54 protein-coding genes and 1 riboswitch (2 of these 55 cut by a window edge) are annotated in these 57,671 nt (G+C 29.0%); of the genes, 43 read left to right on the plus strand and 11 right to left on the minus strand.

Features of this window, described 5'->3' with window-relative positions:
- The 9 genes from BUB34_RS02280 to BUB34_RS02320 form a co-directional block, all read left to right on the plus strand.
- Window positions 1-914 carry the 3' portion of a metallophosphoesterase gene (locus BUB34_RS02280; RefSeq protein ID WP_073123844.1) on the plus strand. 505 nt of this gene lie to the left of the window's left edge, so only the last 914 of its 1,419 coding nucleotides appear in the window; the start codon falls outside the window, past its left edge; it ends in the stop codon at window positions 912-914.
- 248 nt (window positions 915-1,162) lie between these two features.
- Window positions 1,163-2,794 (plus strand): ABC-F family ATP-binding cassette domain-containing protein, encoded by a 1,632-nt coding sequence (locus BUB34_RS02285; protein ID WP_073123846.1) that lies wholly within the window; start codon window positions 1,163-1,165, stop codon window positions 2,792-2,794.
- 169 nt (window positions 2,795-2,963) lie between these two features.
- Entirely contained in the window at window positions 2,964-3,638 is a 675-nt protein-coding gene (locus BUB34_RS02290) for a hypothetical protein (protein ID WP_073123848.1), read from the plus strand.
- 177 nt (window positions 3,639-3,815) lie between these two features.
- A complete protein-coding gene (locus BUB34_RS02295) occupies window positions 3,816-4,127 on the plus strand; it encodes a DUF2700 domain-containing protein (RefSeq protein WP_200787832.1) in 312 nt (103 codons plus the stop codon).
- A gap of 346 nt (window positions 4,128-4,473) precedes the next feature.
- Complete coding sequence (locus BUB34_RS02300) at window positions 4,474-5,031, plus strand: hypothetical protein (RefSeq protein ID WP_073123850.1); 558 nt, start codon at window positions 4,474-4,476, stop codon at window positions 5,029-5,031.
- 165 nt (window positions 5,032-5,196) lie between these two features.
- Window positions 5,197-6,090 (plus strand): hypothetical protein, encoded by an 894-nt coding sequence (locus BUB34_RS02305; RefSeq protein WP_073123852.1) that lies wholly within the window; start codon window positions 5,197-5,199, stop codon window positions 6,088-6,090.
- 55 nt (window positions 6,091-6,145) lie between these two features.
- A complete protein-coding gene (locus BUB34_RS02310) occupies window positions 6,146-6,508 on the plus strand; it encodes a GIY-YIG nuclease family protein (protein ID WP_073123854.1) in 363 nt (120 codons plus the stop codon).
- Between the two features lie 331 nt (window positions 6,509-6,839).
- Entirely contained in the window at window positions 6,840-7,481 is a 642-nt protein-coding gene (locus BUB34_RS02315) for a lactate utilization protein (RefSeq protein WP_073123856.1), read from the plus strand.
- 81 nt (window positions 7,482-7,562) lie between these two features.
- Window positions 7,563-8,450 (plus strand): YegS/Rv2252/BmrU family lipid kinase, encoded by an 888-nt coding sequence (locus BUB34_RS02320; protein ID WP_073123859.1) that lies wholly within the window; start codon window positions 7,563-7,565, stop codon window positions 8,448-8,450.
- 96 nt (window positions 8,451-8,546) lie between these two features.
- Here the strand turns inward: BUB34_RS02320 and BUB34_RS02325 are convergent, their stop codons facing one another.
- Window positions 8,547-10,211 carry a glutamine--tRNA ligase/YqeY domain fusion protein gene (locus BUB34_RS02325; protein WP_073123861.1) on the minus strand — a complete coding sequence of 555 codons (1,665 nt, stop codon included), beginning with the start codon at window positions 10,209-10,211 and terminating at the stop codon, window positions 8,547-8,549.
- A 266-nt stretch (window positions 10,212-10,477) separates the two neighbouring features.
- On the opposite strand from BUB34_RS02325, the gene BUB34_RS02330 reads away from it, so the two are divergent.
- From BUB34_RS02330 to BUB34_RS02345, 4 genes are all read left to right on the plus strand, one after another.
- Window positions 10,478-11,140 carry a hypothetical protein gene (locus BUB34_RS02330; protein WP_073123863.1) on the plus strand — a complete coding sequence of 221 codons (663 nt, stop codon included), beginning with the start codon at window positions 10,478-10,480 and terminating at the stop codon, window positions 11,138-11,140.
- 82 nt (window positions 11,141-11,222) lie between these two features.
- Complete coding sequence (locus BUB34_RS02335) at window positions 11,223-11,786, plus strand: hypothetical protein (protein WP_073123864.1); 564 nt, start codon at window positions 11,223-11,225, stop codon at window positions 11,784-11,786.
- 152 nt (window positions 11,787-11,938) lie between these two features.
- Window positions 11,939-13,594: a hypothetical protein gene (locus tag BUB34_RS02340; protein ID WP_073123865.1), complete on the plus strand. Its 1,656-nt coding sequence runs from the start codon at window positions 11,939-11,941 to the stop codon at window positions 13,592-13,594.
- A gap of 172 nt (window positions 13,595-13,766) precedes the next feature.
- Window positions 13,767-14,375, plus strand: coding sequence for a hypothetical protein (locus tag BUB34_RS02345; RefSeq protein ID WP_073123867.1), 609 nt, complete (start codon window positions 13,767-13,769; stop codon window positions 14,373-14,375).
- A gap of 105 nt (window positions 14,376-14,480) precedes the next feature.
- Here the strand turns inward: BUB34_RS02345 and BUB34_RS02350 are convergent, their stop codons facing one another.
- A complete protein-coding gene (locus BUB34_RS02350) occupies window positions 14,481-17,513 on the minus strand; it encodes an efflux RND transporter permease subunit (protein WP_073123868.1) in 3,033 nt (1,010 codons plus the stop codon).
- Complete coding sequence (locus tag BUB34_RS02355) at window positions 17,513-18,889, minus strand: efflux RND transporter periplasmic adaptor subunit (protein WP_073123869.1); 1,377 nt, start codon at window positions 18,887-18,889, stop codon at window positions 17,513-17,515. Before BUB34_RS02355 ends, BUB34_RS02350 begins: the two co-directional genes overlap by 1 nt.
- A 186-nt stretch (window positions 18,890-19,075) precedes the next feature.
- Window positions 19,076-19,251, plus strand: a riboswitch (Lysine riboswitch).
- An 85-nt stretch (window positions 19,252-19,336) separates the two neighbouring features.
- On the opposite strand from BUB34_RS02355, the gene BUB34_RS02360 reads away from it, so the two are divergent.
- The 3 genes from BUB34_RS02360 to BUB34_RS02370 all read left to right on the plus strand — a co-directional run bounded on the left by BUB34_RS02360 (window position 19,337) and on the right by BUB34_RS02370 (window position 22,575).
- Window positions 19,337-20,530, plus strand: coding sequence for an aspartate kinase (locus BUB34_RS02360; protein WP_073123871.1), 1,194 nt, complete (start codon window positions 19,337-19,339; stop codon window positions 20,528-20,530).
- 16 nt (window positions 20,531-20,546) lie between these two features.
- Complete coding sequence (gene lysA, locus BUB34_RS02365; RefSeq protein WP_073123872.1) at window positions 20,547-21,842, plus strand: diaminopimelate decarboxylase; 1,296 nt, start codon at window positions 20,547-20,549, stop codon at window positions 21,840-21,842.
- 112 nt (window positions 21,843-21,954) lie between these two features.
- On the plus strand, window positions 21,955-22,575 hold the full coding sequence (locus tag BUB34_RS02370) for an outer membrane protein assembly factor BamD (RefSeq protein WP_073123874.1): 621 nt from the start codon (window positions 21,955-21,957) through the stop codon (window positions 22,573-22,575).
- Between the two features lie 57 nt (window positions 22,576-22,632).
- Here BUB34_RS02370 and BUB34_RS02375 read toward each other — a convergent pair whose 3' ends face one another.
- Complete coding sequence (locus BUB34_RS02375) at window positions 22,633-23,727, minus strand: AI-2E family transporter (protein WP_073123875.1); 1,095 nt, start codon at window positions 23,725-23,727, stop codon at window positions 22,633-22,635.
- Between the two features lie 319 nt (window positions 23,728-24,046).
- Between BUB34_RS02375 and BUB34_RS02380 the strand changes: the two genes are divergently transcribed.
- The 10 genes from BUB34_RS02380 (at window position 24,047) to clpB (ending at window position 35,440) form a co-directional block, all read left to right on the plus strand.
- Window positions 24,047-24,760 (plus strand): pseudouridine synthase, encoded by a 714-nt coding sequence (locus BUB34_RS02380; protein WP_073123877.1) that lies wholly within the window; start codon window positions 24,047-24,049, stop codon window positions 24,758-24,760.
- 9 nt (window positions 24,761-24,769) lie between these two features.
- Entirely contained in the window at window positions 24,770-25,351 is a 582-nt protein-coding gene (locus BUB34_RS02385; protein ID WP_073123878.1) for a class I SAM-dependent methyltransferase, read from the plus strand.
- A gap of 381 nt (window positions 25,352-25,732) precedes the next feature.
- Complete coding sequence (locus BUB34_RS02390; RefSeq protein ID WP_073123880.1) at window positions 25,733-26,605, plus strand: MurR/RpiR family transcriptional regulator; 873 nt, start codon at window positions 25,733-25,735, stop codon at window positions 26,603-26,605.
- A 139-nt stretch (window positions 26,606-26,744) separates the two neighbouring features.
- Entirely contained in the window at window positions 26,745-27,155 is a 411-nt protein-coding gene (locus tag BUB34_RS02395; protein ID WP_073123881.1) for a hypothetical protein, read from the plus strand.
- Window positions 27,156-27,321: 166 nt separating this feature from the next.
- A complete protein-coding gene (locus BUB34_RS02400) occupies window positions 27,322-28,896 on the plus strand; it encodes an ABC transporter substrate-binding protein (protein WP_073123883.1) in 1,575 nt (524 codons plus the stop codon).
- A gap of 90 nt (window positions 28,897-28,986) precedes the next feature.
- Entirely contained in the window at window positions 28,987-29,931 is a 945-nt protein-coding gene (locus BUB34_RS02405; RefSeq protein ID WP_073123884.1) for an ABC transporter permease, read from the plus strand.
- 11 nt (window positions 29,932-29,942) lie between these two features.
- Window positions 29,943-30,776, plus strand: a complete 834-nt coding sequence (locus tag BUB34_RS02410; protein ID WP_073123886.1) for an ABC transporter permease — start codon at window positions 29,943-29,945, stop codon at window positions 30,774-30,776.
- An 8-nt stretch (window positions 30,777-30,784) separates the two neighbouring features.
- Entirely contained in the window at window positions 30,785-31,777 is a 993-nt protein-coding gene (locus tag BUB34_RS02415) for an ABC transporter ATP-binding protein (protein WP_073123887.1), read from the plus strand.
- Window positions 31,758-32,711 (plus strand): ABC transporter ATP-binding protein, encoded by a 954-nt coding sequence (locus tag BUB34_RS02420; RefSeq protein WP_073123889.1) that lies wholly within the window; start codon window positions 31,758-31,760, stop codon window positions 32,709-32,711. The genes BUB34_RS02415 and BUB34_RS02420 overlap by 20 nt, the downstream gene beginning before the upstream one ends.
- Window positions 32,712-32,845: 134 nt before the next feature.
- Window positions 32,846-35,440 carry an ATP-dependent chaperone ClpB gene (gene clpB, locus BUB34_RS02425; protein WP_073123890.1) on the plus strand — a complete coding sequence of 865 codons (2,595 nt, stop codon included), beginning with the start codon at window positions 32,846-32,848 and terminating at the stop codon, window positions 35,438-35,440.
- Between the two features lie 48 nt (window positions 35,441-35,488).
- Here clpB and BUB34_RS02430 read toward each other — a convergent pair whose 3' ends face one another.
- Complete coding sequence (locus tag BUB34_RS02430; protein WP_330392730.1) at window positions 35,489-36,346, minus strand: YitT family protein; 858 nt, start codon at window positions 36,344-36,346, stop codon at window positions 35,489-35,491.
- Between the two features lie 81 nt (window positions 36,347-36,427).
- Window positions 36,428-37,252: a carbon-nitrogen hydrolase family protein gene (locus BUB34_RS02435; protein ID WP_073123891.1), complete on the minus strand. Its 825-nt coding sequence runs from the start codon at window positions 37,250-37,252 to the stop codon at window positions 36,428-36,430.
- A gap of 146 nt (window positions 37,253-37,398) precedes the next feature.
- Between BUB34_RS02435 and BUB34_RS02440 the strand changes: the two genes are divergently transcribed.
- The 7 genes from BUB34_RS02440 (at window position 37,399) to BUB34_RS02470 (ending at window position 44,249) form a co-directional block, all read left to right on the plus strand.
- Entirely contained in the window at window positions 37,399-38,040 is a 642-nt protein-coding gene (locus tag BUB34_RS02440; RefSeq protein ID WP_073123893.1) for a histidine phosphatase family protein, read from the plus strand.
- An 11-nt stretch (window positions 38,041-38,051) separates the two neighbouring features.
- Entirely contained in the window at window positions 38,052-39,284 is a 1,233-nt protein-coding gene (locus BUB34_RS02445) for a BaiN/RdsA family NAD(P)/FAD-dependent oxidoreductase (protein ID WP_073123895.1), read from the plus strand.
- A 34-nt stretch (window positions 39,285-39,318) separates the two neighbouring features.
- On the plus strand, window positions 39,319-39,969 hold the full coding sequence (gene cmk / locus BUB34_RS02450) for a (d)CMP kinase (RefSeq protein WP_073123896.1): 651 nt from the start codon (window positions 39,319-39,321) through the stop codon (window positions 39,967-39,969).
- 16 nt (window positions 39,970-39,985) lie between these two features.
- Entirely contained in the window at window positions 39,986-40,582 is a 597-nt protein-coding gene (locus BUB34_RS02455; RefSeq protein ID WP_073123898.1) for a lysophospholipid acyltransferase family protein, read from the plus strand.
- A gap of 11 nt (window positions 40,583-40,593) precedes the next feature.
- On the plus strand, window positions 40,594-41,433 hold the full coding sequence (locus BUB34_RS02460) for a 4-hydroxy-3-methylbut-2-enyl diphosphate reductase (RefSeq protein ID WP_073123899.1): 840 nt from the start codon (window positions 40,594-40,596) through the stop codon (window positions 41,431-41,433).
- Between the two features lie 109 nt (window positions 41,434-41,542).
- The gene (locus BUB34_RS02465) at window positions 41,543-42,685 is read left to right on the plus strand and encodes a putative manganese transporter (RefSeq protein WP_242948810.1); all 1,143 of its coding nucleotides are present in this window, start codon (window positions 41,543-41,545) and stop codon (window positions 42,683-42,685) included.
- Window positions 42,686-42,884: 199 nt separating this feature from the next.
- Complete coding sequence (locus BUB34_RS02470; RefSeq protein WP_073123901.1) at window positions 42,885-44,249, plus strand: MATE family efflux transporter; 1,365 nt, start codon at window positions 42,885-42,887, stop codon at window positions 44,247-44,249.
- Window positions 44,250-44,305: 56 nt separating this feature from the next.
- Here BUB34_RS02470 and BUB34_RS02475 read toward each other — a convergent pair whose 3' ends face one another.
- Window positions 44,306-45,325: a YeiH family protein gene (locus tag BUB34_RS02475; RefSeq protein ID WP_073123902.1), complete on the minus strand. Its 1,020-nt coding sequence runs from the start codon at window positions 45,323-45,325 to the stop codon at window positions 44,306-44,308.
- A gap of 128 nt (window positions 45,326-45,453) precedes the next feature.
- On the opposite strand from BUB34_RS02475, the gene BUB34_RS02480 reads away from it, so the two are divergent.
- Window positions 45,454-46,347, plus strand: coding sequence for a LysR family transcriptional regulator (locus BUB34_RS02480; protein WP_073123905.1), 894 nt, complete (start codon window positions 45,454-45,456; stop codon window positions 46,345-46,347).
- A 24-nt stretch (window positions 46,348-46,371) separates the two neighbouring features.
- Here BUB34_RS02480 and BUB34_RS02485 read toward each other — a convergent pair whose 3' ends face one another.
- On the minus strand, window positions 46,372-47,826 hold the full coding sequence (locus BUB34_RS02485; RefSeq protein ID WP_073123907.1) for an APC family permease: 1,455 nt from the start codon (window positions 47,824-47,826) through the stop codon (window positions 46,372-46,374).
- A 498-nt stretch (window positions 47,827-48,324) separates the two neighbouring features.
- Here BUB34_RS02485 and BUB34_RS02490 point away from each other — a divergent pair, with 498 nt between their 5' ends.
- Window positions 48,325-49,572, plus strand: coding sequence for an MFS transporter (locus BUB34_RS02490; protein ID WP_073123909.1), 1,248 nt, complete (start codon window positions 48,325-48,327; stop codon window positions 49,570-49,572).
- 330 nt (window positions 49,573-49,902) lie between these two features.
- On the opposite strand, the gene BUB34_RS02495 is transcribed toward BUB34_RS02490, so the two are convergent.
- Window positions 49,903-51,018 carry a site-specific integrase gene (locus BUB34_RS02495; RefSeq protein ID WP_073123911.1) on the minus strand — a complete coding sequence of 372 codons (1,116 nt, stop codon included), beginning with the start codon at window positions 51,016-51,018 and terminating at the stop codon, window positions 49,903-49,905.
- A gap of 262 nt (window positions 51,019-51,280) precedes the next feature.
- Between BUB34_RS02495 and BUB34_RS02500 the strand changes: the two genes are divergently transcribed.
- Entirely contained in the window at window positions 51,281-51,832 is a 552-nt protein-coding gene (locus tag BUB34_RS02500; protein WP_073123913.1) for a GNAT family N-acetyltransferase, read from the plus strand.
- Between the two features lie 91 nt (window positions 51,833-51,923).
- Here BUB34_RS02500 and BUB34_RS02505 read toward each other — a convergent pair whose 3' ends face one another.
- Window positions 51,924-52,784, minus strand: coding sequence for a YitT family protein (locus BUB34_RS02505; RefSeq protein WP_073123915.1), 861 nt, complete (start codon window positions 52,782-52,784; stop codon window positions 51,924-51,926).
- Between the two features lie 254 nt (window positions 52,785-53,038).
- Here BUB34_RS02505 and BUB34_RS02510 point away from each other — a divergent pair, with 254 nt between their 5' ends.
- The 3 genes from BUB34_RS02510 to BUB34_RS02520 all read left to right on the plus strand — a co-directional run bounded on the left by BUB34_RS02510 (window position 53,039) and on the right by BUB34_RS02520 (window position 54,989).
- A complete protein-coding gene (locus tag BUB34_RS02510; RefSeq protein ID WP_073123917.1) occupies window positions 53,039-53,362 on the plus strand; it encodes a Fe-S cluster assembly protein HesB in 324 nt (107 codons plus the stop codon).
- Window positions 53,363-53,464: 102 nt separating this feature from the next.
- Window positions 53,465-54,109 (plus strand): tRNA (guanosine(46)-N7)-methyltransferase TrmB, encoded by a 645-nt coding sequence (gene trmB / locus BUB34_RS02515; RefSeq protein WP_073123919.1) that lies wholly within the window; start codon window positions 53,465-53,467, stop codon window positions 54,107-54,109.
- 133 nt (window positions 54,110-54,242) lie between these two features.
- Window positions 54,243-54,989, plus strand: coding sequence for a hypothetical protein (locus tag BUB34_RS02520; protein ID WP_073124060.1), 747 nt, complete (start codon window positions 54,243-54,245; stop codon window positions 54,987-54,989).
- A gap of 75 nt (window positions 54,990-55,064) precedes the next feature.
- Here BUB34_RS02520 and BUB34_RS02525 read toward each other — a convergent pair whose 3' ends face one another.
- The gene (locus BUB34_RS02525; protein WP_073123921.1) at window positions 55,065-55,340 is read right to left on the minus strand and encodes a hypothetical protein; all 276 of its coding nucleotides are present in this window, start codon (window positions 55,338-55,340) and stop codon (window positions 55,065-55,067) included.
- A 259-nt stretch (window positions 55,341-55,599) separates the two neighbouring features.
- Here BUB34_RS02525 and BUB34_RS02530 point away from each other — a divergent pair, with 259 nt between their 5' ends.
- The 4 genes from BUB34_RS02530 to accC all read left to right on the plus strand — a co-directional run.
- Window positions 55,600-55,803: a hypothetical protein gene (locus BUB34_RS02530; RefSeq protein ID WP_073123923.1), complete on the plus strand. Its 204-nt coding sequence runs from the start codon at window positions 55,600-55,602 to the stop codon at window positions 55,801-55,803.
- Between the two features lie 92 nt (window positions 55,804-55,895).
- Entirely contained in the window at window positions 55,896-56,546 is a 651-nt protein-coding gene (locus tag BUB34_RS13040) for a hypothetical protein (protein WP_073123925.1), read from the plus strand.
- Window positions 56,547-56,703: 157 nt separating this feature from the next.
- On the plus strand, window positions 56,704-57,171 hold the full coding sequence (gene accB, locus BUB34_RS02540; protein ID WP_073123927.1) for an acetyl-CoA carboxylase biotin carboxyl carrier protein: 468 nt from the start codon (window positions 56,704-56,706) through the stop codon (window positions 57,169-57,171).
- Window positions 57,172-57,182: 11 nt separating this feature from the next.
- On the plus strand, window positions 57,183-57,671 hold the 5' end (the start) of the coding sequence (gene accC / locus BUB34_RS02545) for an acetyl-CoA carboxylase biotin carboxylase subunit (RefSeq protein ID WP_073123929.1). Its footprint extends 870 nt past the window's final position; only the first 489 of its 1,359 coding nucleotides appear in the window; it begins with the start codon at window positions 57,183-57,185; its stop codon lies beyond the right edge, outside the window.

Below are 57,671 nucleotides of genomic sequence, written 5' to 3' on the forward strand. Positions count from 1 at the left end.
TTGAAACAGAAAATGGCAAGGTTAAATTAGGGATATTAGGACTTACAATAAAAGAGGTGGCTGAGGCTAAGGATATTGATGAAAATGGAAATTTAGTAAAAGCTAAATCAAGAGAGTTAAAAGATATGCCAGGTTATGAAGGAAAGCTGTACATAAATGATTTGGTAGACGAAGCCAATAAATGGACTAAAATAATGAAGGAAAAAGAAAAAACAGATTTAATAGTAGCGGTAGTACATAGTGGAGAAAGACCTAAGAAACCTAGAAATCCAGGAAACAGGATCCAGGAGATTGCAAAAGAGGTCGATGGTATAGATGCAATAGTTGCTGGTCATACTCATAAAACTTTTAAACAGCATGATTATAAAAATAAAAATGGAGATAATGTAATAGTTACGCAGCCTGGAAAACATGGTGAATGTATTTCAAAAATAACCTTTAAGTTAAAAAAGGATAATGATAAGTGGAACGTTGAAGAGAAGTATGCTGAATTAACTGAATTTGAAAAGGATAAATCCGATGATTACGCAGGGGAGTTGTACCGAGAAATAGCATCCATAAAGTCGGGTGTAGATCAAATAAAAATGACAGATATCACAACATTTAAATGGGATAAGGCGTATGTGTTTAACTCTAATATGACAAAGGAAAAAATATATGAAAAAGTCGGCTATGAGTGGAGGGATATTGCCAAGGCTGATAAAGACGATGCACTCCAAGTAGTATTTATGGATGGTAAAAAAGTAGCATGTTATTTTTATTGTGATCCAGAGCTAATGGAAATATCAATGCATTTTGATAAATCAGATTTCAAGGATAATACTGTAGAGATTTATAAAAATAAAAACGATAAATTTAAGGTTAAAAAGGGAAAGGAAGATTTCCAAACAGATCTTACATATATATCAAAATAGTAACTTTAAAACATAAAATTGTATTGTATGTAAATTCTAAGATAGTATAACTGATGATATATAGAAAAAATAATATAAGTGAACATTAGATTAGTTGACTAAAGTTAATATATGTTATATTATTAGAATGTTATGATAAAAAAAGTCTACCTTTGAAATATTTGGAGGTTGGCTTTTTTAAAATATGCGTACGGAAATATAATTTCCTATATATCATAAAAGTAAATAAGAGAAAGGAAAATGCATGAATGTTACAAGTTACTAATGTTGGGCTTAGATTTGGTGATAAAGAATTATTTAAAGATGTAAATTTAAAATTCACTAAAGGTAATTGCTACGGAATAATAGGGGCTAATGGTGCTGGAAAATCTACTTTTCTAAAAATATTAGCTGGTGATATAGAACCAAACACAGGAAATGTTTCTATAACTGATAAAGAGAGAATGTCAGTTTTAAAACAGGACCACTTTAAATATGAAGAAGAAACAGTTTTAAATGTAGTTATAATGGGGCATGAAAGACTTTACTCAATAATGCATGAAAAAGATGCATTATATATGAAGGAAGATTTTTCTGAAGAAGATGGTATAAAAGCTGCTGAACTTGAGGGTGAGTTTGCTGAACTTGATGGATGGGATGCAGAAACTAATGCCGAAAAAATACTAATGGGTCTTGGTATAACTAAGGACTTACACTACAAACAAATGAAGGAATTAACTGGTGGGGAAAAGGTTAAAGTATTGCTTGCACAAGCATTATTTGGTAAACCTGAGATACTAGTAATGGACGAGCCTACAAACCACTTAGACTTCCAATCAATAAATTGGTTAAACAACTTTATAATGGATTTAGAAGACTCTATAGTTATAGTTGTATCACATGATAGACACTTCTTAAATCAAATATGTACAAATATAGTTGATGTTGACTTTGGAAAAATACAAATGTATGTTGGAAACTATGATTTCTGGTATGAATCTAGCCAACTAGCATTACAATTATCTAAAGATCAAAATAAAAAAGCTGAAGAAAAAATAGCTCAATTAAAAGACTTCATAGCAAGATTTAGTTCAAATGCTTCTAAAGCAAAACAGGCTACATCAAGAAAGAAACAATTAGATAAGATACAAATAGAAGAAATACAACCATCAAGAAGAAGATATCCATATGTTGGATTTACTCCTGAAAGAGAAATAGGAAACGAAGTTCTAGAAGTTGAAGGACTAACTAAAACAATAGACGGTGTGACAGTTCTTGATAATGTATCTTTTAGATTAGATAGAGACGATAAAGTAGCATTTATGGGAGATGAAATAGCTATAACTACTTTATTTAATATAATAATGGGAGAAGATACTGCTGATAGTGGAACATTTAAATGGGGAGTAACTACTTCTCAATCATATCTTCCAAAAAATCATAACCAATACTTCGATGGGGTAGATTACTCTTTAGTTGACTGGTTAAGACAATTCTCAGAAGAAAAGAGTGAAAGTTTTATAAGAGGATTCCTTGGTAGAATGCTATTCTCTGGAGAGGAAGCTCTTAAACAAGCTCAAGTTTTATCTGGAGGAGAAAAGGTTAGATGTATGTTATCTAAGTTAATGCTAAGTAATGCTAACGTATTAGTACTTGATGACCCTACTAACCACTTAGATTTAGAGAGTATTACTTCTGTAAATAAAGGTTTAGAGAAGTTCTCAGGAGTGTTAATATTTAACTCTCATGACCACGAGATGATACAAACTCTTGCTAATAGAATAATAGAGATAACTCCTGGTGGAATAATGGATAGAAAAACTACTCTTGATGAGTACTTAGATAATAAGGATATACAAGCTCAATTAAAAGAGATGTATGGTGATTCTAAGAAGAAATAATTAGATGATTTTATAAATAGATACCTTTTGCATATGATAATATGAAAAAATGTGTGTAAACATTTTTGATATTTTAATTTGTATGTAGGAGGTATTTTTTTATGAAATTAATAACTTTTTTATTATAAAATTATATAATACTGAATAGTAATAACAGAGGTGATTTACTATGGGGAATAATAAAGATAATAAATCAAATGAAGAACTTATAAATATACTTGAGAAATCTATTGAATCATTAGAAAACATAAACGAGGTAATTAAAAATCAAGATAGGTTAGAGAAAAAGTTAACTGAACTGAAAGGTACTGTTAAAGATATAGAAAAACTTATGAAGGATACACGAGTTAAAGTTATTAAAGAAGAAGGGAATATTAAAAGATATATAGAAGAAGTAGAAAACATACATAGTATTTTTATGGATAATAGAGTGAAGAAAATTAAAGAGATGATAATTTATAATATATCAGATACTATAAAAACTAATAGAGATATTGATTATAGTGGAATGATAGATGGCAAATTAATAGAAGAAAATAATATATATTCAGTAGAAGAAATTAGTGAAAATGAAATATACCTTTTTAAATGTAAAGTAATACCTAAAAAAGTAAATAAAGCTAGTCATGAGATATATAAGTGTATAGGTGTTATATTAATAGAAGAAGATAGAGTAAGTGAAGATAGTAAATTTAATAATGTAAAAGTTATTATAAAGGATAAAGATATTAATGATGAGGATGTATATTTTAACGTTAATATATATAATGAAAGTAGAATATATCCATTAATCCATGAGTTAAATAATACTTTACTGTATAAAAAACTTCATATTAGGAATTGAAAGTAGGTTAATAGCCTACTTTTTTTGCTAGTTGTATAATTAAGTTATTACACAAAAATAAACAAAAAGAATTAACATGTGTTAATATAATACTATATGAAATATTTTAAATTAAGAATATCACAGCTTGTATAAAGGGGTTATAAACAAATCGGAAAAATTGGAGGATATAGAAAAATGATTGGTATTATTTTGATTATTTTACCATTGATAGCTGTTTCTATTGCAGTAGTCTTATTAGTAAATAATACTAAGAAGAAAAGTGAAAAAAAGGAAACTTTTAAAAATGAAACATTTAGTGAAAATGAGGAGGATACAGAAGAAAATTATATGTCTATAGGAATGTCCTTAGGAATGTGTTTTGGAGCAGGTATAGGTTCCATATTTACAAATAAATTTGGACTATTCAGTATTTCTTATGGTACATGTTTTGGAATGATAGGTGGAATGATTATAGGAATGGCAATAAAAAAAAGTGATTCTATTTAAAACATTCCTAGAAATAAAATGGCTAATATTTAAAAATCATCTAGTTTATAGAATGCTCCCTTTACAGTATAAACAGTTAAAAATATAAAAACTGTAATTACAAAGAGGAGTATTTTTTATGTTAAAATATATACAGTAGTGTTAGTTATAAAAAAAAGGGTATATTAATAAAATAAACAAAGAAAAGACCGGATAACTTATTAGGTGATCGGGTTGAATATTTTGTGTATTTATAGTATCATATTTTTTAAAATTAAAAACTATTTTTGAGGTTTTTAAATATAAACTTTGAATTTTATATATGTAAAATATAAATAGTTTGTATAAGTTAAAGGAGATTATTAGCATGAAAAAAATAAATGAAATAAACAAAACCATGAATCTTCTAATTACTGTTAGTTTAATATATGCAGTTATTGAAATGAGATTGGAGTTTTTAGCTCCAATAGCCACTATAATAATTCCGTATAAGTTTATGAAATATAAAGATAATGAAAGTATAAGAAATGATAAATTAATAAATAATTTGTTTATATTCAATTTAATAGTATTTTTATCTGTTATATTTATTACAAAAAATGTAAATCATTTAGTTATTAGCATCATAGCTAATATATCTATAGCATTTATATATTATAAGATTTCATACTTTGTTGGAGTAAACAAGAAGGTTATGTACGAAGATCCTAAATTATTATATAATGAGCTTATGAAAAGGGTTATTATATTAGAAAAAGTATATTTGAATACGGAAGAAGAAATTAGAAATGCTAAAACAGAAAAGGCAAAAGAAGATTTAATGGTTAGACTGAATTTAATAGGAGCTAAAATAGAAGAAATTAGGCTTCATATAAAAATCTTAGACAAACAGATAAAAGAGGATAACCTAGATAACAATAAGTAAAATTAGTTCAAAAAACCAATAGATAATCTATTGGTTTTTTTGCGTTAATAAAATGAATATAATAGATTTGATAATAAAAATATGATATCTATTGACATAGAAGAAAAGAAAGTATAATATTGTAATATGATTTAAAATAAAAGTATTACAAAAATAGGAGAGAAGATGGATAAGAATATAACTTTAACTGGAAACTTGAGAACTGAATGGATTAAATATGAAGAATATGAAATAAAACTAACTAAGGAGAATGAGCATTATATATGCCCTAAGGAAGGGTCTAAGTTTACTATTTATGATCCGTTTGAAAAATCTAATGAACTACTTCTTGATGTAATAGATTTAGGGGATAAGGCTATATCAGGAGAAATAGGGGAGGAAGATATAAATAATCTTGTAATAGAGTTTGCGAAAAAATACGGTTTACTAGGAGTAATAACTTCTAGTGTATATAATAGGGACATAATAGGAGAGTCAAAAGTCTTACTTACATCGACTAATATTTTGAAATCAAAGGATAAAATAATGGATGAAGATGATTATATAAGTATGTTTATACCTTTTGCCAAACAAGAAGAGGTTTATTTGAGAAAATTAGGTAAGCACATGACATTATTTAAGGCAGAAGATTCGCCTAAGTTTTATGGAAAAAGGCCTTTGATTTTGGATCTTGTATTTTCAAAATATTATTGTGAGAGAGTAGATTGGATAGTGGAATTTGCAAAGAACATATCTACCCACATAAACCAAACCTTAGTTTATAAAAATATTAAACTTACAGAAAGTGTCACTATAATGGCTGGGAAGTTTAAGGCTGAGAATATAGGTCTTAGTGTAGCAGTCCTAGATAGTCCGTATATAGAATGGGATTTTGATTCTCTTAAGGTGGCTATAGAAGTTATTTATTCTTTTACGGTAGCAGATAGCAAAAATACATTAAAAAGATGTGAAAACTGTAAGAAAGTATTTATAGCAAAAAATGATAATGAAAAATATTGCAGCAAGGTATGTAGGAATCGCTACAATGTAAATAAAAGCAGAAACAAAGCGAAAAGTTAAAAATAAAAAGTTAAAAACAAAAAATAAATTTAATTTCTGGAGGATAAATATTAAGATGAATAATGAAAAAAATCATAGAAAAGAAGTGGCTATGGAGTATAAGGAGAGAAAAGTTTCCGGGGGAGTTTTTAAAATAACTAATAAAATCAATGAAAAATACTTAATATTAAGTGATATTGACTTAAAAAGTTATCACAATAGGTTTAATTTTTCAGTTAAAACAGGTTCTGCAGTTCATCCTAGGTTGATAGATGATTGGAAAAAGTTCAAAGGAGAAAACTTTCAATTTGAAATACTTGAGGAAATAGATTTAAAAGAAGATCAAAGTATTAGTTTATTTAAAGAATCATTAAAGAAATTAGAAGAAAAATGGATTGAGAGATTCGACAAAGAAAAATCATACTTAAATAAGAGATAGAATAATTTAAATTTAACATTTAATACTCATAATGTTTAAAGTGAATTTCCAGAAATTGAAATTTATATTAAAAAACTCTTGACTCATACACGCATATTGTATACAATATACTCAAGAAGAATGATTAGAAATATATTAATAAAAAACTCCTAAAATAGATGTAATAAACTTTAAAAAAGTGTGCTGTAAATTTAGCAGCACACTTTTTTAATATAAATAAGTTAAATTACAGTATTCAATAGAAATTATTTAAAAATATGATAATATATATTTAAAGCATATGTTTATTCATAGTTTAATGAATAGAAAATATTTAGGGAGGAGATATTAAATGGATAAAAACTTAAAGTATATAAATGAAAAAAGGGTAGAGAGAACAATAAAAGCTTTAGAAAGTAATAATATGAGTGGATATTTTGTTAAAAATGAAGAAGAACTTTTAGCTAAGATAGACGAGTTGATAGAAGAAGGAAGTTTAGTAGGTTGTGGAGGTTCAATGACTTTATTTGAAACAGGTATTATAGATTTTATAAGAAATGGGAAATATAATTTTTTAGATAGATATGAAGAAGGAATTACTCCAGATGAAATGAAAGCGTTATTTAGAAAATCACTGTGTTCAGATGTTTATCTGACTAGTACCAATGCAATAACAGAAAGTGGTGAGCTTTATAATGTAGATGGAAATGGTAATAGAGTTGCTGCTATGCTTTATGGACCTGATAAAGTTGTAGTGGTTGTGGGTATAAACAAAATAGTAAGTGATGTAGATGAAGCTATAAATAGAACTAAAGTAATTTCTGGACCAACAAATGCTAAAAGATTAAATGTAAATACACCTTGTAAAACTACAGGCGTTTGCATGGACTGTTCAAGTCCAGACAGAATATGTTGTGAGTATACACTGATAAAAAGACAAAGGGCTAAGGGTAGGATACATGTAATATTCATAGATGGAAACTACGGATACTAGTAGATATTCCAATTATTATTGCCTATAGAACATGAGCTATATGTCTAGAGGTTTGTTCTTGGAAGGAGGACGCTGGGAATAATGAAAAAGGTAAAATTTGTATATAATCCAAACTCAGGCGAAAAGAAAATAATAGGCCAACTTGATAATATAATAAAAATTTATCAAGAAAATAATTACACGCTAATACCATATAGATTAAATATAGAGGAAAGCGTAAGTAAATCGCTAGAAGACATAGATGATACATATGACCATTTAATAGTGGCAGGAGGAGATGGTACTGCCGATATGGTACTAAATGCAATGAAGTCACTCGATATAAATATTCCTATTGGTATATTACCAACAGGTACTGCAAATGACTTTGCAAGAGCTCTTCAGATACCATTTGATTTAGAAGAGGCAACAAAAAATATAATAAATTCAAGGCCAAAGAAAATAGATATTGGCAAAATAAATCACAAGTATTTTATAAATGTCGCAAGTGCAGGTATGTTTACAGATGTATCTCAGCGTATAAATAAGGATTTTAAAAATTCTATTGGAAAGGTTTCATACTACATAAAAGGCATAGAAGAGGCATTATATATGAGGAAATTTGCTATAAATGTAACCTCAGATGAAATAAATTACAGTGGAGATATGTACCTTATGCTAATTTTCAATGGTAAAACTGCTGGAAACATAAACTTAGCCTATAAAGCTGAAGTAGATGATGGATATTTAGATGTTATTATTTTTAAAGCGATGCCAATCCCAAAATCAATACCAGTACTTATAAGTGTTCTAAGGGGAGAGCATCTAGATCATTATAATGAGAATGAGCTATTATATTTTAAAACTAAAAGATTAGAGATACAATGTGAAGATGATCTAATAACTGATATAGACGGTGAAAAGGGGCCTGATTTTCCTTTGACAGTGGAATGTATAAAGGATGGAATAGAAATACTAGGTATTATATAAAAATAGAGTTGATTGAATGGTATTTTCCATACAATCAACTCTATTTTATTTAAATTAGAGAATTTAGATTTAATCTAAATAAAAAAACTCTGAAATTTATTTTTGTGGTTTAAAAGAACTCTTTAGCGGAACAACTCTGTTAAATACTAACTTATCCTTAGTTGAGTATTTGCTGTCTACACTGAAGAATCCATTTCTTACAAATTGGAATTTATCTAAAACCTTAGCATCTTTTATTTGAGTAGGTTCTGAAAAACCTTGTAATACTTCTATTGATTTAGGATTTATTTGTTCTAAGAAATGTTTGCCTTCATTTTCAGGATCATCATCAAGTATTAATGGTTCAAACAGTCTAAATTCACAAGCAACAGCATTTTTAGCGTCAACCCAGTGTATAGTGGATTTTACTTTACGTCCTGTAAAACCTGAACCACTTTTAGTTTCTGGATCATAAGTACAATGTATTTCAACTACATTTCCGTTTTCATCTTTAATGACATCATTACATTTTACAAAATAAGCACCTTTTAAACGAACTTCATTTCCAGGGAATAGTCTAAAATATTTTTTAACTGGTTCTTCCATAAAGTCATCTTGTTCTATATACAATTCTCTTGAGAAAGGAACAAGTCTAGTACCCTTAGATTCGTCTTTAGCGTTATTTTCTATTTCAAGCATCTCAACTTTATCTTCTGGGTAATTAGTTATAACTAATTTTAAAGGTCTTAAAACACCCATTGCAAGTGGAGCTTTAGGCTGTAAATCTTCTCTTAGGAAGTAGTCTAATAATTGACTGTCAACTGTAGAATCAGCCTTGGATACACCGATTTCTCTACAGAAGTTACGTATAGATTCAGAAGTGTACCCTCTACGTCTAACACCTGATATAGTTGGCATACGTGGGTCATCCCATCCATCTACTACACCTTCGTCAACCAATTGTTTTAGTTTTCTTTTGCTCATTACTGTATTTGTAAGGTTAAGTCTAGCAAATTCTATTTGTCTTGGAACATTTTCCATTTCACACTCTCTTACAAACCAATCGTATAGAGATCTTTGGTCTTCAAATTCAAGTGTACATATAGAATGAGTTATTCCCTCTATAGCGTCCTCTATAGGATGAGCAAATGCATACATTGGATATATGCACCACTTATCTCCAGTGTTGTGGTGAGTGGAATGAGAAATTCTATATATTATAGGATCTCTAAAATTTATGTTAGGAGATGACATATCTATTTTCGCTCTTAAGACTTTTTCTCCATCCTCAAATTCTCCATTTTTCATTTTTTCAAATAGCTCTAAGTTTTCCTCTATAGATCTGTTTCTATAAGGGCTTTCCACTCCGGGCTCAGTTAAAGTTCCTCTGTATTCTCTTATTTGATCTTGATTTAAATCACAAACGTAAGCCTTTCCTTTTTTTATTAAAAGTATAGCTCTGTTATACATCTCATCAAAGTAATCCGATGCAAAGTATAGATTGTTCCAGTTAAATCCTAACCATTTGACATCTTCTTTTATAGAGTTTACATACTCTACATCTTCTTTTAATGGGTTAGTATCATCAAATCTTAAATTAACTCTGCCATTAAAATCTTCGGCAAGTCCAAAGTTAAGACATATACTTTTAGCGTGTCCAATATGTAGGTAACCATTTGGTTCTGGTGGAAAACGTGTTATGATGCTGTCATGTTTTCCGGTTTCTAAGTCATTTATAATAATATTTCTTATAAAGTTAGATGAATTCATTTCATTTGACATATCTTATACCTCTCACTTAATTTATTTTGTGTATAGTAAAAATATACTATAATCCATACTATTAATTTTAATCTAATATTAGTAAAAAATCAAAGATAAATTAGGTAAATTAAATACAACTGTTAATTACAGTATTATCCAAAAGATAAAATTTTATGTAAGTATGATAATTTTTTTGAAAATTGAGCAATAATATATAGAGAGTTAACAAAAAATATGTATAATATTAGATGGCGTATAATAATAAGAAAGTGGAAGGGATAAAAATGAAAAATATAACAAAAATTTTAGCAATAATAGCAATTATAATACTTATACTTGTAGGTGCTATTTACTACTTCTTAACTCCGAGTGAAAAATTGGATTTAAGTAGTACAAATAAAGAGAATAGAGTAGTAACTACAGAGGATTTATTAAAGGGAGCATCTATAGATACATTCAAAGTTCTTAATAATCCCCTTAGATTAGAAGGAAAAATAAATGTATCAGATGAAACTGTTCAAAATTTAGTCTATACAATTATGAAAAAATCTGATATGGAGAATGTAGAATACTCAGACATCCAAGTAGTAAAGAACAGAATAAAAATAGTTTCTCCATACAAGGTATTGGGATTTATAGATAGTCAATACGAATTGTATTTAGATTTGGGTGTAGAAAAGGATAACTTAGTTGCAACTTTAAATGATTTTAAAATAGGTAAAATAAAGGTTAGCAACACTATAATAAAAAATGTTCTTAAAAAGTATAAATCTACATCAGGATTAAAAGTAGAAGGCAATAAATTTATAGTTGATAAAAGCAATATTTACCCAATGTTAGTTAAAAAGGTTGATGTAAAGGATAATATTGTAATCTTAAATGTAGAGGTAGAAGCAGAAAATGTTATGGAATTTTTAAAAAATAGTAAAATAGGGGTTATAGGTTAGAAAGTGATTGAAATTGAGTTGTATTTATGATAAACTGATAAAGTTAATTATAAATTTATGATGCTTTTTAAGAGGGGGAAAAATGAAGAAGATATATATAATAACTACTTATACAGGTACAGTCCTATCTTATCTAATAAGAAATATAAGTAAAACCCCGTATGCACATGTTTCTATAGCTTTAAATGAAGATTTAAAGCCAATGTATTCTTTTGGGAGATTGAATCCTAAGACGCCGCTATTTGCTGGATTTGTTGAGGAAAATATAAATCAGGGATTATATGCAATTAGAAAAAATACTATGTGTAGGGTTTACTCGCTGGACATAACGGATTTGCAGTACGAAAACTTATATGAAAATATAATGAAAGTAAGTAATAATAGAGAAAAATATGACTATGATGTAAAAGCACTTGTATATTTATGCGTAAATAGACCTAGATGTGCTGAATATAAATATGTATGTTCTCATTTTGTTGCAGATATGCTTCAAAAGAGTGATATTAAAATATTAGATAAACAATCTTATCAAGTAAGACCAAATGATTTTTATGATTTAAAAGCATTGACTTTAGAATATGAGGGATTATTATCCCACTATTACATGGAAAGACATTCCTTTGTATCTGAGGTTTCAAACGCATAATACAGTATTTAGTAAGGCACAAAGTTGAATTTTATTTTAAATATAAAGCCAAGTTTAAAATAAATACCTCTTATCATAGAAGGGTATTTATTTTTTTTTAATAAATATATATAATGGTAATAATAACTATTTATTATCGAAAGGGGTACTAAATGAAAAGATATGTAAAAACATACTTTATATCATTTCTAGTAGTTGCTGTTTATGCATTTATAAAGTTACCTGTATTGAGATTAGATTTCGTATCTTTATTCTTTACTTTAGCCATATTCTTTGTGGTGGCAGGTTTACTAGATATGATGTTTGATAGGGCTGAAAAGACATCCAAAATTGCTAAGTATAATTTTTCAATAGCAATAGCTTTAATTATTTATATTGTTGCTGTTCCTTTCATAACTTCAACACCTATACTTCATGCTAAAGCATATAGAAATTTAATTGGTGATGTTAAAGAAAGTGAATTTACAGAAGATGTAAGTCCAGTCAGTGTAAAAGATATACGTCTTGTAGACGAGGACATGGCTATGAAGTTAGGAGATAAAAAACTAGGTGAAAGCCCAGCATTAGGAAGTGTTTCAAAGCTAGGTAAATTTCATATTCAAAGTGTAAAAGGAGAACTATACTGGGTTGCACCATTAGTTCATAGAGATATAGTTAAGTGGATAACATCACTAGAGGGTAGTAATGGATATGTAATGGTATCTGCAAGCAATCCTCAAGATGTCAGATTAGTACAATCAATAGACAATAAACCTGTAAAAATTGTATACCAACCAGATGCATACCTTCATCAGGATTTACAAAGACATATGTATATAAATGGCATATTAAATGTAGGTATTACAGACTTGACTTTAGAGATAAATGATGAGGGAAGACCTTATTGGGTAGCTAGTTTATATGAGCATAAAGTAGGATATAGTGGAGCTAATTGCACAGGGATTGCTATAGTAGATGCAGAAACAGGAAGCGTAAAAAGATATTCTATAAAAGATACTCCAAAATGGGTTGATAGAATACAACCACAAGATGTAGTTGCAAACCAAATAGATAACTGGGGAAGATATATTAGAGGATTTTTAAACTCTGCTATTTCAGAAGAAGGAGTATTAATTCCTACTGAGGGAACATCTTTAGTCTATGGAAACGACAATAAGTCATATTGGTACACAGGAATAACATCTTCAGGAGGAGATGAGTCTACTATAGGTTTTATGTTAGTAGATTCGCGTACTAAAGAGGCAAAATTATATAAACAGCCTGGTGCAACTGAATCAGCTGCCATGAAGTCAGCAGAAGGTAAAGTACAACAAATGAATTATGAAGCTACATTCCCTGTAATGTATAATATATTAGGCAAACCTACCTATGTATCATCATTAAAGGACAAAGCTGGGCTTGTAAAAATGGTTGCATTTATATCTGTTGAGGATTTTAGTGTATTAGGACTTGGAGAAACTAAAGAAGAGGCACTTAGAAACTATAGAGATTCACTAGAGTCTCAGGGAAATAATGTGAATTTAGAAAATGATACAACAAGAGAAGAAGTAGAAGGAACTATAACCAGAATTAATTCAGATGTTAAAAATGGGAATACTTCATATTATTTAACTATTGATTCTAAAAATGATGTCATTTTTAAGGGGGGTTCAAAGGTATCTAATGAACTTACACTATCTCAAATAGGAGATAAAGTAAAAATAGCCTTCCAAAAGGGAGAGCAAAATTTAGTTGATATTATAGAGTTTAACAACTTAAATATTGGAGAGACTGGTACTGTTTCAGACAAAGCAACTCTAGAACAATAAAGTCGATAATTTTTATATAAAAAAGCATTTGTAGATTGATTTATAATCTTTTTACAGATGCTTTTTTTAAAATTTTAATAATTATATCTATAATTTGTAAAGTTTCTATTCCTAAATTAATATAATGATAGTACAACTTGGTAATTAAATAACTTCAAGGAGATTAGACATAATGATAGGAATAGAAAAAGATATACTACTTTTAATTAGCAGAGTAAGATGTATAACAGAGACTCAGGTTGGAAAAGTTTTTGGAACAAGGAGAAGATATACTGTAAAACCATTTAAAAAAACTTTAAGAAAAATGTGTAATGACTACACATTAAAAAAATATCCATGCAATATAAATTATTGCGGGTATAGGGATAATTCATATGTTTATTATCTAAACGGAGGAAAAACCTACAAGGGGAAAGATCTTGAAAAAGTAATAATAGGGTCTGAATTAGTCATCAAAATTAACCTTGCAGGAGGGCAAGTAAAGAGATTTTATAGGAATGTTAAGGTCGATAAAACAAATTATGATATATTTATAGAATATATAGATCCTTGTAATGTGATAAAACAAGTTTTGGTAGATATAGATTTGGACAATAGTTTTGATATTTCCAAGTATAGAGACTTAGATATAAAAATTAAAAATTCTACAATTCCTTTTGTAAAGGTTCCTAAAGTTTTGATAATAACATCATCATGTATAAAACAAGATAGAATTTCAAATATAGATTGTGATCTAAGCTTTATAGATACAAGCTTGGATAAACTATTTAAAAATATATAAGAGATGTCCCGCTAACAAGGGATATCTCTTATATATTTTACTAAATTATATTGTAAAACTCAGAACAAAAAATCGCTTTTAAACTACGTGTTTTAGAATAAAAATTTAATTTTTTCCAAATCTACTATATAATTTATTTTTCGTATCATCCAAGAAACTATAAACAACAGGAATTACTACTAAAGTAAGTATTGTTGAAAATATTAGGCCACCTGATACAGTTATAGCTAGAGGTAATTGTATTTCAGCGCCCTCTCCTATGCCTAAAGTCATTGGAAGGAGTCCTAAAATAGTTGTAAGACTCGTCATAAGTATAGGTTGAAGTCTTGTAGGCCCGGCTATTAGTATAGCTGCATTTGTAGGTTTTCCTTCTAATCTTAGCCTATTTATTAAATCTACTAGCACAATACCGTTATTTACTATTATACCTGTTAGGATTACAAATCCAATCATGGCAGGCATACTTATTGGTATGTTGAGTATAAATAACGAAAGCACAGCACCTACAAATGCCAGTGGAACTGTAAACATTATTATAAATGGATTAAGTAGTGATTCAAACTGAGCCGCCATTACCATATAAACTAAAGCCACAGCTAATACTAATGCAAGTAGTAAATTTGAAAAAGATTCGTTCATCTGTTTTACTTCGCCACCAAAAGAGATTGAATATCCGTTTGGTAGTTTATAATCCTTTATTGATTTTTCAATATCGCTTACAACTTTTCCAAGAGATTTATCCTTTACATTTGCATTAATTGTCATAGTTCTAACTTGGTTTGTTCTATTTATGCTATGATATCCTTCGTTTCTTTCAAGTGTAGCTATTTTTTTCAGCTCTATCTTTTCGTTTGTTTGTGTAAATATATTTATATTTAAAAGATCAGATAGCGTTGAGGATTTTGCTTCATTTGCATATATATTTACGTCGTAGTTCTTACCTTCTACTGAGAAGCTAGATACCTTTGAGCTTTGCAGTTGTTGCTTAATTGCTTGAGATACCATTTGGCTAGTTACACCATATTTAGCAGCCTTTTCTTTATTTATATTAACTCTTATTTCTTGTGCATTCTTTTCATCAGCAAGTTTTATATCTACAGCCCCATCTACACCCTTAACTTTTTTGATTATATCATTAGATATCTTTTCTAATGTATCAAACTCATAACCGGATACAGATATTGTTATTGGGCTTGATGATGGTGACATTGACATCATACTAGATGCACTATGTACATTTATCTTGCAACCTGAGATATTTCCTAATTTATTTCGTATTTCATCAGATACTTCTGAGTCTGATTTTTTTCTTTCCTTTTTATTTTTTAATACCAACATAATCGATGAGTTGGACTCAGAGTCTGAAACTAAAGAAGCAGTAGTTTCAACTTCGGGGATAGCACCTATTTTTTTAGATACATTTGTCAGTGTTTTTTCTACGACATCTATATTAGTCCCTTTTGGTGATGTTACATCTACATAAATTATACCTTGGTCTGCTGTAGGGAAAAATTCAAATCCTACTTGAGTAAGAGATAGACCTCCAAATAATAAAGATAGTACTAATACAAGGGCTATGTATTTTCTATTTTCTAAGGACCATTTAAGTACAAAGAAGTATTTATCCTTTATCTTTTCTATTACTTTATTTTCCTTATTAAATGCATCATCCGTAATAAGCCTTGATGCTAACAGTGGAACTAATGTAAATGCAACTATAAGAGAACAAACTAAGGAGTATGTAACGGTTAATGCCATTTCCTTAAATATTGTTGCAGCTATACCATCAACAAACAAAATAGGTAAAAATACTGATACACTAGTAAGTGTAGAAGCTGTTATAGCTGAGGCTACCTCTTTTGTCCCCTGTATAGCGGCGTCATAGCTAGATAAGCCTAGTTTTTTAAGTCTGTATATATTTTCAATAACAACTATTGAGTTGTCAACAAGCATACCTATACCAAGTGCTAGACCGCCTAGTGATATCATATTAAGTGTCATATCGCTAAAATACATAGATACAAATGTGGCTATTATAGATATAGGAATAGATATAGCCATAATTATAGTGGTTTTTAAATCCTTTAAGAACACTAATAAAACTAAAATAGATAAAACCGCACCAATTATAGCATTAGTTTTGACTGCATTTAGAGATAAATTAATAAATTCAGCTTGATCAAATACAGAATTAACTTTTAGATTTTTGTTAGTACTCATTAAATCGTCTAATGCTTTGTTTACTCCTTTAGAAACTTTAGTGGTATTTGAACCACTTTCTTTTTGTATTGATAAAAGTAAACTATCCTCACCGTTTATTTTTACTACACCAGAGCTCTTATCTGAGCCTAGCTTAATTTTTGCCACGTCTTTAAGTTTTATTACATCCCCTGTTGGCGTAGGAATACGTATTTTCCTGATATCACGAATTGATTTAAAAGAGTTAGAAGTTCTAACTAGTATATTAAAATCACCTTCCTTTATTGTACCTCCAGGAACATTTATATTTTCACTAGCTATTAATTGTGCAAGTTGAGAAGGATTTATACCAAAAGATGACAACTTATCTGGGTTTATAATTACTTTTATTTCTTGATATCTAGAACCATTTAAATCTACTTTAGCTACTCCTTCTACACGTTCTAATGAAGGTACCAAAGTATCGTTTGCCCATGATGATAGTGATGATAAGTCTTTTCCTTTCATGCTTATACCAATTTGCATAATAGGCATCATGTTAGGATTCATTTTCATAATCATAGGGTTAGAAACCTCATCTGGAAGCATCCCTTTTACCATATCTATTTTTTCTCTTACTTCCATTGAAGCAAAGTCCATGTCCGTTTTATCTTCAAATTCAAGCATTATCATAGAAGACCCTTCAGATGATATTGAATTTACATTTTTTACATTGGATGTCGTAAGAAGAGCACTCTCAAAAGGAGAGGATAATATACTCTCTACTTCCTGAGGTCCTGCTCCTGGGTAAGAGGTTGAAACCATTATCATTGGTAAATTAAATGAAGGTAGCATATCTACATTTAATTTAAAAAAAGACACGAAACCAAACATTATGACTGTTATAATAGCCATTAATATTGTTATTGGTCTCTTTATACTAAAGGCAGTTATCTTCATTATTTATCACCCCTATCTACGTTTACTTTTTCATTGACTGATACAAAATTCTTTCCTTTTGATATAATTTTAGTTCCAGGCTTTAGACCAGTAGCTATCTCTATTTCATCGTCATTTTCCATTCCAAGTGTTACATTTAATCTTTTTACTTCATTGTTTTTATTTAGTGTGTACACATATGAAGACTTATTTCTTCTAAATAAAGCGTTTTTAGGTATAACTACAGCGTTATCTTTTCTTGCATATGGGATTTGTATTTCAGCAAAACTACCAGAACCTAATTTATTAGTATTTTTGATTATAATTTTTACAGTATGACTTCTAGGCTCTGAGTCATAAATAGGTTCAATAGAATCTATTTTGCCAGAAGTTTTTGAACTCTTTCCATTTTTATCAGATATAAAAACAGTATATTCAGAACCTACATTAATTAAATTTATGTCTTCATCTAAAACATCAATTTCTAGACATAAAGAAGATATATCTGAAACTACAACAGGAGGATTTAATCCCATTGGTACTTCACCAACTTTTGCATTTAATGAAGATACATATCCATCAAAAGGTGCTTTTAGTGTAAAGGATTCCTTAGCTTCAAGTGTCGAATCATATGCATTTTTCACCTGTTCAATCTGACCTTCCATATTTGTAGTGCTGGAAGAGGATAGGTTTTTTTCTAAGGCATCTCTTTGAACTGATAGTTGTGAAATTACCATACTTAGTTTAGGCAATTCCTGATTTAATGAAGAAATTTTTTCATTTAATGGTTTAGCCTTTTGTTGAAATTCATGTTCTGATATAGAATTATTTTGTTTATCTTTATTTAATTGTTCAAGTTTGGTTGTACTTTTCTCAATTTCATTTTTAATTGATTTCAAATCGTCCTTTTTACTATTTATTTGAGTATTTAACTTTGATAGCTGAGTTTTTGCCTCTGAAATACCAGAAGAAGCAGCACTAATTTGAGACTTAGCAGTTTCATATGCTTTTTTTGTTTGAGAAAGCTGTTCATCTAAACTAGAACTATCTAATACCATTAATACTTGGTCTTTTTTTACATTATCTCCCTCTTTAACACTTATACTTTTAACCTCTGTAGGCATTTGAGGAGAAATAGTCTCTTCTTTGACCCCCTTAACACTACCAGAAAACTTTTTATAACTTTCAATTTTTTTTCTTTCAGCTGTGCATAATTCAACTGAAGTTTTATCATTATCTTTTGTAACTTTATTATTATTTATAAATCTAAAGGTATATAGTCCTCCGAAAGCTATAGAAATAATTACTATAGATAGTAATAACCTATGATTTTTTTGATGAAATATAATAATTCCCCCTTTACTGAATATTGAAAATTTACATACTAGAACAACCAATAATAGTATATCACTAAAGATAAATCAATAAAATAGAGGTATTCTTTAATTTAACATAAAAATTTAAATTATTACTATTTTCAGTGCATTAGATAGAAATAAAAAGAATATTATAAAAAAGAGTTGAAATATTTTGGATAATATGATAAAACTATGTTAACAAATTAAAGAATTAAAAGATATTGAGCCTAGGGTAGAGGCGCTATAATTAAGAGTATCTAATTGGAGCTTGCAAGCTTAGATGATTAGAAAAAGGAATTATAGCCGAAGAAAATTTGTTGGCAGATGAATTTTCTGGTTTTACATATAATATGTGTAAAACTGTCACTTGAAAGTAATTTAAGTGGTGAGCTACAAGGTTACTTTGAGTATTTACGTCCAAAGTATACCTTTGGGCGTTTTTTATTACCTTATTCTCTTTATTGATTAATAAGGAGGTTTTAAAAATTGAGTATAATTGTTCAAAAGTATGGAGGAAGTTCAGTAGCAAGTACTGAAAAAATTAAATCAATTGCTGAAAATATAGCAAAAAGAAAGAAAGAAAATTCTAAGATTGTGGTAGTAGTGTCAGCTATGGGAAAAACTACAGACCAATATATTGACCTGGCAAAGGATATAAGTGATAATCCTGATAAAAGAGAACTAGACGTTTTAATGTCTACAGGAGAAATGATATCTGCATCACTATTATCTATGAGCTTAAATGCTATTGGATGTGACTCTATAAGTTATAGTGCATATCAGTTAGATATAAAGACAAGTGGTTTACATGGAAAATCACTAATCGATGATATAAATACAGAAAGAATACAAAAAAGCTTAGATGAAGGAAAGGTTGTAATAGTAACAGGATTTCAAGGTATAAACACAGACGGAGATATAACTACATTGGGGAGGGGTGGATCAGATACATCTGCTGTAGCTTTAGCAGTAAAACTAAATGGTAAGTGCGAAATATATACAGATGTAGACGGGATTTACTCAACAGACCCTAGAAAATATGAAATGGCAAAAAAATTAGATGAGATAGAATATGAAGAAATGTTAGAGCTTGCTAGCCTAGGAGCACAAGTTATGCATTGTAGAAGTGTAGAACTTGCACAGAAGTATGGAGTAGAAATATATGTAGGGCGTTCATGTTCAAATGAAACAGGTACTTATATAAGAGGGGGAAATAAAATGAAATTAGAAGATAAAGTGATAACAGGATTGGCTACAAGTGATAACGATAGCTCTATAACTATAAAGGATTTCGAATCAAAATATATATCAAGTCTATTTGAAGATATAGCAACTAAGGGTATAAGTGTAGATATGATAAGCCAAACAGCTCCTTTGGATGGAAAGGTAGGAGTATCATTTACTGTTTTAAAAGAAGATTTAGATGAATGTAGAAAAATAGTTGGAGATTATTCAGATGAAAAGAATATTATAGTAGATAATAATATCACTAAGTTTTCTTTGGTGGGATTAGGTATGAAAAATACTTCTGGAGTAGCCTCTAAAGTTTTTAAAATATTTAACAAAAATAGCATAGATGTAAAACTTATAACTACATCTGAAATAAGAATAACGTGTGCTATAAATTCACAAGATAAAATGATTGCTATAAACAAAATAGCTAAAGAATTTAATTTATAATTTGGGGGAGATTTATATGAAACTTCATGGAAGCATGACTGTAGAAAATAACACTTTAAGCATTGGAGGAGTAAGTTGTTTAGATCTTGCTCAAAAATATTCAACACCTCTTTATGTATTTGATGAAGAGTTAATCAGAAATAATTGTAGAGAATATGTCAATTACTTTAAGGTAAATGAAAATAAAAATAAAGTTGCATATGCGGGTAAAGCTTTTTTACCTATATATATGTGTAAACTTATAAACGAAGAAAATTTATGTTTAGATGTAGTCTCAGGAGGGGAATTATACACAGCATATAAGGCGGGATTTCCTATGGAAAATATACTTTTTCATGGAAACAATAAAACGATAGATGAAATAAAATTAGGTATAGACCTTGGAGTAGGAAGATTTGTAGTAGACAACTTCTATGAGTTAGACTTAATAGAAAAAATATGCATTGAAAACAACAAAACTCAAAAAATATACTTTAGAATAACTCCGGGTATAGAAGCTCATACGCATGACTATATAAAAACTGGCCAAATAGATTCTAAGTTTGGGTTTACTCTTACAAATGGTGAATTATATGATGCAATAAAAAAAATATTAAATTATAAGAATATAAAATTAGTTGGGCTACATGCACATATAGGATCTCAAATATTTGATATAGAACCTTTTTTGGATGAAGTTGATATTATGTTAAACTTAGTAAAAGAAATAAAAGAAAAGTACAATGTAGATTTAACCGAAATAGACTTAGGTGGAGGAATTGGAGTATATTATAGCAAAAATGACAAACCCAAAACTATAAAGGACTTCTGTGAGGCTATTATCTCAAAGGCTGATGAAACATGTAAAAAATTAAATATAGAACTCCCTACTTTAATAATAGAACCAGGTAGATCAATAATTGCAAATGCAGGAAGTACTTTGTACACTGTAGGCTCAATAAAAGATATAAAAGATATCAGAACTTATGTAAGTGTAGATGGAGGAATGACAGATAATATAAGACCATCATTATATCAGGCAAAGTACGAATGTAGTGTTGTAAATAAAATTGGGAATAATAAAGGCAACAATGTAACTATAGCAGGGAAATGTTGTGAAAGCGGTGATATACTGATAGGTGATATTGATATCATGAAAATTGAAAGTGGAGATATACTAATAACTACATCAACAGGAGCTTATGGGTACTCAATGTCTTCAAACTATAATAAAATACCTAAAGCAGCAGTAGTTTCAGTGATTAATGGAGAAGAAAAATTAATTTGTAAAAGACAAAGCTATGAAGATTTATTGCTATTGGAAATGCAATAATAATTAAATACAACACTCCTTGATTTAAATCTTTACATTTATTTTCGATATTTTATCCTAAAAAAATGCTAATTATGATAAAATCTATACTAGATAAACAAGGAGGGATTTAATGAAGAAAAAAATAATTCTGATCATCACAGCATTATCTATGTTTCTTGTAGGGTGCTCATTTAAATCAGATAATGATTCAACAGAACATGGTAAAGAACTGTTAGAAAAGCATCAATATAAAGAAGCTATGAAAGTATTATCTGATGCCTTAGAAGAAGATAGTAATAATGATCATGCTAGGGCTATGTATATGCAGGCTATGAGAATGCTAAAGGTATCTAAATATGAAGAAAGTGCCAACTACGATAAAGCAATTGAAGAACTTGAACTTATAGAGAAAATAAGAGATGGATCATCAGATATAAAAGACGAAGCTTCTAAAAGAAAATCTGAATTAAAAAAGATTAGTGAAGAAGCTAAAAAAGCAAAATTAGAAAGAAAACAAAAGGCCAAATATTCAGCTAGTCAAGACAAAGGTAGAATTGAATCTGATGCTGAAAGTGAATATATAAAAGAAAATAAAAAAGAAGAAGTAGAGTTAGAAGTCAAAGAGGAAACTAATCAAGGTACAGAGAATAATAACAATCAAAATAATAACCAAAAACCACAAGGTACTGAGCAGCCTAATCCAGATACACAACCCGAGCCTACTAATCCAAAAGAAGAGGGTGCCCAGTAGGATATATATTAATTAAAAAATAACCTTACTGATTTATATAAATCAGTAAGGTTATTTTTAGTTAGAATCTTCTACATGAAGTCTTTTTTCAACGTATTTATCTAAGCAAGATTTTATAACAGCTGCTATAGGAACAGATAAGAATACTCCTATAATTCCAAATAAGCTTCCTCCAATCATTACTGCCGAAATTATCCAAAGAGGACTAAGCCCTACTTGATCCCCCATAACTTTAGGACCTATGAAGTTTCCATCTACCTGTTGAAGTATCAGTATAAATATCGCAACCCAAAAGGCTTTTACAGGATCGTAAATAAGTGTCATGATTATAGGAGGAACAGCACCTATAAATGGACCAAAGTAAGGAATTATATTTGTCAAGAATACAATAAATGATAAGAATAAAACATTATCTATTCTTATAATAAATTCAAATCCAATAAATGCAATCACACCAATTATAAGTGAATCAATTATTTTTCCTATTATATAATTGTAAAATATATCATGAGATATTCTAAAAAACTCAACTGTTTCATCTGCCAGATGTTTTGGTAGTGCTGCAAAAAGTAATTTTTTAAACCCTAAAGCAATTTTTTCTTTATCAAACAGCATGTATATTGATAATATAACTCCCATTAGTATATTAAATAATAAAGAAGTTATACTAAGAGCGTATACAACGACATTTGTTGAAAATGTCGTAAGAACATCGAGAACTTGCTTTAATATACTGTTTAAGTTATGCTGGATATGTGGCATGATAGCCTCTAAGAATTCTGCCTGTGATACATACCTAGATGCAAAACGATTTAAGAGATTTATATATTCTGGAACTTCTTTTATTAATCGGTTTAGAGTATCAACTATAGCAGGTACGATTAATTTAAATCCAACAGTAACCAACACAAATACTATTATATAAGATATAAGAATATTTATTAATCTGTGTTTTTTGAACTTACGCTCGAATATCATAACCAATGGATTTAATAAAAGTGCGAATAGTATACCTATTAAAAAAGGACTAAAGAATTTTGCTAATCCACCTATACCCCCTATAAACTTTAAAGGATTATCAATCATTTTGTATAATAAAATAGAAACAAACACTACAAAAATGTAGTACTTAATATTTTCTTTTGAAATCATGTTACCTCCTTAGGATTTTACAATATTATTAATGCTAAATATATATTAGTATAAATATAAAATAAAAACAAAGATTATTTTATAATAATTATAAGTTTATGTCTATCTTATTTTGTTCAATAAATAAATTTCTAACCTATTTGATTTATACAGATAGATATATTTGCTGTTAAATAAATATGTAAAGTTTTAAGGCTATAAGAAATAAGAAGCATACTTTTTATTTTTATATATCCTCAATATGTATTATAATATAAAGATAAAACAAAAACTGTTTATTTTACAAAAAACTTATAAAATAATAAAAGAAGGTGAATTTATGAGAATAAATAAATACATAGCTTCTTGTGGAATTGCATCCAGAAGGAAGTCAGAAGAACTTATATTAGAAAAAAGAGTCAGGGTAAATGGTAAAATAGTGGAAGAGTTATCTTTTAATATAGATGAAAATAATGATATTGTTGAAGTTGATAATAAAAAAATAAGTCTTGCTAATAACTATATTTATATACTGCTAAATAAACCAGAGGGTTACATTACAACTGTGAAGGATCAATTTAATAGGCCTAGTGTAATTGATTTATTAGATATAAAAGATAGAGTATATCCTATAGGAAGACTAGACTATGAAACTAGTGGATTTTTGCTGCTTACAAATGATGGGGATTTAACCTATAAGCTAACCCATCCAAAGCATGAAGTGGATAAGACTTATATTGCAAAGGTTAAGGGAACACCAACTCAAGATGAGATTAACAATTTTAAAAACGGACTTACAATAGAGGATTATAAGACAGCTCCAGCTAAAATAAGAATACTAAAAGAAAACAAGGAAAAAAATTACTCATTGTGTGAGATTAAAATACATGAGGGAAGAAATAGACAAGTTAGAAAAATGTGTAGAGCTATAAATCATCCTGTATTAAATTTAAGAAGAACAGCTATGGGAAAAATAAGACTTCAGGGCTTAGAAATAGGAAAATACAGATACTTGACAGAAGAAGAAATATCGTATTTAAAAGGAATAAAATAGAGGTGGAACATGGTAAGAGCTAAATATTTAACTAAAATTACTGATATAAATAAGATGTATATAGACAAAATATTAAAAGAAGGCGATATTGTTGTAGATGCGACTATGGGAAATGGTTATGATACAAAGTACCTAGCAGAGAAGGTCGGAAGTAGCGGTTTTGTATATAGTTTTGATATTCAAGAAGAAGCTATAAGTTCTACAAAAAAGAGATTATTAGAGTCTAACTTAGAAAATAGGGTAAAGCTAATCTTAGATGGACATGAAAATATGGGCCAATATGTAGATGAGGAAGTTTCTTGTGTTTTATTTAATTTGGGATATTTACCTGGATTTAAGCATATGGTTGTAACAAAACCCCAGACTACTATCAAAGCTATAGAGGCTAGCTTAAAAATATTAAAGCCTCATGGCATAGTAAGTATAGCGATTTATACAGGTCATCCTGGGGGAGAAGATGAAAAAAATAGTGTATATGACTTTGTCAGTACGTTAGATCAAAAAGAGTTTAATGTTTTAGAAAGTTCATTTTTAAATCAAATCAATAACCCTCCGAGATTAATTTTAATTGAAAAGAAAAAAATATACTAAAATCATAAATAAATATGTTTACATTTACTCCCTATAAGGGTTTACTAAAAAGTTTACTGTATAGGGAGTTTTTATGAATAATCTATAAATAAACTTGACAAGAATAATATAAAAGATATTATTATATATGTACATTGAATACTATAAGCTTTTTTAATATGATTATTTATTTATGAAAAATTAATTATTATATTAAAAAACATAAACAAAAGTGTTATAATTGAAATGGTTATTCTATAGGGGTTAAAAGTCAGAAAATTTAGAACCTTAATTGTTTTGTTTCATATTATGGAGTGAAAGTAGCATATAATAATTGGGAGGGATAACAAGTTATATTTATCTAGAAAAATTCAAATGGTTTATATTTAAAAGGAGATAGGAATGGAAGATTCAAAAGAAATAAAAGATAGTAAACACTTAATATCGAATATACAATCACAGTATCCGAGGCTAAGTAAGGGACAAAAACTTATAGCGCAGTATATTTTAAAAAATTATGACAAAGTTGCCTTCATGACAGCGTGTAAATTAGGGGAAACAGTTGGAGTTAGTGAGTCTACAGTTGTTAGATTTGCAAATGCACTGGGGTATTCAGGTTATCCGAAATTGCAGTCTGCACTTCAAGAACTTATAAAAAACAAACTTACTACCGTACAAAGAGTTGACATGGCTCATGAATATTCTGATGATTCAACTATTTTAAATAAAGTTCTTAAAAGTGATATAGACAATATAAGAGGTACGCTTGAAGAAGTAGACGAAATTGCCTTTGAAGAAGCTTCTAATAAATTGTTAAATGCAAGAAAGATATATATTTTAGGTATGAGAAGTTCATTTGTAGTTGCACAATACTTAGGATTTTATTTGGATATAATACTAGATAGTGTGCATATAATTAGAATGGATATGGGAGATGCATTTGAGCAAATAGTTAGAATATCAGAAGACGATGTTGTTGTAGCAATTAGCTTCCCTAGATACTCTAAAAAATCTTATCAGGTTGTAAAATATGCAAAAGAAAAAGGGGCTCATGTAATTTCTTTAACTGATAGTTTGTTTGCACCTGTTGCATCAATTGCAGATAATACTCTTTTAGTTAAGAGTAGTATGGCATCATTTGTTGACTCTTTAGTACCTGCTTTTAGTGTAGCGAATGCACTTGTAATATCTGTTGGTATGAAAGAAAAAGAAGATATCAAGCAACATTTTGATGATTTAGAACAAATATGGACTAAATACTCTGTATATGAGTAGGCTAAAAAGGCTGTTAGAATTAAAAATTCTAATAGCCTTTTATAATGCCAAAAATCTATAAAAAATTTACCACGATATAATATATTTCATTGAAATCCATATAATATATCTAATTACAAATTGGTTAGGAGGGGTTTGTGTGAAATGTATAAAAAAATTAGGAATTATTTTTTTATTAGTGTCAATATCAACATTTGGTGGACTAACTACAAAATATATATATGCTAGAGAACCTATAATGGAGTACAGATACACAATAGAAGAAGCGAAAATAAAAAGAGCTCAATTTATTTGGACATCATGTCTAGAAGAAATGAGAAGAGACAATTTATTAAAGAGTGAAGATATAAAAGAAATAAATAATTATATCAATAAATTAAAAGATATTAAAAATTCACAAAATAAAGAAAAAAGATATTTAAAAGAAAAAAGCGCCTTAAAAGTATCTACTGTTGATAAGTTAGTTAAAGAAGGATTGATAAATAGTAGTCAGGGGAATATATTAAGAAAAAAACTCAATAAATATGACTTATCAAATTTAGAAAATTAAATGTATATTTATTATTGTTTCAAAATAGTAAAATTTAAATTAGTCATAAAATCTGAATAGTAAAAAACTATTTAAAATATAGTTTTTTACTATTTTACCTTTAGCTGTTATATACTGTAGAATAGTGGAGAAATAAACTTTTTAATAGTTGAGAGGGGTAGGAATTATGAGTTTAAAGAAAAAAATTTTGACGCTAACTGTAATTAGTACGCTAATTTTATCGGTTGGATGTTCACAAAAAAAGGCTAGTGAAGATAAGAAAGATAGCACTAAAGCATCAGCAATAACTATAGTAGCTGGGAGTGATTTAACAAACCCAAACCCATTATTTGCAAATGATAGACTTTCTATGACAGTTATGAATTCATTATATTCTCCGCTATATGTAGTAGAAGAAACAGGGGAAAAAACATTCTACTTAGCTGATAGTGTAGATGTTTCAGATGACTTTTTAACATACAAAGTTAAATTAAAAGACAACCTAAAGTGGCATGACGGAAAACCTTTAACTGCTGATGATGTTGTATTCACAGTAAATACTATACTAGATAAAAATCAAAATTGCATGAGTAGAGAAGATTTTATAATAAATGATAATCCAGTTGAAGTTAAAAAGGTAGATGACACTACTGTAGAATTTAAACTTTCAAGTATTTCAACACCATTTGAATATATATTAGGTGATATAAGACCTATACCTAAACACATATATGAAGGTGAAAAAGATTTAGAAAAAAGCGAAGAAAATAGAAATCCAATAGGTTCAGGGGCATACAAATTTAAAGAACATAAATCAGGGGAACTGATAACACTAGAAAAATTTGATGATTTCTACGGAGAAAAGGCTAACTTAGATACAGTAAACTATAGAGTTATAGCTGATGCTAATTCAGCTAATACAGCTTTACAAAATGGTGAAGTAAACGTTAAATATGTTTCTGCAGATGATGTTGAAAACGTAAAATCTAAGGATAATGTAAATATAATTACTTTCGATGAAGGTATGGTTGATAATATAATATTCCTTCAACAACACAACAAAGATTTAGCTAAAAAGGAAGTAAGACAAGCTTTAGCTTATGCAATAAATAAAGAGGAAATTATAAAAGCTTCATATAAATCAGAAGAATATGCTACAAAAGCAGACTCATTATTTGCTCCTAATACAGTAGGGTATACTGGAGAAGTTGAAAAGTATGAACAAGACAAAGAAAAAGCTAAACAGCTATTAGAAAAAGCAGGAGTTAAGGATTTAAAATTAAAATTCGGATACTCTACACACAAACCTTCGCTTGAAGCTACAGCATTAGTTGTACAAAACAATTTAAAGGATATAGGTGTAGAAGTAGAGTTAGTTCCTCTTGAAAGTAGTGCTTTTATAAACAAAATACTTAATCCAGAAGAATACTCATTTGACATGGCTTTAAATGGGTATGTAATGGGAACTAACCCAGCTTCTTATGCTTCATTATTTGTAGAAGATGGATCAAACAATTTCAATAAATATAAAAACGAAAAAGTAGAAGAGTTATTTAATAAGGCTTTATCAGAAACAAATGAAGCTAAGAGAACTGAATTATACAAAGAAGCACAAAAATTAGTAATAGATGATATGACTTGCTACCCAATTGCATACTCTAAGTCAATTGTTGCAATAGATAAGGCTTATGACGGAGTAGAAGATGCTACACCAGCACCAATATTTATGTTTAGAGATTTACATAAATTAAAACTAAAATAAAAAATATATCAAGATAATAAAATATATCAAAATTAAAAAATAGCCGTATTAAAGCGGCTATTTTTTGGTATTAAGTCTAAGAGGTGAAATATGAAAGAAAAAATAGTAAAAAGATTATTTAATGTAATACCTATGTTATTTTTTATATCTATAATTTCATTTTTACTTATGCATCTGGCTCCAGGGGATCCTATACAAGCATATATAACTCCTAAAATGAGTGCAGTAGACATAGAGAGAGTAAGACATAATATGGGACTTGATCAACCTATATATATTCAATATTTTAAGTGGTTAATTAATGCTGTTCAGGGTAATTTAGGATACTCTTTAATTAATCATAGACCAGTAGCAACTGTTATATTTGATAGAATACCCAATACTATATTGATAACACTGACTGCGTTGATACTATCGCTGATTATAGCTATACCTGTAGGTTTGATATCTGGTTATAATAAAAACTCAGTACTTGACAATGTATTAAATGTAATTGCATATATAGGTATTTCTATACCGAGTTTTTGGTTTGCCATGATGATTATATATATCTTTTCCTTAAAGTTAAATCTGCTCCCTAGTATAGGAATGAGGACTATCGGAGTTGATACTACGGTTGATTTAATAAAACATATGATAATGCCTGTAATAGTTCTTAGTTATTATAACGTATGTGTATTCACAAGGTATATTAGATCTAGCACAATAGGTCAACTAAATGAGGACTATGTCCTAACTCAGTATGCATATGGAGCTAGTGCTAAAGAGGTACTTTTCAAACACGTTTTCAAAAATACCTTACTTCCTATAATAACTATATTTGCTATGTCACTTCCACAGCTTGTGACAGGTGCATTTATAACAGAGACGATATTTGGGTGGCCGGGTATGGGTCAGCTTGGTGTAACAGCAATATTTGGTTATGATTATCCCGTTGTTATGGGTATAACTATGATTTCCTCAGTAGTGCTGATAATTGGCAATTTGATAGCTGATATTTTGTATCAGGTTGTAGACCCTAGAATAAAGCATTAAAGGAGGAAGAAATGATAGAAAAATTAAAACGCAATTTTAAGGAAAATAAACTAGCACTAGCTGCTTTGATAACAATAATTATATTTGTGCTTATATCAATATTTGCATTTTTAATGCCTTTTGACCCAAACCAGATAGATCCTGTAAATAGGCTTAAACTACCAGGAGGTAAAAACTATTTTGGTACTGATAGTATGGGAAGAGATTACCTGACAAGGGCATTATATGGTGGTAGGGTGTCCTTGACTGTAGGGTTTATGTCTATGATCATATCTACATCGGTAGGAACGTTAGTTGGGGCAATAAGTGGATATTTTGGCGGTAAGGTAGATAACTTTATAATGAGATTAATAGATATACTTATGAGCATACCTACTTTCTTTTTAATACTTGTAATAAACTCTTACCTAGGATCTAGCATAAAAAATATTATATTGGTAATAGGATTGTTAGGTTGGATGGGAGTTGCAAGAATAGTTAGATCAGAAACATTGTCTATAAAGGAAAGAGAATATGTATTATATGCAAAATCATCTGGACAAAGCTGGGGTAAAATAATAATAAAACATATAATACCGAGTATGCTTCCTACGATAATAGTGTCTTCTAGTATAGATATAGCTAACTCAATACTTATGGAATCCTCACTAAGCTTTTTAGGATTAGGAGTTAAACAGCCAAATGCATCGTGGGGTAGCATGCTTAAAGATGCACAAGCTTTTTTAGGAGATGCACCACACCTAGCTATACTTCCAGGTATTTTTATACTTTTTACAGTACTTAGTTTTAATCTAATAGGAGATACTTTAAGATTAACATTTGAGGCAAAGTCTAACAATAGGTAGGTGTAATTATGGAAAAAATAATACAAATAGAAAATTTAAAAACATCCTTTTTTACTGAAGCAGGTGAGGTACAGGCAGTTAGAGGTATAAGTTTTGATGTATATAAAAATGAAATAGTAGGAATAGTCGGAGAAAGTGGAAGTGGTAAAAGTATAGCTTCTAAATCTATAATGGGTCTTATAAAAGACCCTGGAAAAATTGTAGATGGTACTATAATGTTTCTAGGTCAAGATTTGACAAAGTTAAATGAAAAGCAGATGCTAAAAATAAGAGGAAATGAAATAGCTATGGTATTTCAAGATCCCATGACTGCTTTAAATCCCCTGATAAAAATTGGGAATCAGATGAGTGAAGTAATAATAAGGCACAGTAAACTAACTAAAAAAGAGGCGAGAAATAAAGCTATAGAACTGCTAAAATTGGTCGGAATACCTTCCCCAGAAAAAAGAATAGATAGTTATCCTCATGAGTTTAGTGGTGGAATGAGACAGAGGGTATGTATTGCAATGGCTATAAGCTCATCTCCAAAACTATTAATAGCAGACGAACCAACGACGGCTTTGGATGTAACTATACAGGCTCAAATCTTAAGGTTGATAAAGAAATTAAACAGTGACAATGAAAATTCAACTATATTAATAACCCATGATTTAGGTATAGTTTACAATGTCTGTGATAGAGTTATAGTAATGTACGGTGGAATGATTATGGAGATTGGTAGTGTAAAAGAAATATTTGAAAATCCTAAACATCCATATACTATAGGTCTCCTAAGATCTATACCAAAGATGAAAAATTCTAAAGGAGATAGGCTTATTCCTATAGAAGGGAATACACCTAGTTTACTTATGCCAAAGAATGGTTGTCCGTTTTATGATAGGTGTGACTTGAGGGTAGAAAAATGTAAGCTAAGACAGGATTTTATAGAGATTAGTAGTACACATAAAGTTGCTTGCAATCTAATATCTAGGGAGGCTAACAATGAACTTAATAGAGGTTAAAAATCTAAAAAAGTATTTTGTAGAAAAAGATGGACTTATCAAAAAAAATATCAAAGAAGTTAAGGCAGTTGATGATGTAAGTTTTTATATAAAAAAGGGAGAGACCCTTGGCCTTGTTGGAGAGAGTGGATGTGGGAAGTCGACTTTAGGAAGAACCTTAATAAGACTCTACGATGTTACAGATGGAGAGATAATTTTTGATGGAGTTGATATATCTAAAAATAAAGAAAAAGATTTAAAACAATTTAGAAAAAGAGTTCAGACAATATTTCAGGACCCTTATGCATCTTTAAATCCAAACATGACGGCTAGAGATATAATAAAAGAGCCCTTAGATATACACACAAAGTTAAGTAATGCACAAAAAAATGAAGTTGCATATGAGATGTTAGAAAAGGTTGGACTTAGTAGAGAACATGCTGATAGATATCCTCATGAATTTAGTGGTGGTCAAAGACAGAGAATAGGAATAGCAAGAGCATTATCTGTAAAACCAGACTTTATATTTTGTGATGAGCCTATTTCAGCACTAGACGTGTCTATACAGGCACAGGTGATAAATCTTTTAGATGACTTAAAAGATGAATTTAAAATAACTTATTTGTTTATTGCTCATGATTTATCTATGGTAAGGTATATATCTGATAGAGTATGTGTTATGTATTTAGGTAGTATAGTAGAGATCGGAAATAGTAGTGATATATATGAGAATCCAAGACATCCTTATACTAAAGCTCTTTTGAGTAGTATACCAAGTATTTATTCAAGCGTTAAAGAAGAGATACTCGAAGGGGATGTTCCGAGTCCTATAAATCCTCCTTCAGGTTGTAAATTTAGGACTAGATGTAAATATGCAGAAAAAATATGCGAAGAACAAGCACCTAAGGCTAAAGACTTAGGTGATAATCACCTAGTATATTGTCACATGGTATAAAACAAATAAACATATTTAAAAAGTATAAAAATCCTAGTAGAAATTAAATTTCAAAAGCTTTATAATATAATAAAGTATATTAAATCTAATATATTTTATATTTATGGATATAATACAAATTGGAGGGATTTTATATGGACGTAGAAAAAATGACTGTAAGAGTTCAAAAAAGTTTAAATGATGCATTTAGCGAAGCAGTAAACAATAACAATCAACAGGTAGATGCCATCCATCTTTTTTCAGCACTTATAAAACAAGAAGATGGACTAATCCCAAATATATTTGAAAAAATGAATATTCCTGTTGAATCATTAAAGAATTCTGTAGATTCTGAGTTAGATAAATTACCTAAAATCTACGGAGAAGGTATAAGTTCACAAGGTGTAACAGCTACTAGAAAAATAAATGAGATACTTCTAAAGGCAGAAAATATTTCTAAGGAGTTTAGAGATGATTATATAAGTGTCGAACACGTGATGCTTGCGATTATGGACTTAGAAAAAGACTCAAATATAGGTAAAATATTAAAACAATATAATATAAATAAAAATGATTTTCTAAATGTTTTATATCAAGTTAGAGGAAACCAAAGAGTAGAAACTCAGGACCCAGAAGGGACTTATGAGGCTTTAGCCAGATATGGGACAAACTTAGTAGACTTAGCAAAAAAACATAAATTAGACCCAGTAATAGGAAGAGATGAAGAAATTAGAAGGGTTATAAGAATTCTTTCAAGAAGAACAAAAAATAATCCAGTTCTTATAGGTGAACCGGGAGTGGGTAAAACTGCAATCGTAGAAGGATTAGCAGAAAGAATAGTAAGAGGAGATGTTCCTGAAGGGCTAAAAGATAAAATTGTATTTTCACTTGATATGGGTGCCTTAATTGCAGGTGCAAAATATAGAGGTGAATTTGAGGAAAGATTAAAAGCAGTCTTAAAAGAAGTTCAAAGTTCTGATGGAAAAATAATACTATTTATAGATGAAATTCATACTATTGTTGGAGCAGGTAAAACAGAAGGCTCTATGGATGCTGGAAACTTAATTAAACCTATGCTTGCAAGAGGAGAATTAAACTGTATAGGTGCAACTACTTTTGATGAATATAGAAAGTATATAGAAAAAGATAAGGCTTTAGAAAGACGTTTCCAACCTGTAATAGCAGAAGAACCTAGTGTAAGTGATACAATATCAATTTTAAGAGGTCTAAAGGAAAGATTTGAAATACATCATGGTGTAAGAATACATGATAGTGCAATAGTAGCAGCTGCAAAACTTTCTAATAGATATATACAGGATAGATTTTTACCTGATAAGGCTATAGATTTAATAGATGAAGCAGGGGCTATGATTCGTAGTGAAATAGATTCTCTTCCTACAGAACTAGATATGGTAAGAAGAAAGTTATTTACACTAGAAACAGAAAGAGAAGCTTTGCTCAAAGAAAATGATGATAAAAGTAAAGCTAGATTAGATGTAATTCAAAAAGAAATCTCTGAATTGAAATCTAAAAATGACGAGATGACGGCTAAATATGATAAGGAAAAAAATCAAATATTAGAAATTAAAAATTTAAAATCTCAACTAGATGAAGCAAAAGGTAATGTAGAAAAATACGAAAGAGAGTATGATTTTAATAAAGTTGCAGAAATTAAATACGGTGTTATACCTAAATTAGAAGAACAAATAAAATCTCTTGAAGAAAAGATACAACAAAGCTACGAAAATGCATTGTTAAAAGAGGAAGTTACTGAAAATGAAATATCAAGTATTGTTTCTAAGTGGACAGGTATTCCTGTTACAAAATTAGTTGAGGGTGAAAGAGAAAAATTAATTAAATTAGAAGATGAACTTCATAAGAGAGTAATAGGTCAAGATGAAGCAGTAACAGCAGTTTCAAACGCAGTAATTAGAGCTCGTGCTGGTCTTAAGGATGAGAAAAAACCTATAGGATCATTTATATTCCTAGGACCTACAGGAGTTGGTAAAACAGAACTTGCAAAAACACTCGCTCGTAACCTATTTGACAGTGAGGACAATATAATTAGAATAGATATGTCTGAGTATATGGAAAAACATGCTGTATCTAGACTTATAGGTCCTCCTCCTGGTTATGTTGGATATGAAGAGGGAGGTCAGCTTACTGAATCAGTGAGACGTTCACCTTATTCTGTAATATTATTTGATGAAATAGAAAAGGCACATGAAGACGTGTTCAATTTATTTTTACAAATATTAGATGATGGTAGACTTACTGATAACAAAGGAAAGACAGTGGACTTCAAAAATACATTAATAATAATGACTTCAAATATTGGTAGCAAATATTTATTAGAAGACTATGAAAACAATAAAAAAGAGGCTGATAATCTAGTTATGAATGAACTAAAATACAGATTTAAGCCAGAGTTTTTAAATAGAATAGACGATATAATAATGTTTAAACCTTTAAGTGAAGAAGATATAAAGAAAATAATAGATATATTTATGCAAGACTTAAAAAATAAACTAGAAGAAAAAAATATAAGTCTAGAATTAACTGAAACAGCTAAAAAAGTATTAGTTAAGGAAGGTTATGATCCTATATATGGAGCGAGACCTCTTAAGAGATATATAGGAAATACATTAGAAACTATGATAGCTAAACGACTTATAACAGGTGAAATCTATAGTGGTTCTACAGTAATAGTAGATGGAGAAGAAGACAATATAAAAATAATAGTAAAATAATAAATAGAAAGGAACTAGAATGGTTATATGCTCTAGTTCCTTTCTAAATTAATTATCTATAACTTTGAAACCGTTTCCAAGAGCTTCGTGTACATCTGAAATTATTACGAATGCATCTGGATCAATCTCTTTGACAAGCTTCTTAAGCTTAACAACTTCTTTTTTCATAACTACAACTAAAAGAATTTTTTTATCATTTCCAGTATAAGCTCCTTCCCCTTTTAGGATAGTAGCTCCTCTGTCTAGTTCTTCCATTATTTCTAGTTTAATCTCATCAGACTTATCTGATATTATAGTAAATGATTTTGAATAATCAAGTCCTTGAATCACTAAGTCACTTACCTTTACTATTATATATAAAGAAATTGCAGAGTAAAGTCCAATTTCAATTTCTTTGTTTACTATTCCTGATAAGGTAACTACTATACAATCGACTATTCCCATCAATATAGGAACGCTTACTGAAGGGAAGTAGCTATTAAGCAAAAGACCTATTAAGTCAGTTCCACCAGTTGTCCCATTAATTCTAAATATAAGACCTAAGCCCAATCCCATCAAAATGGCTCCTACTATAATTGCAAGAAATACATCTTCTGTAACATTGAGAATAGCTAAATTTTCTGTAAGTTTAAGTGCTAAAGTAAGAAAAACTATTCCTAATATTGTTTTTATACAATCTTTTTTAGTTAATATTTTATATGCAAATAAGAAAATAGGAACATTTAGTACTAAGTTTATAACCCAAAGAGGTACATGAATTAGTGTGTTGACTACTATTGCGAATCCTGTCAATCCACCTGGTGCGATAGAGTGTGGGTCGAAAAATAAGTTAAGTGAAATAGACATTAATATACAACCCAACATCAAAATTAGTATTTCTGATAAAGTTAGTGCGTTTTTTTTCAATAATATCCCTCCCTAGAGCAGTTCTAATATATATAATTTTTATAACTACAAAAATGAGTTTAACTACTTATCTTATTAGTACTATAGTATGCCAACTTTATACAAATCAGTTCTTCTATGATTAAGTAACGGAAGCTGTTGTCTAATTTTACCAATCAAACTTCTATCAATATCTACATAAATAATATTTTCGTCTTTTCCAGCAGCACCTATAATTCTTCCCCAAGGGTCTGAGACCATAGAGTTTGCATAGGAAATGTATGAAGCATTTTCATCTCTAGCTGGAGATACACCTGCAAAGAATATTTGGTTATCAAGAGCACGCATACGAATAGATAACTCCCAGTGTGCAGGACCTGTAGTCATATTAAAGGCTGCCGGTAGTATCACAATTTCTGCTCCCTTTAATGCCATCAATCTAGATAATTCAGGGAAACGTACATCATAGCAAATAGCGACACCTATTTTCCCGTACTCAGTGTCAATTACTGTAATGTCATTGCCTCTAGATAGAGTATCTGATTCCTTGAATGAAACTCCATCCTTTACATCAATATCAAATAAATGTACTTTTCTATGTCTTCCTATTAGTATACCCGATTTATCAAAAACATATGAAGTGTTGTAGATTTTGCCGTCTTCAAACTCAGGTATACTTCCTCCTATTAGATATACACCACAATCAAAAGCTATCTTACTTAAAGCTTTTGATGTTTCTCCTGGATATTCTTCAGCAAATTCTTTAAAAAATCTATTTTCATAAGGACAGTTAAACATCTCAGGAAGGGCAACTACATCTGCACCATTTTTAGATGCTTCTGCTATCATTTCTATAGCATGTTGGATGTTCACTGTTTTATTATTACTAGTTTTCATTTGACATATAGCAAGTTTATATGAATTCATAAGATTAACCCCCAAAGCCTTTTACCATATTATACCATAATATATCTTTGCCTATACTATAAAATAGTACAATTGGCTAACTTTATGATATAATAAAATTTTGATGAAGGATATAATATAAATTCATAATACTTTAGGAGGATACTATGGCAAATACATTTTATATAGTTAGACACGGACAAACTAATTGGAATATTCTAGGTAAAACTCAAGGTCATGGAAATTCAGATTTAACAGAACAAGGAATAGTTCAGGCTAGAGAACTTGCAGAAGATATTACAAAATACCCTATAGATTATATATATAGTAGCGACTTAGGAAGAGCAATTCAAACTGCAGAAATTTTAGGGGAAAAGTTAAATCTAGAGGTTCAAAAAACTGAAGGTTTAAGAGAGATGGGGTTTGGTGTTTGGGAAGGACTTCTAATAGATGAAATAAAGAAAGACTACTCAGATATATATGATATATGGAGAAATGATCCACACCTAGTAAACATTCCTAAAGGAGAAACTCTTCAAGTAATAAAGGAAAGAGTTGATAATTTTATAGAAGAAATAAATAAAAAACATGAAAATAAGCATATAATATTTGTAACTCATTCAATTACATTAAGAGTTATGCTACTTTCATTTTTAGGATCAGGAATGGAAAATATATATAGAATAAAGCAGGATAATACAGCTTTAAATATAGTTGAGTATAGGGATTATGGCCCAGTTGTTATAAAAATGAATGATACCAGTCATATAAAAAATCATACAAAGATAAATAATTCAGCACTGGAATAAGGAGAATTTTTATGTCTAAAATAATAGTTATAGGAGGTGGACCATCTGGGATGATGGCAGCACTCCAAGCTTCAAAAAATAATCACCAGGTTACACTTATAGAAAGAAATGGAGAACTAGGAAGAAAACTTAAATTTACAGGCGGAGGAAGATGTAACATCACCAACAATAGGGATATAGAAGATTTTTTTGAAAAAATAGTAAATAACAGAAAATTTTTGTATAGTAGTCTGTATTCATTTACAAATAGAGATTTGTTAGATTATTTTTCAAATAATAATCTTGAGTACAAGGTTGAAATAGATAATGACTATAAAGTTTATACAAAAAATGATAAATCTATAGAAGTTATTGAAGCACTAAATAAAGATTTAATACAAAATAAAGTAAAAGTATTATACAATAAAAAGGTAGTAGACATTATAGTTGAGGAATGTGAAAATTATAATTTACCTACTGTAAAAGGCGTAGTTCTAGAAAATGGCGATAAGTTGTTTTGTGACAAGGTAATAGTGTCAACTGGAGGTATGAGTTATTCTCATACTGGTTCTGATGGAAGTATGTATAAAATACTAAACAAATACAACCATACAATAAATAAAATATACCCAGCACTAACTCCACTGACAATAAAAGAGAGTTGGGTAAAAAATCTTCAAGGGATATCTATTAAACAAGTAGAAATATCATGTAAGATTAAAAATAAAAAAATATCTAAGGTAGGAGATATTCTATTTGCCCATTTTGGAATTACAGGACCAGTTGTACTTATAATGTCATCATATATAAATAAAGTCCTAGAAAACCAAGATATTGCACTAAAAATAGATTTTTTACCACAAATAACTGAAGAGGAAATTTCTAAGGCTATAAGAGAAAATCCAAATAAAAATGTTTTAAATAATATAAAATCTCTACTCCCTCAAAACTTCCTAAAAGAAATTTTTAATATTTTATCTTTAAGTGATAAAAAGGCAAATGAATTATCAAAATCAGATGAACTAAAAATAATTAAGTATATAAAGAGTATGGAACTTACTTGTAATGGAACAAAAGGAATAAACACATCTATGGTAACTAGTGGAGGTGTATCTGTAAAGGAAATAAACTCTTCTAATTTAGAGTCTAAGTTAATAAAAAATCTATTTTTAACAGGAGAGGTTATAGACGTAGATGCAGAAACTGGAGGATACAATTTACAAATAGCATTTTCAACTGGATACCTTGCAGGAATAAGTGTTTAAGATAAAATAATATAAAACAACAGGAGTAAATAATATGAACAATTTAATTATAGCTATAGATGGTCCAGCAGGTGCTGGCAAGAGTACAATAGCAAAGATAATATCTAAAGAACTTAATATAAATTATATAGATACAGGGGCTATGTACAGAGCAATTACATATAAGTGTTTAAAAAATAATATAGATATTAATAATACAGAAGAAGTTATAAATATGGCAAAAGACACCGAAATAGACTTTAGAGATAATAATATATATCTAGATAATGAAGTGGTAAATGAAGAAATAAGAACTGTTGAGGTAAGTAACAACGTATCAAATGTAGCAAAAATAAAAGAAGTTAGATATTTAATGGTTGATGTCCAAAGAAAAATTGGTGAAAATAACTCAGTTGTATTAGATGGTAGAGATATAGGATCTTATGTTTTCCCAAATGCTGATTATAAATTCTTTTTAGTTGCTACTCCAGAAGAAAGGGGAAGTAGACGCTATAAAGAGCTTTTAGAGAAAGGCTATGAAGTTGATCTAGATGAAATAATAAATGATATAATAAAAAGAGATAAAATAGATTCAAACAGAGAATTTGCACCGTTAGTTAAGGCTGAAGATGCTTTAGAAATAGATACAACAGGCAAAAGTATAGAAGAAGTGGTATCAGAAGTTGTATCAAAAATAAGAAGGTAGTTGAGAGGAGATAGACGTGAGTTTCTATAAATTTGTAATTGGAGTTTTTGAGGGTTTTTCAAGGATATTTTTTAAGTATAGGGTAATAGGTGCCGAAAATATTCCGGATGATGGAAATATAGTAATAGCGTGTAATCACAAATCAAATTTAGATCCTATATTTCTAGCTGCATCTATAAAAAATAGAGAAGTTGCAGCAGTGGCAAAAAAAGAGCTATTTAATATAAAAATATTAGGTTATATTTTAAAAAAGTTAAACGTAATTCCTATAAATAGAGAAAAACCTGATGTATCTACAATAAAAAACATTTTAAAGTCTATCAAAGATGGATATGTACTAGGAATATTCCCAGAGGGGACAAGAGTAAAAGATCCTGGATTTGGAAAAGCTAAAGCAGGTCTTGCGCTATTTGCTATAAAAGGTAAAGCAAATGTTATTCCTATATCAATAATATCTGATTATAAATTGTTTAATAGGGTAACAATCTATATAGATAAACCAATATCCTTTGAGGAGTATTACAAACAAAAACTTACTAATGAAGATTATGAAAGACTTTCACAAAACGTATTAGAAGTAATAAAGGAAAATTATTATAAATACTCAAAATAGGAGATACAATTATGAACGTTAAAATATCAAAAAATGCTGGTTTTTGCTTTGGTGTAAAGAGAGCTATGAAGATGGCATGGAATGAACTAGAGAATAGTGAAGAATCAATATATGCATTAGGTCCTCTTATTCATAATAAGCAAGCAGTAGAAAAATATGAGGAAAAAGGACTTAAAACTGTAGATGAAGTTGAGTCTGTTCCAGAAAGTAAAAACATGATAATAAGGTCACATGGTGTATCAGAGTCTGTATATAAGAGTGCAAGTGATAAAAACATAAATATAATAGATACAACATGTCCTTTCGTAAAAAAGATACATAATATAGTTAACACATATCACAATGAAGGGTATCAAATAATTGTTATAGGCGATATGAATCACCCAGAAGTTATCGGTATAAATGGATGGTGTGATAATTCAGCAATAATAATAAAGACTCCACAGCAAATGGATTCTATTGAACTAGATAAATCTAAAAAATACTGTGTAGTGTCGCAAACCACTATGAACTTAGACCTACACAAACAAATAACAGATAAACTTTCTAAAGATCTAGACACTGTAGTATTTAATAACACTATATGCTCTGCTACAAAAGAAAGACAAGAAGCTGCAAAAGATCTATCAAGAGAAGTCGATTGTATGATAGTCATAGGTGGAAAACATAGTTCGAATACTCAAAAACTTGTCAATATATGCAAAGAAATAGTCCCTACCTTTGCTATAGAGACAAAAGAAGAGCTAGATGGAGAAGAACTAAATAAATATAAGACAATAGGCGTTACAGCAGGAGCTTCTACTCCTGATTGGATAATAGATGATGTTATAGACTTTATTGACAGTATATAATTTAATACTAATCATAACCCTAAAAGTGTGTAGCTTAATTGTTTAAGGTGCACATTTTTAGGGTTTAAAATACTTAAAAAAATATAAAATAGTTAGATCGGAGGTAAATATGGTGGAAATATTTTTATCATCAGCAGAGGACTCATTTTTACATGTGGGGTCATTAGTTGGATTTTTTATATTACTATTTGGATATATAAATTATAAAACGAGCGGAAATTTCACAAATTCTTTAGCAAGAAATAAAAAAATACAGCCATTAGTAGGTGCTATTGTAGGTGCCATACCTGGGTGCGGAGGAAGCTTAGCTATAATGCCTTTGTATATAAAAGGGCAGCTTAGTTTTGGAACTATAATAGCTAGTTTAATATCCAGTATGGGAGATGCAGCATTTGTATTAATATCTTCTAATATAGAAATGTACATATTTGTAACTATAATAGGTACTATAACTGGTATAATAACTGGTTATATTGTAGATTTTATGAATCTAGAAGAAAAATTAAAACTAAGAAAAGTTAAAACTTCAGGACTTACTAGAGGTCAAGCTTCTTTGATTAAACATGAAGACAATCACTCTACATTAGATGATATAGCACATAACCATGGCAATTCAGGTAGACTTGCTTATGCTATAACACACGGTGTAGGTTATAAGATTTACTTGGCTACACTATTTGTGGGATTTGTATTTATGCTTATATCACATTCAGGCCTTCACTATGAATGGATAGAACAAATTCATGAGTTAGAGGAGATTATTGCGATAACTGGAGTAGTATTCTCAGTAATATATATGATATTTTTCAAAAAAGTATTTAAAAACTCAAATATAACCGAGGAAGAAAATAAAAAAACTTCTCTAAAAGAAATGTTAATCCACTCTGTAGGCGAAATATCCTTTGTAATTACATGGATATATATAGCTTATTTAATTTATGATTTAATTATAATAATAATTGGAGGAGATGAGTACCTGGCACAAATTATACTATCAACAGGTGTTGCCAGTGTATTTATAGGTGCAATTTTAGGATTAATCCCTGGATGTGGGGTACAAATCGTAATAATGTCTTTCTACTTAAAGGGAGCAATACCCCTAGGAGCTGTGATAGCGAATTCAATATCACAAGATGGTGATGCACTTTTCCCTCTTCTAGCATTAGATAAAAAATCATCTATCTGGTCTATGATTATTACTACTATACCTGCCATAGTTGTAGGACTTATTGTATACATGTTCTTCGGATAATAAAAAAATTATATAATCCAAAATACAACTGCTAAATCTATATAAAAGAACTTATTTATACTCTTAAAATAAATAAGTTCTTTTATTAAAATTAATATTATATTTATAATATTTAAATATAATATGGGTTCTGATATAATTGATTAAAGCTGTTAAAACAGTTGTTATTAATTCACAGTTTTTATATAAGAGGTGCATAATGGAAAATAGAATCGATTTAACTAAAGGTGGGATTACAGAAAAACTAATCAAACTTTCCCTACCGATAATGGGAACATCATTTATACAAATGGCTTATAATATGACAGATATGATGTGGGTTGGAAGAATAGGAAGTAGAGCTGTTGCAGCAGTTGGGACAGCAGGTTTTTATCCATGGTTAGCCATGGCTTTTGTAATGATTTCTAAAATAGGTGGAGAAGTAAAGGTATCACAAAGTATTGGTAAAAATAATATAAGTGATACTAAAAACTACATAAAATCTGCAATAGAGATAAATATTATACTTTCTTGTTTGTATACTTTGGCCCTAATATTATTTAAAGATAATTTAATAGGATTTTTTAGACTGACAGATACTGGTGTGGTATCTATGTCTAAGAACTATTTAGTTATAATTGCTTTTGGTATGATATTTTATTTTATCAATCCGGTATTTACAGCTATATTCAATGGGCTAGGAAACAGTAAGACTCCGTTTTTAATTAATACTATAGGTCTAATTACTAATATTATACTGGATCCTATATTGATATTTGGTATAGGATTTATACCAAGACTTGGAGTTGCAGGGGCAGCAATTGCCACTGTATCCGCTCAGATGATAGTATCGTTTTGTTTTTTATTTATGATTATTAAAAGTAAAGAAGAATATTTCAAAATTAAGTTATTTAGAAATATTAACATAAATTATTATAAAATACTGTATAAATTAGGTATTCCAGTGGCATTCCAAAGCGGACTGTTTACAGCATTTTCAATGATACTGGGTGTAATAGTGGCTTCCTGGGGACCAGTTGGAGTTGCAGCACAAAAGGTTGGCTCCCAAATAGAGGCAATTTCATGGATGACTTCAGAAGGGTTTGCTGTTGCCCTCTCAAGTTTCGTAGGTCAAAACTACGGTGCAAAAGAATACTTTAGAGTAAATAAAGGATCTAAAATCGCAATAATTATAGCTGCACTTTGGGGTGTACTTACTACTTTAATTTTAGTTTTCGGTGGAAATAAGATATTTTCATTGTTTATAGCAGAAAGCGATGCTATACAAAAGGGTGGCATGTATTTAAAAATAATAGGATATTCTCAATTATTCTCTTGTTTAGAAATAGTAATAGGTGGAGCATTCAAAGGACTTGGCAGGACTTATATACCTTCTATAGTAAGTATTACTTTAACTGGAGCTAGAATACCACTTGCCTATATAATTTCAAAACCTGAGTTTTTAGGATTAAATGGTGTTTGGTGGAGTATAAGTATATCTTCTGTATTAAAAGGAATATTAATGATATGTATATTTACATACTTATTAAAACACAAAAAATTATATACGGTTTCTGATGAATAGTATTATATGATTTAATACAATAGGGGGATAAGCTTTAGTTTATCCCCCTATTATTATTAAATTTGACCTAAGAACATTTGTACAATAAATGATACCACTACAACAAGAGCTGATATAATAAATCCGTGTAGCATAGGTTTGAACCCTGATTTAGATAATTCTCTAAAGTTTGTATTCAAGCCTATCGCACCTAAAGCCATAATCATAAAAAATTTACTTAAACTAGATACATTAGAACTAACATATTCGGAAACTATGCCTGTACTTTTTATTGTAACCATAGCCAAAAACATTAATATAAACCAAGGGAATATTTTTTTAATATTAACCTTTTTACATCCATCTATATTTTGAGTACTATTTTTAGCTATCAAGCGTTCATTTATAAATGAAAATATAAGAACAACAGGTACTATAGAAAGGGTTCTTGTAAGTTTTACAATCATAGCAAAACTTCCTGCTGCATCAGAAAAAGCATATCCTGCTGCTACAACTGATGATGTATCATTTACAGCTGTACCTGCCCACAAACCAAATCCTAAATCACTCATTCCAAAATATTTTCCCATAATAGGAAATAAGATAATCATTATTATATCAAATATAAAAGTAGCAGAAATAGCATATGCAATAGTACTATCTTCGGCATCTATAGTTGGAGCTATTGCAGCTATTGCAGACCCTCCGCATATTCCAGTTCCGGCTGAGATAAGTCCTGATAATTTCCAATCCATACCAAATACTTTTCCAAGTAGATACCCACCACCAAAGGCTGCAATCAATGTAAATGTCATAACTATTAATGAATATTTACCAACTTGCAACACCTGAGAGAAGCTAAGAGTTAACCCCATCAAAACTATTGCAAATTTTAATACCTTTTTAGATACAAAAGTTAATCCTTTCTTGAAAAAGTCATACTTAGATATAATAGGATTTAAAATCATTCCTATTAAGAGAGCAAATACACCTGCACTTATTAAGTGATAGGGTATAAACCCACTAATAAAAGTAGATACAATTGCTAGAAGTATAGTCATTAATACTCCTGTAAAATAATTTTTAATAACGCTCATAATAAATCCTCCCTTTTATAAATTTACATTATTGATTTTATACTTAATATTGATTTTATACTTAATTTATAATAAACTCAAATTATAAATAATTATAAATATATAAATTTAACTTATAGGAGGAATTTATGCTAGACTTTAGGCTCGAGACTTTTTTAACACTATGTAAACTTAAAAGCTATACAAAAACAGCTGAATATCTTCATATCACTCAACCTGCTGTATCACAACACATTAGATACTTAGAGGAACATTATAAAATAAAGCTATTTACATATAAAAAAAGATCTCTAACTCTAACCGAGGAAGGAGAAATGTTAAAATCTTTTGCTATGACTATGCAAGCTGGTTCAAATAAAATAAAGTTGATGTTGTCAGATGTCAACAAAATACATCCACTTACCTTTGGTGCAACGTTGACAATAGCTGAATATACAATGCCACCTATTTTAGCTAAAACATTATTAGATTATCCTACAATAGATTTAACTATGGAAGTTGATAATACACAGGTACTTCTTGAAAAACTTATAGATGGTAAAATAGACTTCGCACTTTTGGAGGGGCATTTTGATAAATCTAAATATGAATCAAAAATATTCTCTATAGAAAGGTTTATCCCTGTATGTTCGCCAAAGAATCCACTAGCCTATAATGTAGTAAATTTTACAGATTTTTTCAATGAACGTCTTATACTTCGTGAAAAGGGGTCTGGTACAAGGGAAGTATTTGAACAAACTTTGTATGAACACAATCTTACAATAAGTAATTTTAGAAGTGTTTCTAAAATGGGTAATATGAGCGTGATAAAAAATTTAGTAAAACAAAACTTAGGAATAACATTTTTATATGAAGAAGCTGTATTAGAAGAGCTAGCAAACGGTAAATTATGTGAGATACAAATACCAGATTTTAAAGTAAATCGTGAGTTTAACTTTGTATTTCTAAAAAATAGTGTACATGAAGAAGAGTATTTAAGATGGTTTAGATATTTTAAAACGAAAAAACCTGTCTCAGTGTAAAAGACAGGTTTTTTCGCTTTAAAACTAGCTAGCTTTTTTATTTATATCAACATTTGATGTTTTAGCTATGTATGGTAGAATCAACCCTATACCCATTAATACTAGTGGAGTAGCAACATTCATTCCAACTAGGAATATCCATTCTGATGTGAATGCTGGAATATCTGAAGGAAACATACCCATTATACAGGCAAATGCTGTAAATGCAAAACACCATAGTCCAACCATAAAACCAATTTTAGGATTTTTTATAAATTTGTAATCAGAACCAAATTTGTCAATTGATTTCTTAAGTCCCATATAAGCTAAGAATACCCATAAATATCTCATTGGCATAACTACAGAGTTTAATTTTAACAACCAGTTAAATAGGTCAGTAGTGTTTCCTATTCCTAATGCTGGAACTATTATCAAAGTACCAACTAATACAGAGGTCATTATATAACCATTAACGAAAACGCCATTTTTATTAGTTTTAGATAGTTTATGAGGTATAAACTTACTATCAGCATCTCCTAATAAAACTCTTAAAGGAGCATCTATAGAAAATACCAGAGCAGATACTTGAGTAGCTGTGTTAGCAAAAGCATATACTACAACCAATGACTTTCCTAGTCCGTAGTATTCACCAAGTAGTTGGAATGCATAGTATTGTCCATTCATCATTAGGTCTTTTGGAATATTATTAGAGTCAAACATCATTCCCATTGCTATAGAACCTAAAAGAGCACAAATAGCAACCATACCCGCTAAAATTAACATTCCTTTAGGGAAGTTTTTAGATGGATCTTTAGTTTCATTTACATATGGAGATATTTTTTCACATCCACCAAGTGCAAACACTAACATAGATAGAGTAGTTAAATATGCAAAGTCAAACTTAGGTATAAATGAGCCAAATGTTATATTTGGTGTAGCTACAGGTCTGCCTGTTATCGCAGGAGCACTTACACCTAATACTATATACAATATAGACATTATAAACATGGATGTGCCTGCTACACTACCTATAACTTTTAATATTTTTACACCTTTTGTTGAAACATATAAAAATACAAAGAATACTGCTAAAACCATTGATTGTAATATTAAAGGATTTAAAGCTTTGATTACCTCGGCCAATTCTCCGGATGGATTAACAACCCATGATAGAGCTATAAGTATTGCTTGAGGTTTTTGAGCTAGATAAGGAATATGTACAACCCAATAAGTCCAACCTGCCATAAATGCAAGCATTGGAGTAGTAGTAGAGCGTATCCATGTTGAAACTCCACCCTTTCCATCACTAAATGATGAACCTAATTCTCCTACCATAAGTGCATACGGTACAAAGTAGCAGGCTACCATGAATATCCATGAGAATACAACAGTAAGCCCTTGGTTTGCGAAATTGTTAACTACATTACCAAATCCCCAGACCATAACAAAGCCTGTCAAGGCAATGTTTTTCCAAGTTAATTTTCTGTTCTGTTCCGACATTATTTTCCTCCTAAGAAATTTTCAAAATAGATTTATAAAATTACATTTGTTACAGGTATAATTATACATTATCTGAAAAGAGTGTCAACGATTTTGTTAAAATTTTATGAAAGTTATAATTAAATAGTATTGAAAATTTTAGTAAATATTAGCTATATATACTATATATGGCTAACTTTATATAATATGATTATTTTCGAAATTTATATATATAAAATAAAGTTTATAGAAATTTTGTATTATAAAAATAAATATAAAATTCATTATATATATACTTTAAAAAGAAGGAATAAAAATAAACATTGCATATTATTATATTAATTACTTGTTTATAGATAGTAATTTGAAGATTATATACTATAACCTTGTATTTTTCAGATAAATATCGTTAAATATATATCTATAGCTATCGATCGATATATATCTATAATTATAGATATATACTTTGTTAAGAGTTATTTATTTAATGTGCTATAATAGTCTTGTAGGGGGGACAAAATGAAGAATCTTAATATCATGAGTAAGGTAAATAAAAATATTCGTCTATTTCTCACAGTGAATATAATAGCATCTTTTGCAATGGGTATATTTAATATGTTAATTGGAATATACTTAAAAGAACTAGGCTATAAAGAGCACTTCGTAGGTATGGTATTATCTATAAATACATTTTCTATAGCGTTATCGTCTATTCCGAGTGCTTACCTACTAGAGAAAATAGGCAGAAAAAAGAGTTTAGCTATTGGTTTTTTATGTATAGCTATCGGCAGTAGTTTTATAGTATTACTTAATAATAAGCTCTTAATAATAGCGATGTCTATACTTGTAGGAACTGGGCTTAGTGTAAAAACCACAGCAGAGGGGATGTATATAACAGAGAATACAACAGAAGAAGAAAGAGTATTTGCATTTAGCGTAAACTTCATCATATTTAATGCTGGAATGATGATAGCTTCATTTATAGGAGGAGTTTTATCCTCTTACATCAGCAATTTCTTGACATCGGCACAGTCTATAACATTAATATTCATATCATCAGCCATATTATCTATGACAGGACTAATACCAATTCAGTTTATGAAAGAACCCGAAAGTTTAAAACCAAGAAGCCTAAAATCTTGTATTAAAGGGTATATAAAAATTTTAAATAAAAAGGTTCTCGAATTTATGACCTATAATTTTCTGATCGGTTTAGGAGCAGGAGTTGTAGTTCCATTTTTTAGTGTATATTTAAAGTACTCCATGAACATAGAGGATAATATTGTAGGAACAATACTTTCTATATCTCAATTTGGTTGTATCGTTTGTGGTGGATTAGTTCCTTTTCTTTCAAACAAACTCGGCAAAGTTAAAACAGTTATCTTGTGTCAAATATTATCTATTCCTTTTTTGGTATCAATAGCATTTCCTCAAGGATTGATTTTAGTTACTATATCTTTTTTTATAAGAAATGGTCTTATGAATATGGCAATACCTCTAACTCAAAATTTATCAATGGAACTTGTAGATAAATCAGAAAGAACAAATCTAAGCAGTTTTTTATCTTTGTCATCTAATATTAGTAGGGCAATGGGAATAGCAATTGGTGGATTTATGATGGAAAAAATATCTTATAACTCACCTTATTATTTAACAATAGTACTTTATGTAATGGGAATAATAATTTTTAGTTTTATATATAAGGATGATTTAAAAAAGGAAAAAATTAAAACTCATAGTTGTAAAAAAGTTAACTCGATAGGATAGAGTGTATTATACTCTTTAAAAGTTTACATAATATAGTTATAGTAAACTAAATTTAAAAATAGCGTCAAAAATTTCGCTATAAGCTCTACGATGGGTTTTAAAGAATTTTGACTGTTTTTAGTATTAATAGTCGATAAAAAATAAATAGACCCCTTAAATCGGAATTTAATGGGTCTATTTTTCGGCTTTATTGAAATTCATGTAGAATTTTATTAGAATATTTACACAATTCATTAAGGTTCTAATTAAAAAATATATAGTTTACAATAATTTAATTATGTATACTGATTGTGCATCCTTACCAAAATCTAACTTTAAAATATTCTAAGGTTATCCTTGATTAAATAAGCTTTCAGAAATCTTATCAGAAGCTTCTTTATCCATTTCTTTAAGTACATGAGAGTAAATATTAAGAGTTGTATTAATGTTTGAATGTCCAACTCTTTCAGAAATAACTTTTATAGGTACTTTAGAGTTTATAAGTAATGTTACATGAGAGTGTCTCAAATCATGAAATCTTATATGAGGTAAATTATTTTCGTTTAAAAACCTTGAAAACTTTTTACTTATAACATCTTGTGCTATAGGTTGCTGATTTTTGTCAACGAATATTAAGTTGTTTATATTTCTAGTACCGTTTTTTAATCTATTTTCAATAGCTTTTTTCTTGTACTCTTTTAATAAACTCATGACTTCAGATGGTGCTGATATTGTTCTTCTTGAACTATCTGTTTTAGGCTCTTTAAGTATGACCTTACCTTCATGTCTAACAGTTATATTTTCAACTGTTACAGTATTATTATTGAAGTCTATATTATTCCAGGTTAGGCCGAGTATCTCTGATATTCTAAGTCCCAGTCCTATAGCAAGATTTATTGGCAACTCCATATATGTATTTTTACAAGCTTCTAAAAGTTTTATCATATCTTTATTGTCGTAGATTCTATTTTTAAATTTTTTATTTCTAGGAATTTCTATACAATCAACTATATTTTCTCTAATTAGTCTAAGTTTATATGCTCTTTTGATAGCTAAATTTAATATATTTATATGAATCTTTATGGTTTGAGGAGTTAGTATTCCTACTAAATCGTCTACATAATTTTGGATATGTATAGGTCTCATTTCCACCACTTTAAGTTTTCCTATACTTGGAATTATATGTTTTTTGCAAATTCTAAGATAACAATTATAAGTTGTTATTGATAGATTTTCTTTGTATTTTTCTAGAAAATCAAGAAGAAAATCTTTTAGTATAAGGTTATTGGGAACCAAAAATTCATCCTTATATAACTCGTCTTTTATTTCGATAAGCTTTTTATTAGCGTCCCTTTTTTTATCGAAAGAACCCATATTCTTTTGTATTTTCTTTCCTGTATCCTCGTCCTTATATTCTAAATAAACTATATAGTTTTTACTCCTTTTTCGTATGAACACATAACTCATTTTATACCCCCGCAAATTTATAAATTATACATATATTGTAACATAAAATCAAAATAAAAATATGAAAAACTTCTGACCTATTACTGACATAAACTCAATATATACAATTATATAGATTGAAAACACTAGATTTATAAATTTTGGCATAAAATAATATATTTTATGTTAAGCATCAATCTATTTGCAGTAACCTAGAGCTAAATTTAATCATAATTTATATAGACAACTACTATTAATATAAATCTAAAGGGGCGTAAATTAATTGAGAGTTTTAGAAACAAAAAAATGTATATTAAGAGCTGCAACAATGGATGATGCAAAAGATTTATTTGAGTGTTACAAAAATGATGTGACGGTCAAGTATCTTCCTTTTTATAAACATAGAACGATAAAAGATACTAATAGATTTATAAGGTCATTTTTTTTAAACAACTATAAAAAGGGTAGAATTGGTCACTTTGTTATAGTATTTAAAGATGCAAATAAAGTAATAGGAAATATAGGATTTAATAATATATCATCTAATTCTAGAGAAGGGGAGATAGGAATCTGTATAAACCCTGATTATTGGGGAAAAAACATATCTAATGAACTCGCATTAGCAATTATTAAATATGGGTTTGAAGATTTAAATTTAGAGAAAATCATAGCTATTACATTTGAGGAAAATAAATTTTCACAAAAACCTTTAAATGATATCGGTTTTATATACACAGAGACTTTCAAGAGAAAATCTCCAAAGTTTACAAAAGGGTATATAAACTGCTACAAATATGAATTAACTAAAGACGGCTATAGATTCTCACTAGAGTAATTATAAAAAATAAGTAGTTCATATTAAAAAACTCATATATCCGTATCCTATACGAGTATATGAGTTTTAATTAAATATATATAAATTTATATTAATTATTTAAAGTTTTAAATCCTTGACCTAGAACCTCGTGTACGCTACTTACTATTATAAAGGCAGTCGGATCAGTCCCATTTACTAATTTCTTAAGATAAGTTTCTTGTTTTTTAGGTAAAACAACTAAAAGTATTTCTTTTTTATCTTTAGTATACCCACCTCTTCCTTCTAAAATAGTAACACCTCTATTTAGATCATCAGTTATAACTTCTCTTAATTTTTCTGGCTGATTAGATATTATTAAAAAAGCCTTAGAGTAATCAAATCCTGCCATTATTGCATCAGCTATTTTTACTATTACATAAAGAGCAATTGCTGAATAAAGACCTATTTCTAAGTTATTACTAGCTATACCTGCGGATATAACTACCATACCGTCTAGGAAAGTCATGAACTTTGTAGGTTTTATGCTAGGGAACTTCTTACTTAGTATAAGAGCTATCAAATCTGTTCCTCCAGTAGATGCATCAACCCTAAACATTATTCCTATACCTGACCCTAATAAAATACCACCAGATATTGCGGATAATAGTAAATCATCAGTCAATCTTAAATTAGATAAGGGTGATGTAACACCAACTATGAAAGAAAATAATACCGTTCCAAACAACGTTTTCAAAGAATTTTTAGTTCCCATTATTCTAAAAGAAAAAATAACTAAAGGAATTCCTATAACAAGCATTATTGTAGAAACTTCTAAACCAGTAATTTTACTTATTACTAAGGCTAAACCACTCATTCCCCCTGGAGCGATAGTATGTGGTTTAAAGAACATATTGATACCAACAGCCATTATTATGCTCCCTACAAATAGCCCTAACAATTCTATTAGAGCAGATGATTTCTGTTTTTTCATATAAGCACCTCCATAAGTTTTCACAATTAACTATTATAACAATAAATACGTGTTTTTTGAAGTTATTTTGAGGATATATTTTATTCTTTAATTATAGATTATATAAATATGTTTATTTTTTAAGCAAAGAGGGTAAATTAACTAATACAATAGATTTACTTATTTTAGCAAAAAAGTAAAATTCCATTGCTTATATATACTATAAGGGTATATAATATATATGTTTTAATAAAATATTGAAAGGAAATGATTTTATGAAAATTACTTTACCAGAAACAGCAGTTGATACATTGAAAGATATATTAAAAGATAACCAAGATAAACCTAATAGCATAAGAGTTTACTTCGCAGGAGTTGCATGCTCTGGGCCATCATTTGGACTTGCTTTAGATGAGAAAAAAGATGATGACTTAACTTATGAATTCGAAGGATTAGAATTCGTAATGAACACTAATGAATATAATACCTATGGCGATATAGTTATAGAAGATACTGGTTTTGGATTTAGAGTTGTTCCTGAAAACATGAAAGATCAAGGCGGTTGTGACGGAGGTTGCTCTGGTTGTGGCGGTCATTAATAACCAATAAACAAAAGGGGGGTATCAGTAAATACTGATGCTCCTTATTTGTTTAAAATAAATTTTTATTTAAATCAATTTTTAGATAATGAGGAGACATTTATGAGGAGAAGAAGAAAAAAGGGTGCAGATGAAAAGCTTTTAAGTTATGAAAACTATGTCATAAAAAATAATATAGAGTTATTAAAAGGAAAGTGGAAAAAAAGATTTAATAATGAAAATCCTATACATGCTGAATTTGGTACAGGTAGAGGTAAATTTATAACTACACTAGCTAAACAAAACCCTGATATCAATTATATAGCTATGGAAATCAAAGAAGAGGTTTTATTAAAAGCTGTTGAAAAAGCTGCTGAAGATAACCTAAGCAATATATTATTTGTTTGGGGGGATGTTAGCAACATACTAGACTATTTTGACAAAGGCGAGCTGGACAGAGTATTTGTTAATTTCTGTGATCCTTGGCCTAAAAAAAGATGGGCTAAAAGAAGATTAACTCACTCTAATTTTTTAGAAATGTATAAAACTATACTAAAAGAAAATGGAGAGCTTCATTTTAAAACAGACAATGAAAAGCTATTTGAATTTAGCTTAAATGAAATAGCATCTAACAACTGGCTGCTTAAAAATATATCACTTGATTTAGCAAACAGCGATTACACCGAAAATGTCACAACAGAATACGAAGACAAATTTATGTCGCAAGGCATAAAAATATTTAGATGTGAGGCCGAAAAACGTAATTAATTATAAAATAATATACTTAATTATAGAAATTTGCACTATTAAATCACATAAAACTAAGGCTGGGTAACAAGGAAACTATAATATATCATAGAAGATAATAATATACCATTTATATCGGAGGTTATTATTGAATATGAAAATAGTTACTTTGTTGCCATTTTTATTAATTATTACAATTTTTAGTTTTGGAAGTATATCTGTAGCACATGAAAGCTTAAGTAGTAATGATGTTTTAAGTGAGAGCCAGCTTAAAGAGATTTTCCCCGACTATAATTTTAGAAACGCCGTGAAGGAAAGGGTTAGTCCTAATGAAATAACGTTAAATAATATAAAATCACTCGATGGAGTGTTCGACGCTACAAATGAAAAAATTTCAGACTTAAAGGGAATTTCTACACTAGAAAATATAGACAGTTTTATTTTTTGGAATAATAATATAAAAACCATACCAAATGAGATATTATTATTAAATGATTTAGATTATATAAATATAGCTAATAACTATATAACTACAGATAATATTTTAAATTTACTGTCTAGAAAAGGTGTGAAAATTAATTATGATCTCAACTTTATTGATAGTAACAAAAACCAATATTTATTAGAAGCTAAGTATAAAAACTTAAGTATATCCAAAAATGAAAGTATAGATCTAAGAAAAGTTATCGAAAAAAATATTGATAATTATTATAAGTATTGGGAAGTTTCAACTGAAATACCAAAGGACCTAGATCTAGTAGTATACATAGAAGATAAAAATATAGTTTCTGAAAACGATATGATTATAACGGGTAAAAATAAAGGAACTACTGTAGTTAAGATTGGTTTGAATAATAAAAATTTAAATCAAATCGCAAATATTTCTATAACTGTAGATTAATCTATAACTTTAGTATAGATTAGTTAAATGGGACTGGTACACTATGTTTAGTGTGCCAGTCCCATTTTAATTGTCTTAAAAGAACCCATTCTTTTTATTTATAGAGTATAATCCTAATAAAACTATAAATGAATAAATACTATATAATGCAATTCTTATATACTGTACATCTACACCTAAAAATTCTCTCCCATGACCTTGTGTCAACATTACCAAGATAGATGATATAAGAATAAGAAGAGGGTTTATTACTATTTGTTTATCTGTTCTTAAAACTATTATTTTTTCTGCCCAAATAATAGACAATATGAAAAATAAAATTTTAAGTATAAATTCTACAGTATCTAACATATTCAAACTCCCCTTTACTCAGTGGATTTAATAGTATTATCTCCTTAAAAAATCAAACTTAATCAGAATATACTAAATTTACCACATCAAAAGTATACACAACTAATAACTTTAATACAATATATATATTATAAATAATTTAGTACTAAATTCATAATAAATGGATATAATAATCTAATATTATATACTTTTGTCCGTTTGAGTATTAAGTGTATAGTTAAAGATATTTATATTTATAAAAGACTAAGGAGGTATAATTATGTGCATGTATAATCACAGTTTTAATGATAAATTTGATTTAACAAATCTAAGTGAAGACGAATACAAATTATTAAAAAAAATCTACGATTCAATAGAAGCTAATGATGTGGATAGTGCAAAACATCTGACAGAAAATCTAATAGCTCTTCAATCCTCAGATGAAAGCATAAAAATATTAAATGAAGCAATATCTTTCCTATAAATTCTATAAATTATAATAAGTTCTATATCTAAGATATATTTTCCTCTCAAAATACATATTAATTTAATATATGTTTTGGAGAGGAGAGTGCTATGAATTCTAAATTTCTAAGCTGGTATACACAATCCTTAGGTGGTACCCTTGGCATTGTAGCATGTGTATATGCATACTTAAACGGTTATATGCATATTTACGGGAATATAGTTAAATTTTTCGACTATATAGGTATGTCTGGAGTTATAGGCAGTTGTTTTTTACTTCCTCTATGCATTATAACTTTATTATTTGGAGTTATTAAATCTTATACCGAGGACTTATCACAAAAGAATTTTTTAGGTATTCCTCTATCAAATATCAATCAAATTGTAATAGTCTCTACAGTTGTAGTAGGTTTTCTAGGGGCTAGAATTTCTTTTATCATACCTACTATTTTCATTTTATTTGACAATTACACCCAAACTGAGGCTTTTAACAACTTTAAAGACAAATTGCTAAATAGTAAGGCTACAGCTATACCTCAAGGTCTAGAGAAAACTCTAGTAATTGATGAGAAAACATGCGAAGATAAAACAATGTCTTTGATAGAGGATGATAAATACTTAAAAGTATTAAAAACAAAAGAGACGATTGCAATAGATCTTTTACATAAAAACTCAAGCAAAAAATTTATTATGGATATAACAGGATTCTCACTAGAAGAAATAGAACATCTTGAAAAAAGACTGAAGACGAAGGCATTTTAATAGGCAAGAGACTTTTATTATATTTGCCTGATTATAATTTAATGAAAAAGTTAATACATTAAAAGTGTTGATGATTTTCATCAGCACTTTTTCTTTTATAAAATAATTTTTTATGATATAATATTAGCACCAGGTAATAATACAAGGGGGTAACAATATGAAAATCGATGAAATAAGAGAGTTATTAAAGATTATAGATTCAACAGATTTAGACTATGTAAAACTTCAAACTGATGATTTAAAATTAGAGGCATCTAAAAAGTGTAAATCTACAGATGCAACTTCCCCTGCAACAATAAAAGATGCAACAAAGGATGATATATCTGAGATAGCAGTAGAGAAGTTAACAACAAAAGACAATGATGAAGAAAATTTTGATAAATTACATACAGTGGCAGCTCCTTTGATGGGCACTTTTTATGCATCACCAAATCCAGATTCAGATAACTTCGTAAAAGTAGGAGATATTGTAAATAAGGGCGAAACTCTGTGTATACTAGAAGCAATGAAGCTTATGAATGAAATTACAAGTGAAATTAAGGGCGAAATAATTGAAATTTTGACTAAAAATGAAGAGCTAGTAGAGTATAATCAGCCTCTTTTCAAAATAAAACCAATAAAGTAGGAGGAAGTAATATGATAAATAAGATACTAGTTGCAAATAGAGGAGATATAGCAGTTAGGATAATTAGAACCTGCAAAGAATTAGGAATAAAAACTGTTGCTATATACTCAGATGCAGATAGAGATTCCTTTCATAGATATATAGCGGATGAATCTATTTGCATAGGACCAAATAATATAAGCAAAAGTTATAACAATATAGAAAATATAATATACCTTGCACTAAAGCTAAGTTGTGATGCTATACATCCAGGATTTGGATTTTTATCTGAAAACCCTCAGCTTGCCGAAGAATGCGAAAAAAATAATATTATATTAATAGGACCAACCAAGGAACAAATGCTTCTAATGGGTGATAAATCACGAGCAAGAGAAACCATGGTTAATTTAGGTGTGCCTGTTGTACAGGGTTCTGAATCCGTCTTAAAAACAAAAGAAGAAGCGTTAGAAGTAGCAAATAAAATTGGATACCCAGTTATGATAAAAGCCTCTAATGGTGGG

The organism is Asaccharospora irregularis DSM 2635 (assembly GCF_900129815.1).
In the GTDB taxonomy this organism is placed as follows: Bacteria; Bacillota; Clostridia; order Peptostreptococcales; family Peptostreptococcaceae; genus Asaccharospora; species Asaccharospora irregularis.

Bases quoted from the DNA above. Each gene is read 5' to 3' on its own strand.
- BUB34_RS02285 (WP_073123846.1), top strand. From the start codon at position 1,163: ATGTTACAAGTTACTAATGTTGGGCTTAGATTTGGTGATAAAGAATTA.
- BUB34_RS02290 (WP_073123848.1), top strand. From the start codon at position 2,964: ATGGGGAATAATAAAGATAATAAATCAAATGAAGAACTTATAAATATA.
- BUB34_RS02295 (WP_200787832.1), top strand. From the start codon at position 3,816: ATGATTGGTATTATTTTGATTATTTTACCATTGATAGCTGTTTCTATT.
- BUB34_RS02300 (WP_073123850.1), top strand. From the start codon at position 4,474: ATGAAAAAAATAAATGAAATAAACAAAACCATGAATCTTCTAATTACT.
- BUB34_RS02305 (WP_073123852.1), top strand. From the start codon at position 5,197: ATGGATAAGAATATAACTTTAACTGGAAACTTGAGAACTGAATGGATT.
- BUB34_RS02310 (WP_073123854.1), top strand. From the start codon at position 6,146: ATGAATAATGAAAAAAATCATAGAAAAGAAGTGGCTATGGAGTATAAG.
- BUB34_RS02315 (WP_073123856.1), top strand. From the start codon at position 6,840: ATGGATAAAAACTTAAAGTATATAAATGAAAAAAGGGTAGAGAGAACA.
- BUB34_RS02320 (WP_073123859.1), top strand. From the start codon at position 7,563: ATGAAAAAGGTAAAATTTGTATATAATCCAAACTCAGGCGAAAAGAAA.
- BUB34_RS02325 (WP_073123861.1), bottom strand. From the start codon at position 10,211: ATGTCAAATGAAATGAATTCATCTAACTTTATAAGAAATATTATTATA.
- BUB34_RS02330 (WP_073123863.1), top strand. From the start codon at position 10,478: ATGAAAAATATAACAAAAATTTTAGCAATAATAGCAATTATAATACTT.
- BUB34_RS02335 (WP_073123864.1), top strand. From the start codon at position 11,223: ATGAAGAAGATATATATAATAACTACTTATACAGGTACAGTCCTATCT.
- BUB34_RS02340 (WP_073123865.1), top strand. From the start codon at position 11,939: ATGAAAAGATATGTAAAAACATACTTTATATCATTTCTAGTAGTTGCT.
- BUB34_RS02345 (WP_073123867.1), top strand. From the start codon at position 13,767: ATGATAGGAATAGAAAAAGATATACTACTTTTAATTAGCAGAGTAAGA.
- BUB34_RS02350 (WP_073123868.1), bottom strand. From the start codon at position 17,513: ATGAAGATAACTGCCTTTAGTATAAAGAGACCAATAACAATATTAATG.
- lysA (WP_073123872.1), top strand. From the start codon at position 20,547: ATGAAACTTCATGGAAGCATGACTGTAGAAAATAACACTTTAAGCATT.
- BUB34_RS02370 (WP_073123874.1), top strand. From the start codon at position 21,955: ATGAAGAAAAAAATAATTCTGATCATCACAGCATTATCTATGTTTCTT.
- BUB34_RS02375 (WP_073123875.1), bottom strand. From the start codon at position 23,727: ATGATTTCAAAAGAAAATATTAAGTACTACATTTTTGTAGTGTTTGTT.
- BUB34_RS02380 (WP_073123877.1), top strand. From the start codon at position 24,047: ATGAGAATAAATAAATACATAGCTTCTTGTGGAATTGCATCCAGAAGG.
- BUB34_RS02385 (WP_073123878.1), top strand. From the start codon at position 24,770: ATGGTAAGAGCTAAATATTTAACTAAAATTACTGATATAAATAAGATG.
- BUB34_RS02390 (WP_073123880.1), top strand. From the start codon at position 25,733: ATGGAAGATTCAAAAGAAATAAAAGATAGTAAACACTTAATATCGAAT.
- BUB34_RS02400 (WP_073123883.1), top strand. From the start codon at position 27,322: ATGAGTTTAAAGAAAAAAATTTTGACGCTAACTGTAATTAGTACGCTA.
- BUB34_RS02405 (WP_073123884.1), top strand. From the start codon at position 28,987: ATGAAAGAAAAAATAGTAAAAAGATTATTTAATGTAATACCTATGTTA.
- BUB34_RS02410 (WP_073123886.1), top strand. From the start codon at position 29,943: ATGATAGAAAAATTAAAACGCAATTTTAAGGAAAATAAACTAGCACTA.
- BUB34_RS02415 (WP_073123887.1), top strand. From the start codon at position 30,785: ATGGAAAAAATAATACAAATAGAAAATTTAAAAACATCCTTTTTTACT.
- BUB34_RS02420 (WP_073123889.1), top strand. From the start codon at position 31,758: ATGAACTTAATAGAGGTTAAAAATCTAAAAAAGTATTTTGTAGAAAAA.
- clpB (WP_073123890.1), top strand. From the start codon at position 32,846: ATGGACGTAGAAAAAATGACTGTAAGAGTTCAAAAAAGTTTAAATGAT.
- BUB34_RS02435 (WP_073123891.1), bottom strand. From the start codon at position 37,252: ATGAATTCATATAAACTTGCTATATGTCAAATGAAAACTAGTAATAAT.
- BUB34_RS02440 (WP_073123893.1), top strand. From the start codon at position 37,399: ATGGCAAATACATTTTATATAGTTAGACACGGACAAACTAATTGGAAT.
- BUB34_RS02445 (WP_073123895.1), top strand. From the start codon at position 38,052: ATGTCTAAAATAATAGTTATAGGAGGTGGACCATCTGGGATGATGGCA.
- cmk (WP_073123896.1), top strand. From the start codon at position 39,319: ATGAACAATTTAATTATAGCTATAGATGGTCCAGCAGGTGCTGGCAAG.
- BUB34_RS02460 (WP_073123899.1), top strand. From the start codon at position 40,594: ATGAACGTTAAAATATCAAAAAATGCTGGTTTTTGCTTTGGTGTAAAG.
- BUB34_RS02465 (WP_242948810.1), top strand. From the start codon at position 41,543: ATGGTGGAAATATTTTTATCATCAGCAGAGGACTCATTTTTACATGTG.
- BUB34_RS02470 (WP_073123901.1), top strand. From the start codon at position 42,885: ATGGAAAATAGAATCGATTTAACTAAAGGTGGGATTACAGAAAAACTA.
- BUB34_RS02475 (WP_073123902.1), bottom strand. From the start codon at position 45,325: ATGAGCGTTATTAAAAATTATTTTACAGGAGTATTAATGACTATACTT.
- BUB34_RS02480 (WP_073123905.1), top strand. From the start codon at position 45,454: ATGCTAGACTTTAGGCTCGAGACTTTTTTAACACTATGTAAACTTAAA.
- BUB34_RS02485 (WP_073123907.1), bottom strand. From the start codon at position 47,826: ATGTCGGAACAGAACAGAAAATTAACTTGGAAAAACATTGCCTTGACA.
- BUB34_RS02490 (WP_073123909.1), top strand. From the start codon at position 48,325: ATGAAGAATCTTAATATCATGAGTAAGGTAAATAAAAATATTCGTCTA.
- BUB34_RS02495 (WP_073123911.1), bottom strand. From the start codon at position 51,018: ATGAGTTATGTGTTCATACGAAAAAGGAGTAAAAACTATATAGTTTAT.
- BUB34_RS02505 (WP_073123915.1), bottom strand. From the start codon at position 52,784: ATGAAAAAACAGAAATCATCTGCTCTAATAGAATTGTTAGGGCTATTT.
- BUB34_RS02510 (WP_073123917.1), top strand. From the start codon at position 53,039: ATGAAAATTACTTTACCAGAAACAGCAGTTGATACATTGAAAGATATA.
- trmB (WP_073123919.1), top strand. From the start codon at position 53,465: ATGAGGAGAAGAAGAAAAAAGGGTGCAGATGAAAAGCTTTTAAGTTAT.
- BUB34_RS02520 (WP_073124060.1), top strand. From the start codon at position 54,243: ATGAAAATAGTTACTTTGTTGCCATTTTTATTAATTATTACAATTTTT.
- BUB34_RS02525 (WP_073123921.1), bottom strand. From the start codon at position 55,340: ATGTTAGATACTGTAGAATTTATACTTAAAATTTTATTTTTCATATTG.
- BUB34_RS02530 (WP_073123923.1), top strand. From the start codon at position 55,600: ATGTGCATGTATAATCACAGTTTTAATGATAAATTTGATTTAACAAAT.
- BUB34_RS13040 (WP_073123925.1), top strand. From the start codon at position 55,896: ATGAATTCTAAATTTCTAAGCTGGTATACACAATCCTTAGGTGGTACC.
- accB (WP_073123927.1), top strand. From the start codon at position 56,704: ATGAAAATCGATGAAATAAGAGAGTTATTAAAGATTATAGATTCAACA.